Raw genomic sequence first — 57554 nt, forward strand, 5'->3', positions numbered from 1 at the left:
GCTTGAAATGCTCTTTAAAGGCGTCGAGAGACATGGATTCAGACCTAAAAAGTAAGCATAAGATCACAGCCGGATGACTGCGTCAACCACCTATATTTGTTCAATAAACGTTCACGATCTCGCCCTGGGATGAAAACCCGCTCCATTTGAAAAAACCGGCTTCAAACTGGCCGCCTTTGTTGACAAGGTGCGGCCGGAACAAGGACTATAGCTTCCACCACAGGAGTCGGTTACAACTTATAACAAGCACATCATGGATCCCGTTTTTATTGCTGTCGCCTTTGGCTGCGGCCTCATTGTCTATCTGATTGACCTGCCGCCACTCATCGGTTTTCTGGCCGCCGGCTTCATACTCAACGCCATGGGTTTTGAACCCAATGCCACCCTCGACACCCTGGCCAACCTGGGGGTCACCCTGCTGCTGTTCAGCATTGGGCTCAAGCTCAATATCAAGACCCTGCTGCGGCGTGAAGTCTGGGGCACCGCCTGCGGGCATATTCTGTCTTCCACCGCGCTGTTTACCCTGGTGCTGCTGGGCATCAAGGCCCTGGGCTTTGCTCTGGCCCAGGAGCTGCACTGGCAGCAGGCCATGCTGATGGCCTTTGCGCTCAGTTTTTCCAGTACCGTGTTTGCGGTCAAGGTGCTGGAAGAGCGCAGCGACATGAACACCTTCTATGGCGTGGTCGCCATCGGCGTACTGGTCATGCAGGATCTGTTTGCGGTGGCCTTTCTCAGCATTTCCGCCGGCAAGGTGCCCAGTCCCTGGGCGCTGAGCCTGATCGTGCTGTTGCCGCTGCTGCGGCCGGTGTTCTGCCGCATACTGGAACGCTGTGGTCACGGCGAGCTGCAGACCCTGTTTGCCGTCTTTCTGGCACTGGTGGTGGGGTATGGCGGCTTTGAACTGGTGGGCCTCAAGGGCGATCTGGGCGCGCTCATCATTGGCATGATGCTGGCGTCCCACTACAGCGCCCCGGAGCTGGCCAAGTCGTTCTTCAATATGAAGGAGCTGTTTCTGGTGGCCTTCTTCCTGAACATCGGCCTGAATGGCATGCCCACCCTGGACACCCTGTGGATCTCGCTGTTGCTGGTGCTGGTGCTGCCCCTGAAAAGCCTGCTCTACTACCAGTTTTACAAGCGCTGTTTTCTGCGGCCGCGCACCTCACTGCTGGCCACCCTGAGCCTGAGCAACTATTCCGAATTTGGCCTGATTGTCGCGGCACTGGCGGCCCAGCAGGGCATGCTCAGCAACGACTGGGTGATCGTCGCTTCCATCGCCCTGGCCATCTCCTTTGTGGCCTCGGCGCCGCTGAACGCCAATAACGAAAATATCTACCGCCGGCTGATGCACCGGCTGTCTCCCCGGGATCCCAGGCGGCTGCACCCGGACGACATGCCCATTCAGCTGGGCGACGCCAATATTCTGATCGTGGGCATGGGTCGCATTGGCCAGGGCGCCTATATGGAGCTGGAAGGCGTCCATCCGGGTAAAAAGCTGGTGGGTATCGACTCCGACGAGAAAAAGATTCCGCTGCTGAAAGAGCTCAACATCAATGTGATCAAGGGCGATGCGTCAGACTCGGACTTCTGGGACAAAACCAATATCGGCAGCCAGCTGGAATACATTTTTCTGGCCATGCCCAACCATGCCGGTAACCTGTATGCGCTGGAGCAGATCCGCCACGCCAATTTCAAGGGCCGGGTGGCGGCCATTATCCGTTATCCGGAAGAAGGCGCCCAGCTGCGAGAGCTGGGCGCGGATGATGTGTTCAATATCTATGAGGAAGCCGGCAGTGGCTTTGCCCGCCACGTGATCGAGCACACCGGGTGACGGTTACACCGCGTCGCCCAGGGGCTTGTCGAGCACCAGGCGTACCAGCAGCAGCCACAGTGCCCAGCCGGCCACCAGCAGAATAATGAACAGAAACAGCCCGGCCTGATACTTTTCCAGCATCATGCCGGCAATCACCGGGCCGGTCAGCGAGCCGATGCTGTAGGCAAACATCAGCTTCTGGGTCATGCGCACCAGGGCCCGGCCGTGCATTTTGCCGCAGGCATAGGACATGGTGGTCGGATAAAGGGTAAAGGCACCCGCTCCCACCAGGGCAAAAGCCAGGATCAGCATGCTGTTGCCGCCGAATTCCCAGACCAGCAAACAGCCGGCCCCCACCATCAGGGTCTGCACCCCCATCATGGTACGCTTGCCCAGCCGGTCGGCCAGGCTGCCGTTGGGCAGCTGAAAGGCCATGCCGCACAAAATCAGCCAGGCCATATACAGCCCCACTTCATCGCCCAGTGCCAGCTGCTCCAGCTGAATGGGCATCAGCGCCGACAAGCCGCCCAGCAGCATGCCCGCCACCAGACAGCCGGCCAGACCCAGGGCCCGGTCGGTGCGGGGCGGTTTGCCGCCGGCCACGCCTTCAGCGGCCACCTCGGCATCCAGATCCGGCGTACGCGCCCAGCGCAGCGGCAACAGCGCCACGGCACACAGGCCCGAGGCCAGCCAGAAGGCGGCCTGGCTGTCGGCCGGGATCCAGTCAATAAACAGCTGGCTGATACCGTAGCTGAAGTAATACACCAGCATATAGCGGGCCATGGCGCTGGAGCGCCGGTTCAGCGGCGCCACTCCCAGCACCCAGCTTTCCACCGCCACAAAGCTCACCGCCGCCGCCATGCCCGCCAGCATGCGCAGCATCAGCCACAGCGGCAGCAGGCTGGTCCAGGTCAGCGCCACCGCGGCCAGCGCCAGGGTGGCGCTGCACAATACCAGGGCGCGCACATGACCCAGCCGCTGAATGAGTTTGTCGGCAAAAAAGCTGGCACCCAGCATGCCCAGATAAAAGGCGGCGCCAACCAGACCAATCTGCGCCGCTGGCGCTCCCTGGCCGTTTAAATAGACTGCCACCAGGGTCACCAGAAAGGCATTGCCCAGGGTCAGCAGGATCAGATGAGTGTAAAGGGGAACAAGATGCATGGCGCCTCCGGATTTCGAGGCGCGCATTCTAGGAAGCGCCGAATCGCAAGTACAACGAGAAAAATTTGTGATCCGGCGAGAAAATTTGATGTTTAACTAATGTTACCGGCCATATGCCAGATCATGCCCTGCCCGAGGGTGAGCGCGCCCAGAATTAACAAGGCGGCAACGGCGATCACCGGCGGTTTGGTCGGCTCCTTGCGCAGCAACGGCAAAAACCACACCAGGGCGCCAATGAGCACGGCGGCACTCACCTGCACAAAGGGCATCACCAGGGATTGCTGTGCAGACTCGGTGATCGCCGTGGCGCGCACCGCCAGCGCCAGCAGCCAGATCACGCCAAAGGCGGAGCCGGCCAGGGGCAGCAGCACATTAAAGGCCTGCAGCCGGTGTTTGGCGCGCACCATGATGAGATGGGCAAACACACAGCCACCGGCTCCCGCCGCCAGCAGCGCCCAGCCTGGGCCCATGCGCCAGCCCACCAGGGCCGCATAGAGCAACGCCAGCACCAGCGCCGGATAATGCCAGCTTACATCCAGGCTGCGTTTGCCCTGCATGCGCGCCTGATAGAGCACGGTACCCAGCCCCGCCACCAGGGTGGCAACCCCCAGCCACAGCATCATGGCCGGCACGCCCGCTTCCACCCCCAGCATCAGCGCCAGGCCGAACACCGCCCACACCGAGATGGCGCCGTCACCGATACGCCGGCGCTGGCCGGGGCAGAGATCGCCGTTTTTCAGTACCCACACCAGCAGCGCCAGGGCCGCTACTGCACTCAGAGCCAGGGGCGCGAACAACCGCGCCGGCAGCAATTCTGTCATGGTTTGCCTCCGTTGAATCGTCGGCGGGCATTTTACCGTTGTCGGCGGGCCAGTGCGACTATGCGGGCAAACATACGCCGCAACTCCACCGGCACTCGCTCGGGGCCGTGGGGTTCAATGGCCTCCACCAGCGCCAGCGCCATGCCCGGCTTGCTGCGCCGGCTCAGGGCCCGCTCTATGATGCGCGAGGGAGGGGTGTGCTTGTCGTGAATGTTGGCTTCCTGGCGAAACACCGGCTCCAGCCCGTTGAAATACATAAAGTGCTCAATGTCGGCCCGGGGCAGCACGGTCAGGTGATCCCCTTCCCGCTCGCCCCGCAGCATGCTGCGCACGCCCTGGGCGTATTTCTGCCCGGCCTCGTCGCCGTCGGTGAGCAGGTGCCAGCCAATGCCGAAGTCCCGCGCCACCTTGATCAGCGGACTGTGGCCGCACTGGGCAAATTCAATAATACGAATGCCCTCGGCGGGCAGCACATAACCGCAGATGCGCGCCAGCTCCGACAGCAGCCAGATTTCGGTTTCCCCTTCCACCAGCAGCCAGTAGCGGGCAAACAGCGACATGGGCCGGTTAATGCGCACATGAAAGGCAATGCGGCGCATGTCTTCGGCGCTGTAGCGTTCGTTGCCAATGCCCAGGCAGCGGGTTTCCTCCTCCAGCCGCACCAGGCGGCGCAGATGATGAAGGGGAAAGGCCGACAACAGATCACCGGAGTTGGTGGTCACCAGCTTCTGGCCGGGAAAACGGTCCAGAATGCCCCAGGTGGCCGCCAGCATGGTGGGATGCAGCCGGCTTTCCGGATCTTCAATCAGCAGCATGGGCCGGGCGCCGGGCTCAATGGGCCGCCCGCCCCGTGCCTGCAAAATGGTGCGGGCCACCGCCGCCAGCGCCAGCGACAGGGCGCTGTCTTCCCCCAGCGGCTGCCAGTCGTTGAACTGGCCCAGCTGGCTCAGGGTCACCGGGTGTATGGCAATGTCCCGGGCCCGGCGCGGCGCCCGGCTGGTGGCGCCCTGAGGCGTAAAGTAGTGTTCAAACAGCTGGCGCACCGCATCCAGCCCGGCCTTGATCTCCCGCCGGCTGAGCTCGTCTTCTTCCGCCAGCTGCTCGCTGAGCCGGCCCAGCAGCTGCTGGTAGTCGCCATTGAGGTTGACGATGGGCAGATCCTGGGGCGCGCCCCGGGAGTCCCGCAGCCGGAATACCGGATTCATTTCAATCAGCTGGTGCACCAGGGCATGGGCGTCGGGCAGCTCAACGACATTGCCGGCGCCGTCGAGAAATTCATGATGACTGATCACACCGCCGTTCACCCGCCGGGCACTGGCACGGTAGTGCACGCGATGATAGCGATCCTTGTGCGCCACCCACACCGGCTCCAGCCGGGCCAGACGACCGGAATGTTCGCTCACACCGGGCCTGTGCTCCCGGTAGGTCAGGGTAATGGAAAGCGTCTCGGCCGGCTGCCCTTCTTCCACCCGGTAGAAGTCTTCGTCGGCAAAGTCATAGCAGCAGGCCCCCCGCCCCATCAGCCGCCACAGTGCACGGAACAGGCTGGTTTTGCCCCAGGCGTTTTCCCCCATCAGGGCAGTGCTCTGATCCAGGGGCAGGGAAAGCTGGTTCAGCCCGAGAAAGTTGCGGATCTCGACGTGCTCAAGGTACATGGGCGGTATCCGGATTGGTGAGTAGAAGTCAGCTGCGGTAAAGCACCTTGATCAGATGATAGCCAAAACGGGTTTTGACCGGCCCCTGCACTTTAAGCTCGGGGCCGGTAAACACCGCCTTGTCAAAGGGACCGGCCATGTCGCCCTTTTTGAACTCCCCCAGATCGCCGCCCTTTTTGCCGCTCGGGCAAATGGAGTGTTTTTTGGCCAGCTGATGAAAGTCGGCGCCCTTGTCCAGTTGCGCCTTGAGTTTTTTACACTCGGCCTCGGTTTTTACCAGTATGTGCAGGGCACAGGCACGTTTTGCCATTGAAAGGTTCTCGTCGAAATAAAGCAGTAGGACCAGTGTGCCAAAATGCGGGGGGAGACGGAAGAAGTGGGAACATGGTAGGCGCCGCTTTAGCCGGCGCAAACCCGCCAGCGACGCCATGTTTAAAGGCCGGCGACGCCGGCCCCGCCAACTAAAGTGGCGGCTACATCTGCATGACAGCCGTTTTTCTCGCTCCCACGCTCTGCGTGGGAGTGTATACCGGACTTCAATACCAATATGCGTTCCCACGCAGAGCATGGGAACGAGTTAGGTGTACATTCTGCCTGATTTACGCCACCGCCAGGGCCACGGTGTCGGCGTGGGTCTGCACCAGCTCGTCGTGCAGGGCCACCACCGCCTGCTCGTAGAACTCGTCGTCCACAATAAACTGCATTTCCACCGCCCGCAGCGACTGATGCACGGCGCGCACCGGCACTTCGGCCTTGTTGAGCGCGCCCACCGAGCGGGCCAGCAGGCCGGGAATGCTCATGTCGCTGCCCACCGCCGACACCAGCGACACCTTGTGGGTGGTCACCTCGGCGTTGTCGAAATGGCGCTGCAGCGAGCTCACCAGCCGGCGCACCTGCTTGCGGTTGCCCGCCAGATAATAGGTCAGGGTGTTGGCGTTCATGTCCTTGGCCACCAGATTGAGGTGCATCTTGTCGAGCTCGTCGGTAAAGCCCTCGGCGTAGTGGGACACCCGGCCCACCATGTCCTGATCGAACAGCTCCACCGCAAACAGGTTGCGGCGACCGGCCACCATTTCCACACAGGGGGCCGGGCTGCGGTAGTCGGTGGTGATCAGCGTCCCTTCGTGCTCCGGCTCAAAGGTGTTGCGCACCCTGAGCGGAATGCCCTGCTGGCGCAGGCCCTTGGCGGCCTGGGGGTGAATGGCTTCCATCCCCAGGTTGGACAGCTGATCGGTGACGTCATAGTTGGTACGGCCGATGGGGATCACCTCATCTTCGCCGGCCAGGCGCGGATCGGCGCTGCTCAGATGATATTCCTTGTGAATAATGGCCTCGCGGGCACCGCTCAGCACCGCCAGCCGGCTGAAGGTCATTTCGCTGTAGCCCCGGTCAAAGCTGCTCATCAGGCCTTCCTTGCAGTGGGCATAACCGGTGACCACCGGCAGCTGGGAAGACAGGTCCACCCGGGCCAGGGCCTCATTGAGCACCTCATCCAGGGGCAGGGCATCGTCGGTGCGCCAGCCGGTCAGGTCCATCAGAATGGCATTCACGCCGCTCTGGCGCAGATACAGCACCATATTGTGGGCGCTGTGGGCCTCGCCCATGGCCGCCAGCAGCTCGCGAATGGTCTGCAGCTGCTCCGCCAGCTGAAACTGGCCAAAGGCACATACCCGGCGCAGGTGGTGCAGGCAGTCGCGAATGCCGGCAATACGCTCGCGCAGAAAGGCGTCGGCCAGGGCCCGCTCGGGGGTGGCGCCGAACATTTCTTCGTTGATCTGCGCCATACGCTGACTCACGTTGTCGAGCGACTGCTCCCAGGCATTGTCGTCCTCGGCATCGGCAAAGGTGGCATACACCCCGGGCGCGCCGGTGCGCTTGCATTCCAGCAGGCCGTCGGTAATGCCGCCAAAGGCCGACACCACCAGCATGCGCTGGTAATAATTATCGTTTTTACGGTTATACAGCACGATATTGTCGCGTACCGCCTGATACTGGCTCATGGAGGTGCCGCCGATTTTTTCTACCGTATGTAACACGTTATTGCTCTCCCGTTCCCTGAAATAAAAGTTTGATATTCTGGAGCGCACACTTTCAGTGGGCCTGGGTATACTCACCCTGCCCAGTGAAAAGGTGCGAAGTATAAAGGCGCGACGAAGCAGCAGCGGGGATTGCCGTAGCCGACCGTCAAATGCCAAGGACGGCATTTGCCGAGCGTCCCATGGGGCGAGCTTGCTCGCCGTGACGAACGATAAAAGCCTGACCGAACATTAAGTATGCTCGCAGCAGGTTTTTATCGTGAGTGGCAACCACTGAAGCGTGTCGGCGGAGGTAACCGCGCTGATGCTTCGCCTTGCGGACGCTTTCCTCAGCCTTCCGCTTCTTCCGTTTCCAGCGGATACACGCCGTCGGCGTCGTGCACTTCCTTACCGGTGAGCGGCGGGTTGAACACGCAGGCCAGCTTCATGTCTTCGCTGCCGCCACGCAGCAGGTGCTCGTCGTGCTTATCGAGAATGTAGAGGGTGCCCGGCTCAATTTTGTAAATCCTGCCGGTGGCCAGATCTTCAATTTCGCCGTTGCCACTCATGCAGTACACCGACTCCAGGTGGTTCTGGTAATGAATATGGGTTTCGGTGTTGGCATAGATGGTGGTGATGTGGAACGAAAAGCCCATCTTGTCGTCTTTGAGCAGCATGCGGGTGCTTTCCCAGGTGCCGGTCTCGGATTCAACGCGGCGTTCGGTTTTCTCACAGTCGGCAAGGGTACGTACGATCATGGTGTTTCCTTTAACTATTCGAGTTTTCGTCAGCTTTTTGTAGGCCCGGCTTCAGCCGGGCATGGAGTGCCCCAATAAATTGGGGCCTACAGCAAACTGCATAAAAGTGCGGGGATGACGGCTCAGGACGCCTTTTTCAGGCGCTTGGCGGCCACATTCACAATGGCCTGCTCCAGCCAGTCCAGGCCCTGGGTCAGCTCTTCTTCGGTGATGATCAGCGGGCACAGGCACTTGACCACTTCGTCATCGGGGCCGGCGGTTTCAATCACCAGGCCCAGCTCAAAGGCGCGGCTGGTAATTTCATCGGCAATGTCGCCGTTCACGCAGGCAATGCCCTGCATCATGCCGCGACCCTTCACTCTGTCGAACAGCTGCGGGAACTTGTCCACCAGCGTTTGCAGCCGGCGGGTCAGCAGCTCACCCTTGGCGCGCACGCCGGCGGCAAACTCGTCATCCTGCCAGAAGGTTTCCAGCGCCTTGCGGGCGGTGATAAAGGCGTGGTTGTTGCCCCGGAAGGTACCGTTGTGCTCACCCGGCTCCCACTGATCCAGATCCGGACGCAGCAGCACCAGCGCAAAGGGCAGGCCCATGCCGCTCAGGGACTTGGACAGAGTAATGATGTCGGGCTTGATGCCCGCCGGCTCAAAGCTGAAGAAGGTGCCGGTGCGGCCGCAACCGGCCTGAATGTCATCGGCAATCAGCAGAATGTCGTGGGCGCGGCAGATCTTCTCCAGGCGCTGCAGCCACTTCATGGAGGCGGCGTTCAGACCGCCCTCGCCCTGTACCACTTCAAACAGCACGGCGGCAGGCTTGTCCAGGCCACTGGAGTTGTCGTTCAGCATGGTTTCAAACAGCACCAGGCTGTCTTCACCGGTGCCGGCATAACCGTCATAGGGCAGACGGGTCACATTGGCCAGCACGGTGCCGGCGCCACCACGATGGTGCTGGTTGCCGGTGGCGGCCAGCGCCCCCAGGCTCACACCGTGAAAGCCGTTGGTAAAGGCCACGATGTTTTCCCGGCCGGTAACCTTGCGGGCCAGCTTCATGGCCGCTTCCACCGCATTGGTGCCGGTGGGGCCGGTGAACTGGGCCACGTGATCCAGACCACGGGGCTTGAGAATAATGCTCTGCAGGGCGCTCAGGAATTTCGCCTTGGCATCGGTGTGCATGTCCAGGCCATGGGCAATGCCGTCGTGCTGAATGTACTCGATCAAGGCTTCCTTCAGGGCCGGGTGGTTGTGGCCGTAGTTCAGGGTGCCGGCACCGGCCAGAAAGTCCAGATAGCGCTTGCCGCTGCGGTCATGCAGCCACACGCCTCTGGCCTGATCAAACACCACCGGAAACGAGCGGGCATAGGTTTGTACGGTAGATTCCATTACGTCAAAAATACTCATCACGACTCCTTAAAGTCCGAGTTCAAATCGTTAAATGCGAAAAATGGGGAAGACGGGCTCAGGCGAGCGGAATGCGATAGAGGATCTCGCTCTTGCTGTCGCCGCCGAAGTGACGCTCCTGATCAAACAGCACATGACGGCTGCCGGCGCCGGTGCCTCTGTCCCGGGACAGGCTGTCAAACAGCCCCCAGGAGGCCGCATTGTCGGGCGTAATGGTGGTTTCAATGCGGCGCACGCCCTGGCAGGCGTCGGCGTCGAGCAGGTTGTCGAGCAGGCGACGGGCCAGCCCCTCTCCGCGGGCGCGTTTATCTATGGCTACCTGCCACACGAACAGGGTGTCCGGCTCGGCGGGCTTGCGGTAGGCAGAGATAAACCCCAGCAGGGTTCCGTCGTCTTCGTCTTCGGCCAGCATGCAGGTGTCGGCGAAGTGCGAACACTGCAGCAGGTTGCAGTAGGTGGAGTTGGTATCGAGGGGTTTGCAGCGCTCAATCAGCAGATTGACGTTACGACCGTCCGTGGCATTGGGATGTCGCAATACAAGTTGTAGATCAACTGTTGTGTCCATAATGGTTGGTATTAATCTCTTTTGGTTAGTGAGCTAATCAAAAATTCCTTTATTAACCTAACAAACCATCAATCAATTGCAAGGCGGACTCTGTGAATTTAATTTGAACCGCATGCTTTTTTATCACCATATTATCGTCACCCACACCCCCTCATTTTGCCCGAAACCCTTGTCGCCAAAGGCCTGAACGACACCCCCCACCGTCGGCACGGCATCGGTAACCGGCGACAATACACGCAAAATTTTTTCAATAAACCCTGACAAAGAGGTGAAATTCAGCAAAAATCCGCACCACCAGCCCACCCCCCTCTTTGCCACCAGCACGCTCGCAGCGCTCTGGCGCGCTCACCGGCCCCACCTCAGGATCACAGCCGCAGCGCAGCCATTTACTCAGAGGACGAACCAATCAATTCAATAGCAACCTGGCGAAAAACTCATTAGATCCCTAAATAGCATGCAGAAAAGGCTGGCAGCATGATCATTTGAAAGCGAATGATCGTCGCGGTATTCTTTCCCCCGCTTTCACAACCAATTCACATTTGTCACTCCCACGGTATGCCCATGCTCAAACATTTCACTGCCCTGCTGTTGCTGTGCCTGTCTCTGCCTTCCGTTGCCGCCGAGCCCAGGCCCGAGCCTGAAACGGGTGAGGCCACCGAGGAGGTCCGCACCCGGCTTACGCCCCTGATGGAACGCTACATACTCGACGAGCTGAAGTCGCTGCGCACCGAAATGGCCCAGTTCCGCGTCAACGTAAAGGAAGAGGTGGTGCAAAAAGAGCTGGGCGTGGCCGACAAGGCCATGAGCTACGCCAACGTCACCGTGACCTATTTCTTCTATCTGCTGGCAGGCGCCGCCTCTGTGCTGGCCATCGTGGGCTGGCAGTCCTTGCGCGAATTAAAGAAGTCCGCCCGGGATTACGTGGAAACCCAGATGAAGCAGATCACCGAAACCTATGAGCGCAAGCTTCGGCAAATTGAGCGCGAACTGCAGCGAAAAACCAAGGTTATTGCGGAAAACTACCGGGAAATTGAACGATTTCAGGAAGTGCACGCGCTCTGGCTGCGGGCCAGCCAGGAGCAGAGCCCTCAGGCCAAGATGGATATTTATGATCAGATCCTGCACATCAAGCCCGGCGATCTCGACGCCCTCACCCACAAGGCCGATGCGGCCCTGATGATGAACGAGCGCCAGTGGGCCCTGAGCCTGTGCAACCGGGTTATGCAGGTGGATCCGCAAAACGCCCACGCCCTCTATCAGCGCGCCTGTGCCAACGCCGGCATGGGTCACGAAGAGCAGGCCCTGAGCGATCTGGAGCTGGCGGTGGAAAACAATGTGCACCTGCGCCATGTGGCGGCAGAAGACGAGGAGTTCGAGCCCCTGCGCCAGCACCCGCGCTTTATTGAATTGACCCTGGATGCGACTGAAACTGCGTAGTAAATAAACCGGGCTTGTGCACGAAAAACTCATGAAACAAATTTGCACATGACATAAAAAAAATTGATTTTGCGTACCGGGCTCGAGTGCCATACTTTCCGCGATCATCAATGCCACGTTAGAGTGAGAATGCACATGAGCTTTGAGTCAGCCAAGCCGTTTCAGGACTTTACCCACTTCCCGCGCGGGCTGCGCCGCTGTGGCGAGTTCACCGTGACCGAAGCCCAGCTGCTGGAACAATGCGGCCACGCCATGCTGGGTCTTTATACCGGCCAGCGCGCTCCCATGAGCGACGAAGAGCAACGCTTTGTAGAGCAGGTACAGCAGCAGGCCACACCCGAGCTGCGCCATGCCAAAGTGTGGATGAAATACCTCAAGGTCATCGGTCCGCGCCGGGTGCACCGGCTGTGCTCGCCCATGAGCGGCGGCAACGACGACGACTACGAGCCGGTGGAAGACACCGCCGACTGATGCCAGAAGGCCGGAGCTGCTCCGGCCTTTTTTGTTTACCCTTCATTCCCTTGGGTTCCCTGCCCGAGTCACGCATAATGAACGGCAAACACAGCCAGGTGCATAACAACAATGAGCGAGCAGAACCTGCCCACCTTTTACTTCTACGACTATGAAACCGCCGGGGTCAGCCCGAGCCAGGACAGACCCGTGCAGTTTGCCGGCATTCGCACCGACGCCGACTTCAATGAAATCGGCGAGCCCCAGATGTTTTACTGCCGGCTGCCGGCCGATTACCTGCCCTCGCCGGAAGCCACCCTGATCACCGGCATTACGCCGCAAAAGGCGCAGCAGGAAGGTTTGTGCGAAGCGGACTTTATTGCCCGCATTCACCAGCAGTTCAGCCACCCGCAAACCTGCGTGCTGGGTTACAACAACATACGCTTCGACGACGAAGTCACCCGTTACACCCTGTATCGCAACTTTTACGATCCCTACGCCTGGAGCTGGCAACAGGGCAACTCCCGCTGGGATCTGCTGGATGTGGTGCGCGCCTTTTACGCCCTGCGCCCGGAAGGCATTGAGTGGCCGGAAGACGAAGACGGCCGGCCCAGCTTTAAACTGGAGCGGCTGACCCAGGCCAACGGCATTGACCACGGCCAGGCGCACGACGCCCTGGCCGACGTGCGCGCCACCATTGCCCTGGCCCGGCTGCTGAAAACCGCCCAGCCCAGGCTGTTTGACTATCTGTTTGAGCTGCGCAACAAGCACAAGGTCAAGGCACTGATCGACATCATCAACGGCAAGCCCCTGGTGCATGTGTCCGGCATGTTTTCTCCCTGGCAGGGCTGCGCCAGCTGGATTGCGCCCCTGGCCTGGCACCCGGACAACACCAACGCGGTGATCTGCGTGGATCTGGCGAAAGATCTCTCGCCGCTGGTGGAGCTGGACGCCGACACTCTGCGCCAGCGCCTGTATACCAAAAAGAGCGAGCTGGGCGAGCTGCCGCCGGTGCCCCTCAAGCTGGTGCACATCAACAAATGCCCGGTGCTGGCCAAGGCGGCGGCGCTGACCGAGCAGCGCGCCGACGAGCTGGGCATCGATCGGGCACAATGCCGCAAAAGTCTGGATTTGTTACGAAAACACCCGGAAATCCGGGAAAAAGTCGAAGCAGTCTACCAGCAGGCCGCCGGCTTTGATAACGACGACGATGTCGACACCTCCCTCTACAGCGGCTTTTTCGGTGACGCCGACAAGGCCGCCATGGCCATGGTACGCGACGGCCGGCCCGAGACCCTGGGTGAACTGCCGCTGCAGTTTACCGATGACCGTCTGCCGGAGCTGTTGTTTCGCTACCGGGCCCGCAACTACCCCCACACCCTGAACGAGCAGGAATGGCAACGCTGGCGCCTGCACTGTCAGGAGCAGCTCTCGGCCCGGGCCGAGCCCTATATGCACCGGCTGGAACAACTGGTGATCGAGCATCAGGATGATGAAACCCGGCTGGCGCTGCTGCAGGCGGTGGCCCGTTACGTTCAATCCCTGTAAGATTTCCATATGAAGCTTATTCGTGATTTTGCGGTGATCCTTGCCTGCCTGCTGGCAGGCAAGGCCATTGCCGCCCTGCTGCCCTTTGCCTTTCCCGCCAGCATTATCGGTCTGCTGCTGCTCTTTACCCTGCTGAGCACCCAGATCATAGGGCTGGACTGGATACACGACGGCGGCCAGCTTATTTTGCGGCACATGGCGCTGCTGTTTATTCCGGTGGCCGCCGGCCTGCTGGGTTATGCCGACGTGCTGAGCGCAGGACTGGGCTTTATTCTGGTGGCCGCGATCACCGGGCTGGTGCTGATCCTGCTGGTGGTGGGCCGGCTTTACCAGAGGATGATGTCATGATGTTCTGGCTGGCCATACCGCTGACCGTGCTGTTTTACCTGCTCACCCGCAAGCTGGCGCGCCGGCTGAAGAGTCCGCTGGTCAACCCCATTATGATACCGGCGCTGCTGGTGATCGGCCTGCTGCTGGCCACCGGTCAGGATCCGGCAGACTATGAAGCCGGCGCCGAGCCCCTCAGCCTGCTGCTGGAGCTGGCGGTGGTGGCCTTTGCCCTGCCGCTCTATCAGCAGGCCGCCAAAATCCGCAGCCAGCTGGTGCCCATTTTGCTGTGCTGCAGTCTGTCGGTGCTGATTTCGGTGGGCACCACCCTGCTGATTGGCACCTTTATTCACGCCAGCCCTGAGCTGCTGGCCTCGGTGGCCACCAAATCCATTACCACCCCCCTGGCCATGAGCGTGAGCGAAGCCATGGGCGGCATTCCCGCCATTGCCGCCGGCCTGGTGATCATAGTGGGCATGATGGGGGCCATTATCGGCTTTCCGCTGATGCGCCTGGCCGGTATTCACCATCCCGAAGCCCAGGGACTGGCCATGGGCGCCGGCGCCCATGCCATCGGCACCGGGGCCGCCGCCGAGGTGGGCAATACCCAGGGGGCGTTTTCGTCCCTAGCCATGGTGGTGTGCGGCATTGTCACCGCCCTGCTGGCGCCGCCCCTGTTTCACCTCTATCTCTGGCTGACAGGCTGACCCGGGAGACACACCATGGCACACGCGCTTGCTGAGGCACTGCAACAACAGGGGCTGACACACCCGCTGCAGCTCACACCGGGCCAGATAGCGGCACTGAGGCAGGCAACCCGGCTTGCCGAAAACGAGCTGGCGCTGGCGCTGCTGCCTCAGGCCCAGAGCCTGGCCCATGCGCCGGTATCCGGCTTTGCCGTGGGGGCCATTGCCATGGCCGGCTCGGGACACTGGTATCTGGGCGCCAATCTGGAGTTCACCGGCCTGCCGCTGAACCATTCCGTGCATGCCGAGCAGGCTGCCATCGGTCACGCCGCCCTGCACGGGGAAAAGACCATCAGCAAGGTGGTGGTCAGCGCCAGCCCCTGCGGCCACTGCCGTCAGTTTATGCAGGAGCTGAACCAGAGTGATCTGACCATCATACTGCCCGGTGAACGCCACCGGCTGAGCGCGCTGCTGCCCCATGCCTTTGGCCCGGCGGATCTGGGCCTTGCCGGCGGCATGCTGACGCCTTCGCCCGGCTCCCTCACCAGCAACAGCGCCGATGCACTGATACAAACGGCCCTGGATGAAGCCAATGCCAGCCACGCCCCCTACAGCAACAATCGCGCCGGCGTGACCCTGCTGCTGAAAGACGGCCGGGTCTGCCGGGGTCGCTATCTGGAAAACGCCGCCTTTAATCCCGGCCTGGGCCCCATGCAGCTGGCCCTGAGCCAACTGCGGTTGCACGGAGCCTCGCCGGAGCATATTTGCCGGGCCGTGCTGGTGGAAAGGGCCGCCGTCATCAGCCAGTACCCCGGCGCCGCTCAGGCGCTGGCCTCGGTCAGCCCGGTGGCGCTGACACACCTGGCCCTGTCACAACGATAACAAGGAGCACACCATGAAACTGTATCTGTTCGATCATTGCCCGTTTTGCGTCAAGGCCATGATGGCCGCCGGTTACGCCGGACTTGAGGTGGAGTATGTGTATCTCGACAACCACGACGTGGCCGCCCGGGAGCGCATGGTGGGTTACAACGCCGTGCCCATTCTGGAGAAAGAGGACGGCAGCTTTATGGCCGAAAGCGCCGACATTGTGGAGTTGCTTATCAGCAAGAGCGACAAAACCCTGGCCCCCGCCGTCTTTGGCGAGCGCATCAGCCAGTGGCAGGAGCGCCACCAGCAGACCCTGTGGAACCTGATCTTTCCCCGGGACGTGCGCCTGCCCCTGCCGGAGTTCGCCAAACCCGAAGCCATTGACTATTTCACCCGCAACAAAAGCGCCATGCTGGGTCACAGCTTTGAGCAGGCACTGCAGGAAACCCCGGCCCACCTGGCCGACATGCGCGCCGCCCTCGGCAAGCTGGACTGGCTGCTGCCGCCGTCACAGCGGGACGACAAACGGCTGAGCTGGGACGACATTCACCTGTTCCCCACCCTGCGCAACCTCACCATGGTGAGTGGCCTGGAGTTCGGTTTTGGTCTGAATGCCTATCTGGACGAAGTGTCACAGCTGACCGGCGTGGCCCTGTACCGGGATATGGCCTGCTGAGTTGACGGCTTACCCGCTGAACGCCTTTCTGCCCATAAAGGAATGGCTGAGGGTATTGCCGTCCACCAGCTCCAGCTCGCCGCCAATGGGCACGCCGTGGGCGATGCGGCTCACCGACACGCCGTGGCGGCGGGCGATATCGGCAATAAAGTAGGCGGTGGCTTCCCCTTCCACCGTGGGGTTGGTGGCCAGGATCAGCTCGTCAAACTGCTCAGCGTCCAGCCAGTTTTCCAGCACATCCAGCCCCAGCTCTTCCGGGCCCACCCCGTCCAGCGGCGACAGGTGGCCCATCAGCACAAAGTAGCGTCCCTGATACTGGCCGGTCTGCTCAATGGCCACCACGTCGGCGGGGCTTTCCACCACGCACAGCTGACCGCTCACCGCCCGCTTGGGGCTGGCGCAAATGGCGCAGATGTCTTCTTCGGTAAAGGTGCGGCACTGGCGGCAATGACCGATATGATCGAGCGCCTGCTCCAGCACATGGGCCAGCCGGCGGCCGCCGGCGCGCTGGCGCTCCAGCAGGGCAAAGGCCATGCGCTGAGCCGACTTGGGGCCCACCCCCGGCAGCACCTGCAGGCTTTTGATTAAATCATCCAGTAACGGGCTGAAACGCATGGCAACACTCGAACAGTCATAACCAAAAAAAGTGACGGCGGCTCAGGCCACCATCAACAAGACAGGCGGAATCTACCATATTGGCCAGCGGAGATCACGGTCGGCCGGGAGCTCCCAGCCGGATGTTGCGCTGCTCCTTGTCCCGGTCGCAAGACGGGCTTTCCGCCACCAGGTGCATCACGTTGGACAGACGCCGGTCGGCCCGATGCCGCTTGGCCTGATACATGGCTTCATCGGCATGTTGCAACAGGGTCTCGGCATCGGTGCCATTGCGGGGGTAGAGACTGATGCCCAGGCTGCCGCTGACCGACACCCGCCGCTCATTCAGGTCGAATGGCTGGCGCAGGGCATCAAGAATACGATCGGCGATAATATCGGTATCACTGGCCTGCTCAAGCTGCTCCAGCACAATCACAAACTCGTCCCCACCCATACGCGCCACCGTATCTTCCGTACGCACACACTGCAGCAGCCGGCCGGCCACGGCCTGCAGCAGCAGATCGCCGGCGGCATGGCCCAAGGTATCGTTAATCTGTTTAAAGCCATTCAGATCAATAAAGAAAACGGCCATCAGGGTCTGATTGCGCTGTGCGCGACTCAGGGCCCGCTGCAGCCGGTCCATCAGCAGGGTACGGCTGGGCAGGCCGGTCAGCCGGTCGTGGTGAGCCTGCTCAAGCAGTTTGCGCGTATGTGCGCTTTTCCATTTAAACAGCCCCCAAATCAGCATCAGCAGGGCCAGCACCAGCAGGCCGGCATATCGGAGCAGCGTCTGCTTTTGCTGCTCCGCCCTCAGCCCGCCGGCCAGCCATTTGTCGTGCAGTTGCTGAAACTGACCAGTACGCTTCAGCCGGCGCAGACCCTCATCAAGCTGCGCCAGAAGGGCCGGCTGGCCTTTGGTAATAGCAAAACCATACTGGTAGGGAGAGGCCAGGGAGCCGGCCAGCACCAGGTTGGACAGCTCATGATGCCGGATCTGATACAGGGCCGTGCTTTCCAGCTCCACCATGGCATCGTGATGCCCTTCTGCCAGCCGGCGCAGGCCGGTCAGGCTGTCAAATACCGGCACATTGCCCGGACGTTTGCCAAACAGCTCCCGGTGCACCATGCTGTCGGCCAGCATCAGTACCTGTTTGTCCTGCAGATCCTCAAAATGATGAATATCGGTATTGCCCTTGCGGACAATAATCGACATGGGTGACACATGATGGGGAGTGGCAAAGTCAAAGAGAAAGCTGCGGGGCCGGGTCATGACCATTGCCGCCATATCGGCCTTGCCCACCATCAGCTTCTGAATGACATCCCCCCATGGCATGGCCTGAAACACCACCTCGAACCCCATCAACTCGCCGATCTGGCGGATCAGCTCAACGTTAAAGCCAATGGGCTGGCCCGTGGCATCGGTTGATTCAAAGGGAAGGTTATGGAAGGCAAGGGCATATACCAGCACCGGCCGTTCTGCCGCCCGGGTGGGCGTACCACGAAGAAACAACAGGGCTGCCAGCAACAGCAACGCGACATGACCGGCCCGCCGCCAGCGCCCGGTCAATAACAACCGCCGGGCCGGCCCTGCAAGGGCCTGATCACAAGTTGGCATGCACAACATTGTCATAAAAAATTCATCAAACTGTCATTTTATCGCACTATGTTCTGCCAACCAAGTCCGGCACCGACTTTCCTTTTTACCCCGGCGGCCAAATAAAAACGGCGCCGGTTTACACACGACGCCGTTTTTACCGCCGGCTCAGGGCTGCTGAGCCGGAAGCAAGAAACTGCTCAGAACGGCATTTTAAATCCCGGGGGCAGCTGCATGCCGCCGGTGAGCTCGCCCATGCGGGACTTGTTCTGCTCTTCCACCCGGCGCACGGCGTCGTTAACAGCGGCGGCCAGCAGATCTTCCAGCAGCTCCTTGTCGTCTTCCAGCAGGCTGTCGTCCAGCTCAACCCGGCGCACCGAGTGGCTGCCGGTCATGGTGACTTTTACCAGGCCGGCGCCGGCCTCACCCACCACTTCCATCTGGGCCAGCTCTTCCTGCAGCTTCTGCATTTTTTCCTGCATCTGCTGGGCCTGTTTCATGATATTGCCAAGTCCACCTTTACCAAACATAGGTCGTTACTCTTTATTGATGGGTTGATAGGTTAGCGCTTATGGCGCCATGGGCTCGATACTGTCGGTATCCAGCTCGGCGGCAAAGCGCGAGATAAGGAATTGTACCGCATCATCGGCTTCAATTTCATCTCTGGCGCGCGCCCGGGCCGCCAGATACAGCTGTTGCTCCACGTCAGCCGGGGTCTGGCCATGGTCGCCCAGGGTCACACTCAGCTGAATGGCCTGGCCCAGATGCTGACTGATCAGCGTCTCCAGCTCGGCCTGGGTCTTGTTGCTCAGCAGGTGCTTGTGCTCGGGGCGCAGCCACAGCCGCCACTGACTGCCGTTTTGCTCCAGGGTACTGTGCATGGCCAGCTGACGCAGCAGCCCTCCCAGTGACAGCTGCGACACCAGTTTTGCCCATTCATCCGTGGCCTGGGGCAACAGCTGGGACGGCCTGAGCGGCTCGGGGCCGCCCTTTACCGTCCAGTTTGCCCGGGGCGCCGCCGGGGCCACGGCCGCCGGCGGTGCAGACACGGCGTCGGGCCGGGCCGGCGCCGGTCGTGGCGGCGGGCTCACGGGTGCCGCAGAGACCGGCTGTGGCGAGGGCCGGGGCGCCGTTGTGCTTTCCGGCTCCCAGGGGGGCATGTCGTTGTCGTCCCAGGGCAGATCGTGATAGGCATCCAGGGGCGGCAGCTCATTTTGCTGCTGCTCACGCTGAACCTGAGCCGGCTCCGTCACCACGGGCCCGGCCATGGGCGCAGGCTCGGCACGGGCGGGCCGGGCCGGCGCCAGCGGACGAGCCGGGGCGGTGCGCACTTTGGGCTCCGGGGCCGTACCGGTTTCACTGCGCTCCTGGCTCAGCAGCCGGTTGCGGGTTTGCAGCAGCCGGCGAATACGCGCCGCCTGCTCGGCCGCCTCATCCACCAGCGGCGCCGGCTCGGGGGCCGTGGCCGTGTCCACCTCGGGCTCGGTTCCGGGCTTGTTATTGACGGCTTGCGCGACGGCCGGCCGGGGCGCAGCTGGCGCCGGTTCAGCCGCCGGGACCGGCGCAGCCTGCTCCACCGGCCCGGCTGAGCCGGCCGGTGCCGGTGGCGCGTCTGCCATGGCCGGGCCGTCCGGCTCCCTGCCCATGCGCGCCGCCTCCTGCCAGATCTGTGCCTGCTCCTGCTCCAGCCGGGCGGTCATGGCCTCGTCGCTTTCCGCCGGCGCGGCCACCGGCTCAGGCTTTTTTAACGGGGCAGGCTCCGGGCGGGGGCGACCAGAAGGAGCCGGTGTGACCGCCGCCGGCTCAATGGCAGCGGCGTCCCTGGGCGCAAAAGCCAGGGTGCGCAGCAGGGTCATTTCCAGCGCCGAGCGGCCGTCGGGGGCAAAGGGCAGATCCTTCCGGCCCTGCAGGCAGATCTGGTAATAAAGCTGGATCTGATCCGGGCTCACCAGGGGCGCCAGCCGGTTCAGCTCATCGGCATAAGGTATGCCCTGAGCCGGCACCACCTGCGCCAGCGCCAGCTGATGCCAGAAGGCAATCAGCTCCTTGTGCACATGATCATAGTCCGGCCCCAGGCTGGCCAGCTCCGCCACCCGGGCCAGCAGCGCCGCGCCGTCGCCGGCCAGCACCGCTTCCACCAGCGCCAGCAGCTGCTCCCGGTTCAGGTTGCCGAGCATGCGCTCCACCTGCGCCAGTGCCAGTGTGCCGTTGCCAAAGGCCAGCGCCTGATCGGTCAGGCTCAGGGCATCCCGCAGACTGCCGTCGGCGGCCCGGGACAGGGCCGCGGTGGCCTCGGGCTCAAACGCCAGCTGCTCCTGCTGCAGAATATGCTGCAGCTGCTGATCTATCTGGCCCGGCTCCAGGCTTTTGAGATGAAACTGCAGGCAGCGGGACAAAATGGTGATGGGCAGCTTTTGCGGATCCGTGGTGGCCAGCAAAAACTTCACATGAGGCGGCGGCTCTTCCAGGGTCTTGAGCAGGGCGTTAAAGCTGTGGCGGGAAAGCATGTGCACCTCATCGATGAGATACACCTTGAACCGGCCCCGGGCCGGCTGATACTGCACATTGTCGAGCAGCTCCCGGGTGTCTTCCACCTTGGTGCGGCTGGCGGCGTCGATCTCCAGCAGATCCACAAAACGCCCCTGTTCTATTTCCTGGCAGCTGGCGCACTGGCCGCAGGGGTCGGCCGACACCCCGATTTCGCAGTTAAGCGCCTTGGCCAGCAGCCGGGCAATGGAGGTTTTGCCCACCCCCCGGGTGCCGCTGAACAGATAGGCATGATGCAACCGGCCCTGGGCCAGGGCATTGATCAGGGCGGTCAGCACATGCTGCTGCCCCACTACCTCGCCAAAGCGGCGCGGACGCCACTTGCGGGCCAGAACCTGATAGCTCATGGGCTTAGTGGCCGTCAAATTCAACCAGGCTGGTCACGCGCACGCCCAGCCTGTTGAGCCGCTCTATGCCGCCCAGGGCCGGCAGACCAATCACAAAGGCCGCGTCCTGCACCTCGCCGCCGCAGCGGCGCACCAGCTTGACCGCCGCTTCCACCGTGCCGCCGGTGGCCAGCAGATCGTCGATGATCAGCACCTTTTCGCCGGGCTCAATGGAGTCGGCATGGATCTGCAGGGTGTCGGTGCCATATTCCAGTTCATAAGGCACTTCCACCACTTCCCGGGGCAGTTTGCCCGGCTTGCGCGCCGGCACAAAGCCCACGCCCAGGGCCGCCGCCACCGGGGCGCCAAAAATAAAGCCCCGGGCCTCGGTGCCCAGCACCTTGCTCACGCCCGAATGCCGGTAGTGCTCCACCAGGGTTTCTATGGTCAGGCGAAAGGCCTCGCCGTTTTCCACCAGGCCGGTAATGTCCCGAAACACGATGCCGGGTTTGGGGTAGTCGGGAATGGAAACGATGCTGTTCGCAATCAGCTTGAGGGTGTCTTGTTTCATTGAAGTCTGGCTGCCTCGTCGGGCCCGGTGAACGCGGGCATGGCATTGAATTAAGGGGTGAAATCTTAGGGCCTCGTCTGCTCCATTGCAACCGCGGGGCGCTCGGGCACCGCCGGCAGCCGCAGCATCCACAGCGCCAGGGCCATAAAGGTGAGCACCAGCAGGCCGCGCACCCACCACACCGGCACCAGATAAATGGACAGCGCAAAACTGGCCGCCATCAGCCACAGCGCCCGGCGGCGCACATGAGGGCGCAGCCCCCGGTGGGTTTGCCAGTCGCGTATCATGCCGCCAAACCAGCGGTGATTCACCAGCCAGGCATGCACGCGAGGAGACGACTTGCCAAAGCAAAATGCAGACAACAGCACAAAGGGCGTGGTGGGCAGCACCGGCAAAAAGGCCCCCAGCACGCCCAGCCCCAGCGAAAGGCCACCCAGCAGTGCAAATAAAAGTCGCATGGCGCGCTCCTGCAAGTACAAACCCTGTTAGGCGCACTATAGCAAAATTCGTTTGCAAAAACCGGGCCCGGCACCGGCTTCACGCTTTGCCCGCAAGCCTGTACACTGCCCGCTTTTATTGATGTAGTGACTGCCATGCGCCTGACCCTGGCCCCGATGGAAGGGGTGCTCGACCATTTAATGCGGGATCTGCTCACCCGCCTCAATCCCTTTGATCTGTGTGTCACCGAGTTTGTGCGGGTAGTGGACATGCGCCTGCCCCCCAGAGTGTTTTACCGCCTGTGCCCCGAGCTGCACCAGGGCTGCAAAACCCCCGCCGGCACCCCGGTGCGCATTCAGCTGCTGGGCCAGGAGCCGGACTGGCTGGCGGAAAACGCCGATCAGGCCTGCCGGCTGGGGGCTGAAGGCATTGATCTCAACTTTGGCTGCCCGGCCAAAACCGTGAACAAGCACAGGGGCGGCGCCGCCCTGCTGGCCGACAGCGAGCAGCTTTACCGCATTGGCCGCGCCGTGCGTGCCGCCGTGCCCGCTCATCTGCCGGTGAGCGCCAAGATCCGCCTCGGGCTGGAAGCCCGCGACAGCTATCTGGAAAACAGCCAGGCCCTGGCCGAAGCCGGCATCAGCGAGCTGGCGGTGCACGCCCGCAGCAAGAAGGACGGCTACCGCCCGCCGGCCTGGTGGCCGCTGGTGGCGGAAATACAACAACGGCTCGCCATTCCGGTCACGGTCAACGGCGAGATCTGGAACGCCGACCACGCCACTCAGGCCCGGGCCGAAAGCGGCTGCCAGAATGTGATGCTGGGCCGCGGCGCCCTGGCCCTGCCCAACCTGGCCGACACCATTAAAACCGGCGCCGCCCCCATGAGCTGGGCCGCAGTCATTGAGCTGCTGCTGGACTACTCGGCGCTGGAAGTGGAAGGCAACAAGGCAGTGTATTACCCCAACCGCATCAAGCAGTGGCTGAACTACCTCAAGCTCCAGTACCCCCAGGCCCGGGAGCTGTTCACCGCCATACGCACCCTGAAGCACACCGATGAAATCCGAAGCTTGCTTCGCAAGCAGCTGTAAGCTTTAAGCTGTAAGTGGTGATACTTGGAGGCTTATAGTTGTGACTGATAGCCAGGCTCAGTTTGAAGTAAACCACCAAATTTACAGGCACCATACAGTAATATCCGTCTACGCCGGGCTGCTTACAGCTTAAAGCTGACAGCTTACAGCTCCCCTTCGGGGGGCTCCCCGAAGGGGGCGGCTTACAGCTTTCTGTTGATTTGCATCATGATGTTAACAAGTGACCAATTTTATACTGATGGTCGTATTCCACAGACTGGATATCATCATGCATAACAATATTACCGAGCACGAGCTGGAACAGCGGCTGCTGGCGGTGGCTGAAGACTGCCGCAGCAGTTTTTTGCACACACTGCACAAACTGGATGCAGCGCTTGCCGGGCAGCTGAAACAGGTGCCGCCCGACGAATGGGCCGATTACCCCGCCCTGACCGCCTGGCCGCAACTGCAGCCCCAGATAATGGTCCTGCGTCGAGTAGATGCCGCCCTGTGCCAGTGGCAGCTGGGGCTCTATGGCCTGTGCAGCGACTGCGAAGCCGAGCTGGCGCCGCCCCAGTTGCTGGACGACCCCTGCCGGCAACGCTGCGATGACTGTGAAGATAAATACCAAAAGGCGCAGCACGCCAGCTGGACGCTCTGATGGAGCGCGGGCAGCCTGCCCGCGACTTGCCGCAACGAGGCAACCTCTGGGCACAATGCCAGGGAATGGGGACTGGGGACTGGGGACTGGGGACTGGGGACTGGGGACTGGATGGCATTGTAGGCCCGGTTTTAACCGGGCAAAAGTGCGCCCAGCCAAAAGGGTTGCCCCAATAAATTGGGGCCTACACCGGCATAAGGCTCTAAACTGCTTCAACCTGAACCACAGGCATTAAAAAAGCCGGCTTACGCCGGCTTTTTGCTTCGTCATCAGCTAAACAGCAGATTAGAAGTTGTACTGGATACCAACGCCGTACAGGTCGTCTTTAGTAACCAGACCATTGTCATCCAGAGTCTCGGAATCAGAGATTACGTACTCGGCATACAGCTTGGCCTTGGAGGTCAGGTCATACTGAGCGCCCAGAGTGATGCTGTCAACGCTGTCCCACTTAAAGCCAGCATTATCATCGGCTTCTTCCTTGGCGTACTGAGCCATCAGAGTCCAGGCGTCTACATTGTACTGAGCGTGCAGTTCGTAACCTTCGGTTTCCAGTTTGCTGGTGTTATCTTTTTCTTCTTTCTGGTTATAAACAGCGGCGAAGTAGAAACCGTCGATGCTGTAGTTTACACCAAGGTACCAAGCGTCAAGCTGAACATCGCCATTACCAGTCTTAGCTGGATTAATTTTTACACCACCTGGCGCGGTAGCATCCAGAACTGCAGTAGCAGGAGTAGAGCCATCACCAAAGTTCTGCTGTTCATAGGCCGCAGCTACGCCCAGACCGAAGGGAGCGGTATAGCCGGCAGAAGCAGACCACTGGTCTTTCTTACCGGTGTTACCATCTTTCTTGTCGGCATCGGCAAAGGCATAGGCGGCACGCAGATCAACACCGTTGGCGGCGTAAGCCAGCATCATCTGGTCGTCAACCTTGTCGGAGATTTCAAGGGCGCTGTTATAGGTGGTAGCAGCACCAAACTTGTTGAAAACGTCGGTGAAGTAAATCACCTGAGCAGTCGGGTTCACGCTGCGACCAAAGGTCAGATCGGTGGTATCCATAAAGCGGAAACCGGCCCAGGCGTAACGAGCAGCAAATTTGTTGCCATCACCGCCTTCGGCAGCGACCTGCCATTCCAGCTTACCGATCAGGTCAACGTCGTTGTTCAGGTTGTACTTGATATTAGCACCCAGACGAGCGGAGCCATTGGTACCGAAGTTTTCGGCCTTGTCGGCGCCAGACTCTTCAATATCGCCCTGATAACCAAATTCACCGGCGTCAAACTGAACGCGGCCGTACAGATCAACCTGGCTGCCTTCGTCGGAGTATACGGTCACGGCGCTGGCGGAGGTGGCGAACAGCGCGGGGATGGTCAGTGCAAGAATCGTTTTTTTCATGATTTTATTTGCCTACTGTAATTAAACACTAAGTCCTTGTTATTCCCTGTGTTAGCAACGCTAGCGTTACTATGGCGAGCAGCCTATCACCGGGTTTTTGCCCGTGCAACAAAATCGCGGGAACTTTTTATGACAGTTGTGCTCACTCGCCACGCAAGTGTGATCAAGATCCCGTTTACGCCTTTGCATATTGCAACTGGCATATAACCGACTACGGGATATACTTGTGGCCGTATTTTATACTGGAAAACCGCCATGCAAAACACCGATTACCGCGCCCTTGTGCGGTCCAACTACCGTCAGTTAAGCCAGTCAATTCAGGGGTTTAAGCCCAGACGGGAGCAGAACTTTCTGGTGGCGGAAATCGGCAAGGTGCTGCTGGGTCAGTACGATCCCGCCCGGCGCATTCTGGTGGCCGAGGCCGGCACCGGCATTGGCAAGTCGCTGGCCTATCTGCAGGCCTGCATTCCCTGGGCCCGGCTCAACAACAAAACAGTGGTGATCTCCACCGCCACCCTGGCGCTGCAGGAACAGCTGGTGAACAAGGATCTGCCGCTGTTTCAGCCCCACTGCCAGCCGTCCTTTACCTTTGCCCTGGCCAAGGGCCGGGCCCGCTACTGCTGCCGGCAGCGGCTGCAGAGTCTGATGCAGGGTGAAGGCCAGATAAGCATGTTTGAGGCCGCCGAGGCCCTCTCCCCCGCCCAGCAGCAACAACTGGCCGGGCTGTGGCGGGCACTGGAAGCCGGTGACTGGGCCGGCGACCGGGACAGCTGGGCCGAGCCCATTGCCGATGCACTCTGGCAACAAATCCAGACCGAACGCCACAGCTGCCAGCCTCAGCTGGGGCACCGCCACTGCCCCTTTCACCTGGCCCGGGCCGAGCTGGACAAGGTAAACGTGATTGTGGTGAACCACGCCCTGTTGCTGGCGGATCTGGCCATGGGCGGCGGCATTATTCTGCCCGAGCCGGAGCAGTGCGTGTATGTGCTGGACGAAGCCCACCACATTGCCCATATCGCCCGGGAGCAGGGATCGGCCAGGCTGACCCTGCGCAGCGCCCGGCGCAATCTGGAGCAGTTCAACAAACAGCTGCCGGGCCTGGCCACGGCGCTAAAGGAAGACGGCCAGAACGCCGTCAACCGCAGCCAGCAGGCGCTGCAGCAGCTGATTCCTTCCCTGAGCGAACTTCATAAACAGCTGCAGGCAGCCACCCGCCGGGGCGAGCTGGCCCCCGACGAGCAGGGTTGCCTGCGTTTTGCCGCCGGCGAGCTGCCCGAGCTGCTGAGCCATGCCCTCACCGCCCTGAAAGACGAGCACAAACAGCTGGCTCAGGGCCTGAGCCGGCTGCAAAACCAGCTTGCCGAGGCACTCAAGCAGCAACCGGGCAACAGTACGGTATCGGGGGCCATGGCGGCGGTCAGCCTGCAACAACTGTATGCCGACGAGGCCCTGGGGCTGTGCGAGCTGATGCTCAAGGCGGTGGGCCCCAAACAAACCCCGCCGGCGCGCTGGCTGGAGCAGGGCAAACACGACATTACCCTGTGCGCCACCCCGCTGGCGGTGGGCCACTTGCTGGAGCAGTGGTGCTGGTCCCGGGCGGCGGCGGTGGTGATGGTGTCGGCCACCTTTACCGCCCTCAACGACTTCAGTTATTTTCGCCGGGCCGTGGGCCTGCGCGCCGACGACGGCAGCCAGTATCTGCGGCTGAACTCGCCCTTTGACTACCCCGGCTCACGGCTGATTATTCCGCCCCTGCCCTGCGAACCTCAGGATGCGGGCTTTGATGAGCTGCTGGTGGAGGAAATTCCCCGCTGGCTTGAAGGCGAACAGGCCAGTCTGGTACTGTTTTCCTCCTACCGGCAGATGAACGCCGTGGCCAAGGCCCTGCGCGGCAAGGGGCACAGCCTGCTGGTGCAGGGCGAGGCCGGCCGCCAGGCGCTGCTGGAGCTGCACCGCATGAAGTGCGACGGCGGCCAGCCCAGCGTGCTGTTTGGCACCGGCAGCTTTGCCGAGGGGCTGGATCTACCCGGCCATTACCTCACCAACCTGATCATCACCAAGCTGCCCTTTGCGGTGCCCACCTCGCCGGTGGAAGAAGCCATGGCCGAATGGATAAGCCTGAGCGGCGGCAACCCCTTTATGCAGCTCACCGTGCCCGAGGCCTCGCGCAAGCTTATTCAGGCCTGCGGCCGGCTGCTGCGCACCGAAACCGACCGGGGCCGCATTGTGCTGCTGGACCGGCGCCTGCTTACCCGCCGCTATGGCCCGGCGCTGCTGAATGCCCTGCCGCCGTTTGAGCGTGAAACATGAACCATATGGCGACGTTGGTAATTGCGCCCGGTTTTATAAATTGTCACAATCTTCCGGTTTAATACATAACGTGACGCCCGAAACGGGCAGAATGGCTCAGGAGCCCTACCTATATGAAACTGCGTGTATCTCTCGCCGCCCTGGCTGCGGCCGGTCTTTCCTTTGGCGCCAGCGCCGCCACCTTTGAAGCTCAGCAGCCTTATCAGATCTTTCTGGTAAACGGCGAAAAAACCGCCGACACCATTGCCAAAAACATTCATGAAGTGACCCTGAATGAAGGCAAAAACCAGCTGGCCATTGGCTACACCAGTGATTTCTCCAACCGCTCCGAAATACGGGTGCTGAATGGCGACCCGGTGATCATCGAGCTGGACCAGGTGCCCGCCGACGCCGAGCTGACCATCGACTTTAACAAGCCGCTCAACTACCAGCTGGCCAAGCAGTTTCTGCGCGAGCAGCCCGAGCAGCTGACCGTGGTGGACAAGCGCACCGGCCAGCGCGTTGACGCCGAGCTCTCCGTGATCCCCATGCCTGCCGGCCTGGACACCGCCGGCGGCATTCAGCAGCACCTGAAGGAAACCCGCCAGGCCTTTAACGGTCGCACCGAAGCCGCCGTGGCCGCCGCCCAGGAAAAATTCGGTGACGCCGTGGTGGACGCCGACGCCATGGAAATGCTGCAGCACTGGTGGAACGCCGCCGACGCCGACACCCGCCGCGCCTTCCAGATCTGGGCCATCCAACAGCAGTAAAATAAAAGGGGTCGGAGTCAATTAATTAAAATGTCTCCGACCCCTTTTAAAAACGACTCCGACCCCTTTTTTTAAAACCCCGAGCCGGGCTGCCTGAGGAATTCCAGCTCCTCGGGGGTGGACGGCCGCCCGAGAATGGCGTTGCGATGCGGATAGCGGCCAAAGCGCTGAATAATATCCCGGTGACGATGTTCAAAGTCGAGATTGTCGGCCAGCCCCAGCCGTTCAAACAGAACCAGCCCCTGATCATGAATTGCCAGCGACTCACTGTGCATGAACGGCATATACAAAAACAGCCGCTGCTGCGCCGTTAACGCCCGCTCGGCCCCCCGGCTGATGGCCTCCTGAGCCAGCGCCAGGGCCATGCCGTCGGCGGCAAAGGATGCCGGTTTACCCCGGTGAATATTGCGGGAAAACTGATCCAGCACAATCACCTCCGCCAGCCGTCCCTGCATGCAAACACGCCATTCAAACAGCTCGCCTTTGCAGGCCCGCTCATGCAGCGCACCAAAGCGCTCGGCAATGCGGGCATCCAGCCCTGCATCCTTGCGCCACCACTGGGCCGGCGTAAGCTCCTCAAACCAGAAGTCCAGCACCGACTGACTAAAAGGGGTCGGAGTCATTTTTCCACCCTCTTTGGTCGCCCCTGGTGCAGGTTGCCCACCTGTACCCGGGCCTGTTGCTGAATACGCTGCTCGAACCCCTCTTCTCCCAAGGGGTAGTTGTGCTTCAGGCACTCCCGCAGATGCTCCAGATCCGCTTCGGGAAAGCCTTCTTCAAACAGGCTTCGGTAGGCCTTTTGCCTGGCTGAACTGCTGTTGCCCAGCCGCAGATAAATATCGTGGGGCGTAATGCAGCTAATGGCCCTGCCATTGACATTACTCTGATAACTGGACCAGAAATACTGCCCCGGATAGGCCACCATGCCGGCCCGCACCGGATTCAGCTCAATGTAGCGCTGGCAAGTCAGCAGGTAGGGTTCACTGTCGATAAGACTCGACCTGTGCCGGCCTTCCCACAGGGTGCCGGTTCTCTGATAGCGATGGTTGATATAGCCGACATAACTTCTGCCAAGGGCCTGCATCACCTTCGAGATGCCATCCTCGCTGGAGGGGGTCATCAATAAATGCACATGGTTGGTCATCAGCACATAGGCGTGAAGCTCCACGTCAAAACGCTCAAGGGCCCGGGTCAGCGTTTTGATGTAAAAGCCTCTGTCTTCGTCGGAAAAGAAACAGTCCTGCCGGTTGTTGCCGCGCTGCACCACATGGCTGGGCACCCCGGGCAAATAACACCGTTTTCTTCTGGGCATCCTCGCATCCCCTTGCTCACGTTATAAACAAAGATAGCAGGAGAAAAATAAAAGGGGTCTGAGTCAATTTTTTAAAAGGGGTCGGAGACATTTTTGCTTTGAGAGAGCAAAAATGTCTCCGACCCTTAATTGACTCCGACCCCTTTTTATCAGAACACCAGGTGGGCGATAAGGGCGATCACCGGCAGGGTAACCAGGGTACGCATCAGAAAGATGACAAACAGCTCCACTATGTTCACCGGGATCTTGCTGCCCAGTAGCAGGGCACCCACTTCCGACATGTAGATCAGCTGGGTCACCGACAGGGCGGCAATCACAAAGCGGGTCATGTCGCTTTCAATGGAAGTGGCCAGAATGGCCGGAATAAACATGTCGGCAAAGCCCACCACCATGGTCTGGGACGCTGCAGCCGCCTCGGGGATCTGCAGCAGCTCCAGCAGCGGTACAAAGGGCATGCCCAGCCAGGCAAACAGCGGTGTGGTTTCCGCCACCACCAGCGCCAGGGTGCCAAAGGCCATCACCACCGGCAGCACACCCAGCAGCATGTCCAGGGCATTGTGCACACCGGCACGGGCCACCTGACCCAGGCTTTCCACCCGCTCGGCCCGGGCCAGCGCCAGCTCCAGACCATGGCGCAGACGGGAATAGCCCTCGGGGGTCGCCTCGGTACCGGCCGGGCGCGACTCGCCGTTAATAAAGGTGTCTTTTTTCCAGCACAGGGGCGGCAGCCGTGGCACCACAATGGCGGCCACAATGCCGGCCAGACACACGGCGCCGTAAAATGGCAGGAACATGTGCTCCAGCTTCACCTGGGCCAGCACCACCAGACTGAAGGTAATGGACACCGCCGAGAAGGTGGTGCCGATCACCGCCGCTTCCCGCTGGGTGTAATGATGACCTTCATACTGCTTGCTGGTGAGCAAAATGCCCACGCTGCCATCTCCCAGCCAGGACGCCATGCAGTCCACCGCCGAGCGACCGGGCAGCCGGAACACCGGCCGCATAATGCGGGTCAGCAGGGTGCCCACCAGCTCCAGCAGGCCAAAGTCGAGCAGCAGCGGCAGCAACAGGCCGGCAAAAATAAACACGGAAAACAGCACCGGCAGCAGATCGTTCAGCACCAGGCCGCCGGTGTCGCCGCTGTAGAGCATTTCGGGGCCAGCCTGAAAATGCACCAGCAGCACAAACACCGCGCCCAGCACCCGGCTCACCAGCCACACCGGGCTGACATTGAACAGGGTATTGAGAAAGACACTGTTCCTGATCGGGGCCGGCCTGACCAGGGTGCCCAGCACGGTCAGCAAGGCCGACAGGGTCACCAGCCCGGTCACAATGGCCGGCAACTGCTCGCCCAGCATGGCCTGCACACTCTTGGCCAGCACCGCGATCATAATGGTCAGGTCGCCGTTGTAGCTGACCGGGGTCATAAACAGCAGGATCCCTGCCAGCGACGGCAGCAGGAACATCAGCCAGTTGCGGGTGACGCTCGCCGGTTTCGTCAGCGTTTTTTCCATGAATACTCCTTGCCGCCGGGCTCCGCCCCGGCGTGAATGTAAATCAGTAATCGTGAACAGGCTGACCTCCCCTCGCCGCAAGTGCATAAAGAACGGAGAGCAGCGCATAATACAGCACAAGATTCAGTGCCCGATGAATAGTTATTTTACAGACAAAGATTTTGCACCAAAAGACACAATTGGAATATTACACTGAAAAAAGAGTCAAAAACCGGAGTTGCTTCTCAATTATTTAACAATGTGATCCACACCCCATAACAGCCGTTCAACGTCGCGTCAGCAAAAAACACAGTTCATCAAAAAAGGTGCACTCCCCCGCCACCACCCGGCGGTTTTGCGATCCTTCACGGGTGTGCGCCAGCAGCTCCACCTCAAAGTACGGCTCAAACAGGGTGCGCACCTCGGCCTCGTTCACCGCAAAGGGCGGCTGCTGGCCCTTTACCGAGTCGTGGTTGACGGTCACCAGCAGCACCCGGCCCGCTGAGCTCATCAGGCTCGCCATCAGCGCCGCGTAGCCCGGGCGCATGGCCGGTGGCAGCGCGATCAGGGCCGCCCGGTCGTAGGCCAGTTCAAACTGCCGCCCAAGGGCTCCGGCCTGAAAGAAATCGCCTTCATACAAACGCAGCGGCCCCTGCTGCCAGCAGGTGAACGGCCCCTCGGCCATGCGCTGCGGCTGAAGCCCCGCTTCCGTAAAAAAGTCTTCCACCGCCAGCGGCGACAGCTCAAAACCGGCCACACCGTGCCCCTGCTCCACCAGCCAGTGCATGTCGCGGCTTTTGCCACACAGGGGCACCAGCACCTCGGCGCCCGGCAGCGCATCGGTGCGCTGCCAGCAGGCCCGCAAGTGGGCGTTAATCTCATTCTGATGAAAACCGATACGGGAGGTTTGCCAGCGCTGATGCCAGAATTCCGCGTCCATGATGTTCTCCTGCAATAAAAAAACCGGACTATGGCAGTCCGGTCTGGTCTGTTCAAGGGCAAGCCGGCCTGTCAGCGGGACGCCGCCCGAAACTGGTTGCTGTTGCAGTCGTAACGATAGCCAATTTGCGCCATGCGCGCGCTCACCCAGCCGCCGTCCAGCTCGTAGCGCGACAACAGGGCGTCCAGGCTGTCGCATTCGATGCGCAGTTTTTCATTGAGAATGCTCAGCACCATGTGGGTATCCATTCGTTCCAGTTGCGCTTTGTCCATTTTGCTCTCCTGCTGGTAACAGGCCGGCATCACTGCCGGCATGATCGAAACACTGTAAATTTATCCAGTTAAATATTGACCAGTCCGCCCTTGGCGAATACTGTATATATACACAGTAAATAACAGGCAGGGCCGAACTATGATGAACCTTCCGTCAATCCGCAAGCAGGCACTGATCCCGTCGCAGCAGGCCTTGCCCCGCTGCACCACCGCCGCGCTCGGCACCACACCACAGCCCGGGCTGCTTGCCCGGCTGGCGGCCCTCAGCCATGGCAACAGCGGCTGGATCCTGGTGGCCAACGCCCCTGCCCGGCTGTGCCGGCAGCGTCTGCTTGCTGCCGGCATCAACCCCGCCCGGGTGGTGGACGCCCACCGCCTGAGTCCGGCCCAGCTGCAACAGGCCCTGGCCAGCCCGGCCATTGCCGCCGTGGTGTGCTGGCAACAGCAAGATGGAACCTTTTTGCCTCAGCGGCAAGGCGGTGCGCGCCTTTTTGTGATCGGCCCGGCAGTGCCGGCCTGCCCGCTGCACTGAGCGGTATTGAGCAATTGACGAGCAATAAAAAAACCGGCGTTGCGGTTAAGCAACGCCGGTTTTTGTTGAGCCGAATGGGCCTGTGTCACACCAGCTCGCGGCAGACCAGATCCACCAGCATGCGAATATGCGCCGGGTTGTCGTTCAGGGCGGGAATATAACGGTATTCCTCCCCTCCGGCCTTGAGAAAGAGTTCCCGGTTCTGCTCGGCAATCTCTTCCAGGGTTTCCAGGCAGTCGGCAGAAAAGGCCGGGCAGATCACGTCCAGCTTTTTAATGCCTTCCTTCGGCAGTGCCTTCATGGTTTCGTCGGTATAGGGCTTGAGCCACTCTTCACGGCCAAAACGCGACTGAAAAGTGGTGCGCCACTGGTGCGGCTCCAGCCCCAGCTCCTCGGCCAGCAGCTCGGAGGTGCGATGACACTGGTGACCGTAAGGATCCCCCTGGTTTTCAAAGCGCTTGGGAATGCCGTGGTAGGAGAGCAGCAGCATGTCGCCACGGCCGTGCTCCTGCCAGTGGGCCCGCACCGAGTCGGCCAGGGCGCTGATATAACCGCTGAAGTCGTGGTAGTTATGTACAAACCGCAGCGCCGGCACCAGCCGCTCCTGCTTCATCAGCTTTGCCCAGCTGTCGAACACAGAGGCCGTGGTGCTGACGGAATATTGCGGATAGAGCGGCAGCACAATCACCCGGTCTACGCTCTGATCCTTAAGCTGCTGCCAGGCCGATGCAATGGACGGCTCGCCGTAACTCATGCCCAGCGCCACCGGCACGTCTATGCCTTCATCCTGCAGCGCCTTTGCCAGCGCCGCCTGCTGGCGCTGGCTCACCACCATCAGCGGCGAGCCTTCCGGCCACCAGATGGATTTGTAGAGTTTGGCCACCTTGGGCGAACGAAACGGCAGAATAATGCCGTGCAACACCGGACACCAGAGCGAGCGGGGCAAGTCCACCACCCGGTAGTCGTGCAGAAACTGACTGAGAAAGGCCTTTACCGCCGCCGGGGTCGGGGCGGAAGGCGTACCCAGATTGACCAGTAAAACGCCTGTTTTCACCTTGTTACCTGCCTCTTACAAACAACAAAAAGCCGGACCTTCACAGGCCCGGCTTGAACAATAACCGGCTTAAGCCAGGATCTCGCTCAGCTCGCTGCTGACCGCTTCCACCGACTGAGTGCCGTCCACCTTGTGGTGCTGAGTGCGGCCGGCGTCGGCTTCTTGCTTGTAGTAATCGATCAGCGGTGCAGTCTGCTCGTGATAAACCGCCAGACGCTTGCGAACGGTGCTTTCTTCGTCGTCGGCGCGGATCACCAGATCTTCACCGGTCACATCGTCCTTGCCTTCCACCTTGGGCGGGTTATACACCAGGTGATAAACCCGGCCGGAGCCCGGGTGCACGCGGCGGCCGCTCATGCGCTTGACGATTTCCTCGTCGGGCACGGCGAACTCGAGCACATGGTCCACTTCCACACCGGCTTCCTTCATGGCGTCGGCCTGGGGAATGGTGCGGGGGAAGCCGTCGAGCAAAAAGCCCTTGGCGCAGTCGTCCTGGCTGATGCGCTCTTTTACCAGGCCAATAATGATGTCGTCAGACACCAGCTGGCCCTTGTCCATCACTTCCTTGGCCTTGAGGCCCAGCGGAGTGCCGGCCTTGATAGCGGCACGCAGCATGTCGCCCGTCGAGATTTGCGGAATACCGAACTTCTCCATGATGAACTGAGCTTGTGTTCCCTTACCCGCGCCCGGAGCACCCAGCAAAACGATGCGCATAACAGCGTCCTCTTATTGATTAGTCATTCACAATTGGGGGCCGATTGTGGCATGACACCGCCATGGGAACAAGTAACAGCCCCGCCAGTTAGACCTATTGATGATAAAAGAGCTGCTTTCCCGCCGGAACCCATGAAAAAACGACGACTGGTCATCCATATATCCAGCTTCAATGAAGGCGCTCATTCCTCCCCCCCTGGCTCCAGCATAGGCAAGCAACTGGTCCTAAAATCACCCGGCATAATCGTATCATATGTGAAAAATGCTAAATATAATTACAAATGTTGTTAACAATTTGCCTTGCGCACTTCCCGCTTTCGAAAGGAAAGGCTTATGCGGCTCACCATCAGCCCAGTCGATCTGAATCAGAGTCAAAACGGACGTTAAAGAGGAATATATGAAAAATGTAATGCGCAAGCTTGCCCGCCTGACGCTGGCCATGGCTCCGCTCATGGCATACGGCGCAGCCGCCGGCAATCCAGATGGCGTGGCCGATGCCATCTATCACAGCGCCAAGGTGATCACCGTCAATGAAAGCTTCGATATCGCCGAGGCGGTCGCGCTGAAGAATGGCCGCATCATGGCGGTCGGAAGCAACAGTGACATTCAGGCTCTGGCCTCAGCCGACACCAAACAGGTTGACCTGCAAGGTAAGACACTGCTACCCGGCTTCTATGATGGACATATCCATTTGGGTACCGGCGTCCGGCCATTCGGCGCCACCTTCAATGTGCCCGCCCCGAATCAACTCAACAGGATATTGACCGAACAGGCCGCCAACACGCCGGCCGGAGAATGGCTGGTAGGGGTGATGAACCGTCCCTACTGCCATATGGCGATGCCCAACCGCTGGGAGCTGGATGCCATAGTGCCAGATCACCCGGTGATGCTGGCCTGTGGCGTGCTCAAGCTGACGCTCAATTCTCAGGCCATCAAGCTGGCCGGCCTGAGCAAGGAAACACCCGACCCCAAAGACGGCCTGATTGTCCGAGATGAACAGGGAGAGCCCTTGGGGGTACTGACCATGGGAGCCCGGCGTTATGCCCTCGGGGTTATCCCCAAGTCGGCATTGCACGATGACAGCGCACGGGAAAATCTGCGTGCCCAGCTGAAGAAGTTCCCGCCCATGGGCGTGACCAGCGTCAATGTCGCCGGGGTTCGCCCCCATGAACTGCGCCTCATTCAGGATGTCTACGCCCGCTGGGGCGAGGAGCTGCCCCGGGCAACCCTGCAAGTCTTCCTGTTCCCCGGCTATGACAATGTTGAGGCCAGTCTGGCGGAAATCGAAGGACTCGGCTTTCATACCGGGGTCGGTAATGATCGGCTGAAACTGGGTGCAATCAAGATGGCCATGGATGGCGCCATTGCGGTACCGGATTTCCGAACCCTCAAACCCTACGACAGCAAAGTGCGCTTCGATGAACGGGGTCCCTGGGAAAACCAGAAGGGCGATTTCAACGGAGTCACCGTCATCCCCGAGGACAGCCTGTACAGGGTGAGCAAACGCGCCCACGAGCTGGGCTGGCAGCTGGGTATCCATACTATTGGCGATGCCGCCGTGGTGCAGGCGGTGGAGGTACTGGAGCGGATCCTGAAGGAAAGCCCGAGGGAAGACCATCGTCACCACCTGCATCACCTGACCATTCGGCCACCCGAAAAGACCCTGGCCAAGATCGCCGAACTCGATATCATTGTCGATACCCAGCCCAACTATACCTACTACAACAACGCCTTCATGCTGGCGGCGGTCAGTGGCAACCGCCTGGAACGGCAGAATCCCCAGCGCTCGCTGCTGGATCACGGTATCAAGATAGCCTATGGCTCGGATGGACTTCCCCATGGCCCTCTGCTCGGCATCTGGGCGGCAACCACCCGCATGGGATACGACGGCAAGGTCTATGGCGCCGAAGAAGCCATCAAGGTCGAGGAAGCCATCAGGGCCTATACCCAAGGCCCGGCCTACCTGACCTTTGATGAGCATGAGCGGGGCTCCATTGAAGTGGGCAAGGTGGCCGACATGGTTGTGCTGGCCGAGGATCCGCTGGCAGTCGATCCCCTGCACCTGCGGGATGTGGCGGTCGAAAAGACCGTAGTGGCGGGGAAAGAACTGTTCGCTGGCTCCCATATCGAGCCTTACCACCAGACTGCCCCTACGCCCTGAAGTCATGATAAAAAGGGGTCGGAGTCATTTTTAAAAAAATGACTCCGACCCCTTTTTTGGGTAGGCTGTCTGCGGTTTTTACCCAGTCAGGAACCACGGATTGGCCCGCATTAAACAGCGCCGAGTATTTTATCTTCACGGCTTTGATCCGCGCGGCGCGGGTCACTATCACCGCCTTTACCAAAGCCAGTCGGCACTGCAGGCCAGCACCAACGGACTGCATATAGAGGTGTCCGGCCGCCAGCGTGGCCGCGACCATGCCCATCACTGGCAACTCAATACCGAACACACCCGCACCCGTTACAGCTACCTGGGCTGGGACGACATAGTGCGCCGCCACTGGGCCAGAGGCTGGCTGGAAATACTCAGCGACCTCGTCTGTTTTATTCAGGCCTACCTGCTTTCCGGCCGTTTTATTGCCTTTGCCAAGGCCTCGCCCAAACAGCTGATGGCCGGCACCTACCCCGCCCTTTACCTGCTGCTGAGCCTGTTGCTCTCCCTCTGGCTGGCCACGGGCCTGGCGGGGCAACTGCCCTGGCAAGGAGCACAACTGCCCGCCGGCCTGGTGCTGACCGCCGCGCTGATGCACACCAGCAAATATCTGGGCAACAAGCTGGCGGTGTTCTGGCTGCTGCGCATCTACGCCTTCTCGGCCCGTTGGGCCAGAGGCCGTATCCCCGAGCTGACGCCCCGCATCAATACCTTTGCCCGCCACATGGCCGAAGCCATCAACGACGAGGCCAACGACGAAGTAGTGATCATCGCCCACAGCGTGGGCACCATGATGGTGATCCCGGCCCTGGCGCAGGCCCTGCAGCAAATACAGGATCCGGCCAAGCTGGCCAACCAGCGGGTGGTGCTGATCACCCTGGGCCACTGCATTCCGCTGGTGAGCTTTCACCATGCCGCCGGCGACTTTCGCGCCGCCCTCAGGCAGCTGGGGCAACATAAACAGCTGCTGTGGCTGGACTACACCGCCCCCACCGACGGCGCCTGCTTTCCCCTGCTCAATCCGGTGACTTCCTGCGGCCAGATCTGCGCACCCGATGCCGGCCCTCGCATGCTTTCACCCCGCTTTTTCACCCTCTACCACCCGACGCACTATAAAAAACTGCGCCGGGCCTGGTATACCATGCACTTTTTGTATCTGATGGCCACCGACAAGCCCGGCCCCTACGACTTTTTCGCCTTTACCGCCGGGCCCGATGCCATTGCCTGCCAGCTGAAGGAGCACACATGAGCTGCCCGGTGTTTCCCAAGCCCGCCAAAAGCAAGGCCTCGCTGTGGAAGGTGTTTTTTACCAAACGTCATTCCTGGCTGGATGCCCTGTACGAGCGCAGCTACGGCATGAAAATGGGCGAATACAGGCTGCCCGGGCTCACCCTGTATATGGTGAACCAGCCCGAGCTGGTGCGAAAGGTCATGGTGCAGAACATGGCCGACTTTCCAAAAAACAAAATGCTGGGCGACATTCTCGAGCCGCTGCTGGGAGAAAGCATTTTCACCACCAACGGCGAACAGTGGCAAAAGCAGCGGGACATGCTCGATCCGGCCTTTAAACACGCCCGGGTGCAGCAGGTGTTCGGGCTGATGCAAAGCGCCGTCACCGACATGCTGGAGCGACTTAAACGCCACCAGCCCGGGCAGGACATAGATCCGGAAATGACCTTTGTTACCGCCGACATCATCTTTCGCACCATTATGTCGGCGAAACTTAACGAAGAGCAGGCCAACCGCATTCTCAACGCCTTTGTGCGCTTTCAGGCCGAGTCTCCCAAACTGGCGCTGAAGAAAATGTTCCGCCTGCCCGGCTTTTTGCAGCGGGGCGCCAGCGAGCGCAAACGCCTAGCGGCGGCACAGGAGATTCGCGGCACCATAGAAGACATTATTCGTCCGCGCTACCGGCAGGCCGAGGCCGCCCGCGCCGGCTGCCCGCAATCACAGGCAGAACTGGAAAACCGGCAGGACATTCTGTCTTCCCTGCTGCTGACCACGGATAAAACCAGCGGCCAGCCCTTTGGCTTTGATGAAATTGTGGATCAGGTGTCCATGCTGTTTCTGGCCGGGCACGAAACCACCGCCAGCTCGCTGACCTGGTCGCTCTATTTGCTGGCCACCCATCCGCACATACAGCAAGACGCCCATGAAGAAGTCACCCGGGTGCTGGCCGAACAGCCCATGAGCGTGGAAGCCCTGCGCAAAATGGTGCTGGTGCGCGACGTATTCCGCGAGGCCCTGCGGCTGTACCCGCCGGTGGGTTTTCTGTCCCGCGAGTGCGCTCACGCCACCGAGATGCGCGACAAAAAAATGAAGGCCGGCAGCTCGGTGATGATCTCCCCCTGGCTTATTCACCGCCACCAGGACTACTGGCACAAGCCCCACGACTTTGACCCCTACCGCTTTACCGGCAAACAGCTGAAAACCCCGCTCAGCAAGTCTTACCTGCCCTTTGGCGCCGGGCCGCGGGTGTGCATTGGCGCCGCCTTTGCCCAGCAGGAATCCAGCCTTATACTGGCGAGCATACTGCAGCACTACCACATCAGCCTGGCCGAGGGCTTTGAACCCCAGCCCGTGGGCCGGCTGACCATTCGCTCCGAAAACGGGCTGCAACTGAACCTCACTCCAAGGAACAAGCAAGAAGCATGAAAGAACGCATTGCCGGCTTTATTCTTATGTGCGCCGTGGTGCCCCTGGCCATAGTGGGCTACCTCATCATCTGCTATGTGGGCTTTATGGGACGAACAGAGCGCGGCCGCGCCGGGGTGCGCGCACTGGATCACTTTGTGAACGCCTCCGTGTTCAACGGCTACGCCTGGGAGTCGGTGTCGTCCCACGCCTGGCGCGAGCGCGACAACAAACGCTGGGCCCGCTTTGTGATCTGGCTGACCAACCACTTTCAGCAGGACCACTGCCAGCGCGCCAACAAACGCGAACAGCCCCTGGTGGATCTGATATTGCAGAAGGGGCTGGACCAGCAGACCATTAAATAAACTCCAGCCCTCGCTTTGGCAAGGAAGATCGGCTCCTCTATCCCCTAACATCAGGTATATACTGAACAAAATACTGCCGAAAGCTGCTGGATGCGGCCATGAACAGGGGCTGGAATGGAATCTGTCTTGTTACTTCAGGGGCCGCTGGGACCCTTTTTCCAGCACTTTTCCCGCTTTTTAAGCGAGCAGGGCATTTCCGTCCATAAAATTCACTTCAACGGTGGCGACGGCTGCTGGCCCTGCCAAGGCACCAATGTGCACTACACCGGCTCCCTGCAGGAATGGCGCCATTTTTTGCAGCAATACATCAGTGAACACCGCATAGATACGGTATTTTGCTACAGTGACTGCCGAAAATATCATGCCGTGGCCCGCCACTATTGTCTGAGTCACAATATTCGCTTTTTTGTGTTTGAAGAAGGCTACCTGCGCCCCCACTACATTACCCTGGAGCAAAATGGCGTCAATGCCCACAGCCCCTGGTATGGCAAGCTGGCTCAGGAATTGCCCCAGCCTCCCCCCGAGCAGCTCACACAGAGATTTGACGTTGGACCAAACTACCGGCGTCGTATTGTTTACGCCATGCGCTATTACTTCAGCATGCACTGCAGCCGCTGGCGCTTCCGGCATTATGTGCACCATCGTCACCGCCATTGCTGGCAGGAAGGCATCGCCTGGCTCAAGGGCTGGTATACCAAGTACCTTCACCGCCACCATGATTCGACCCTGCAGCGATGGCTGCTCAAGTGCCACTCCAGGCGCATCTTTCTGGTGCCGCTGCAGGTGGCCGACGACTTTCAGATCAGAGTGCACTCTCCCTTTAACGACATGGCCGAGGCCATTCGGCACATTATGCGCTCTTTTGCCGCCAGTGCCTCACGGCAGGATGTGCTGCTGTTCAAACACCACCCCATGGATCGGGGACACATCAACTACGATGAGCTCATCAACGAGCTGGCTACCAAACTGGATCTGGAAGGCCGGGTGTTTTACGGCTTTGAGTTGCAGCTGCCGATGCTCTATCCACATTGCAAGGGTGTGGTCACGATCAACAGCACAGTGGGTCTCTCGGCACTGTTACATCAAGTGCCCACCATTACCCTGGGCAAGGCGCTGTACGATATTCCCGGCCTAACCAGCCAAACGTCGCTGGCCAGATTCTGGCGCACTCCACAACCGGTAAAAGTGGACTTGTTCATGCGGCTGAGGGCCTTTTTACTGCACAATACCCAGCTGAACGGCAGTTTTTATTGCGAGCCCGACAATACCTGCCGTCAAGTCTGGCTGCGCCTGCAACAACTACTGAACCTCCCCTCCCACCCCACATCACAGCCTGTTCCCCTGAATGCAGAAAGGAAACCGGGCAGAAGTCAGGAAGTAGCCTGAGTTCTGGCCGGAGCCGTGTACCGTCTGTAGCCCAGTCACTCAGTGTCGTTCATCCGGGCCCACCGCGTTTTTCAAGAGTGTTCTACCATTAACACAGCGATTTAAAAAATGCTGCCATACGATTTGCAACTGAAGTACACAAGGAGCCAGTGACATCAGCAGATTAGGGGCTGCAACCTAAGGGCGGTAGCGTACCCCTTCAGCATTACTTACTGGCGATCATACTAACCACAAGAGCCTGCTCCCCATGTCGCTATCCTGCATCAGAGTGCGTTTTCCTGTTGTGATGGCCTTGATTCTTCAGGCCCTGTCCGGTTGCACCAGCCACCCGGTATCCAGCGAGATCTCGTCTCCATCCGGTCATACCCCGCTCGGTCACTTTCTTGAGTCGGCTACAGGTGAAGCTGTCACCACATTGCCCGCCAGCCTCTGGGGTACCAATGCCCGGGTAACCACCGGTCCTTCTTATTTTGCCGCCAGCGGCCGGACCTGCCGTCCAGTGCAAGTCACCCGGCCCACCGGCACCCAGGAAGCATATATTGCCTGCAAAGCTCAGAACGGCGAGTGGCAACTGTCCCGCCCCTTCGGCAGCCATAAGCTTTAAGCTGTCAGCTGTAAGAAAAACAAAACCACCGCAGCCATGTAGCTGCCGCTTCAGCCGGCAGTCCCTGCGAAGCAGGGATACACCAACAAACAATCGTCTTTACAAGCACCACTCAGCACACACAGACACACTGTTTATCGTTAACTTAAAGCTGACAGCTGCCCGCGACATATTTCGCAGATTCCGAGAACAAGTCATGTCCTTAAAGAAACTCGCCCTACCTTTGGGCTTACTCGCAATGTTAGCGGGCCAGGGCCAACCCCAGGCCCAGTTGATCGGTGCCAATGCCGGTGATTTACCGGCTGAGCAACAAAGTCGTTTTGTTGCTCCTTCCGAAGCCGATGCCGCCGCACTGAACAGCAACACCCAATGGCAAAATGCCCGCTATGGCATACCCAATGCCAGCCGCCCCGAGGCCGACTACCCGAGCTTTGGCAGCCATTTGTTCAGCGGCGGTTTCAGTGGCGTGCGTGCCGACGGCCTTAACCCCGACTACATGATCACCCCCGGCGACCAGATCACCCTGCGGGTGTGGGGCGCGGTAGACATAGACAAGGTGCTGCCGGTGGATGCTCAGGGCAATATCTTTATTCCCGGTGTGGGCCCCATCAAAGTGCAGGGCGTTAAGCACAGCCAGCTGGATACCCGCGTGCGCGCGGCGGTGAACTCCATCTACTCCAACAACGTGCAGGTATATACCAACCTGCAGGGGGTGCAGCCGGTGTCCGTGTTTGTGACCGGCTATGTGCAAAACCCCGGTCGCTTTGCCGGCACCCCCAGCGACTCGCTGCTGTATTTTCTCGATCAGGCCGGCGGCATAGACGATGCCACCGGCAGCTACCGCAAGGTACGGGTGCTGCGCTACGGAAAAACCATTGCTCGTGCCGATCTTTACGCTTTTCTGCTGAATGGCGTACTGCCCCGCCTGCAGTTCAAGAATGGGGACACCATTGTCGTAGAAGAGCGCGGCCCCACCGTGACCGTGGAAGGCGACGTGGCCCGGCCCTACCGCTACGAACTGCTGAGCACCGGCATGACTGGCAATGAGCTGCTGCGCCTGGCCCGGCTCAAGTCGAACGTCACCCATGTGCTGCTGCGTGGCGCCCGCGCCCAGGGGCCGGTATCCAGCTATATAAAACTGAACGAATTCGGCCAGCAGCCCCTTAACAGCGGCGATCAGCTGGTGTTCAGCCGCGATATGCGCGACAACACCATCGTAGTGCAGCTGGAGGGCAGCTACTACGGCCCTTCCCACTTCGCCCTGCCCCGGGACGCCCGCCTGCACGAGCTGCTGAACGCCATTGCCGTGCCGCAGAGCATGACCGATACCAGCAGCATTTCACTCAAGCGCGTGAGCGTGGCCGAGCGCCAGAAACAGGCCCTGGATGAAAGCCTGGCAAGGCTGGAAACCACCTATCTGGGCGCCACCTCCTCCACCGCCGAAGAAGCCCAAATTCGCGTGCGCGAAGCGGAGCTTATCAGCCAGTTTATTGAACGCGCCCGGCAAGTAGAGCCCAACGGCCGCCTGGTGCTGGCCAACAACGGCCAAATCAGCGACATTCGCCTGCAGGACGGCGACGTCATCACCATTCCCGAAATTTCCGATTCTGTGCTGATCAGCGGCGAAGTGCTGGTGCCCCAGTCCGTGGTGTTTAACGCCAAGCGCAGTGCCAAGGACTATATCGCCGGCGCCGGCGGCTTTACCGAGCACGCCGATGCAAGCCGCATTCTGGTGGTGCGTCAGAACGGCGAAGTGCGCGAGGCAGACGATGTATCCCTGCGTCCGGGCGATGAAATTCTGGTGCTGCCCAAGGCCCCCACCAAAAACCTGCAACTGGCCGGCACCATCACCCAGATCCTGTACCAGATTGCCATTGCCGCCAAAGTGGCGGTGGATCTGTAATGAGCACCCTGCAAGGCCGCACGTCCTGGCAGGTAACCCGCAGCGTGTGGTTTGCCATGTTTATGCGTGAGGCAGTAAGCCGCACCATGGCTGACCGCATGGGCTGGTTCTGGATGATTGCCGAGCCCATGGCACTCATTGCCATTATGGTGTTGATCCATGGCATCAACGACGGTGGCAGCAGGCTGCTTACCGGAGCAGATCTCATCCCCTGGATGTTGGTGGGCATGATGGGCTTTTTTTTAACCCGTGAAAGCATGATGCGCAGCCTGGGGGCCGTGGATGCCAACAAGGCTCTCTTTGCCTACCGTCAGGTTCAACCGGTAGATCCCGTACTGGTCAGGGTATATCTGGAGGGGCTGCTGAAAACCTTTATTTTCCTGTTGTTTGTGCTGGGAGGCTTGTTGCTGGGGCTGAATATCTTCCCCGATAACGCCATTCGAGCTTTGTTTGGCTGGCTATCCTTATGGGCGCTGGGGCTGGGGCTGGGGCTGGTAGTGTCAGTAACGGGTACCCTGATACCGGAAACCGCAAAAATAACCCGAATGCTCTCTCTTCCCCTGCTAATACTGTCCGGGGTACTGATTCCACTCAATGTGCTTCCGCATTCACTGCTGGAATATCTGATGCTCAACCCCATCGTCCATGGTCTGGAACTGATGCGCCTGGGATTCTTTGACAGCTACCGGGTCACTCATGGAACCAGCCAGATTTACCTCTGGCTATGGATACTGGCTCTGAACGCCCTGGGTTTGCTGTTACATACTCGATTTAGAGAGAGGCTGAAGGCACAGTGATCACCATAAGGAACCTGTACAAGCGCTACCACTGCCGGGATGGAAAAGATAATGGCTGGGTGCTGAAAAACATCAATCTCACCATTCCCGACAACGTGAATGTGGGTCTGCTGGGACGCAACGGCGCCGGCAAAAGCACCTTGCTTCGGCTGATTTCAGGTATGGACAGCCCCGAGCTTGGCACTGTGGAACGCCACTGTCATGTTTCCTGGCCCATTGGTCTTGCAGGGGGATTTCAGGGCTCCATGACCGGGCGGCAAAACGTGAAATTTGTCGCCCGGGTGCATGGTGGCGGCATGAATGTACAGCGCATTATCGACTATGTGGAAGGTTTCGCCGAGCTGGGCAGCGCCTTCGACCGGCCAATAAAAACCTACTCCTCCGGCATGCGCGCCCGCCTCAACTTTGGCCTGTCTTTGGCATTTGACTTCGACGTATACCTTTCCGACGAAGCCACCGCGGTAGGCGATCAGACATTCAAGGCCAAAGCCTCCAGGGCTTTTAAAGACAAGGTAGGTCAGGCCAGCCTGATCATCGTCTCCCATACCGAGGGCATACTCAAAGAACTTTGCCAGGCCGGTATTTATCTGAAAGAAGGCCAGGCTACCTGGTATGACGACATCAACGATGCCATTAAAGCCTACCATGAAGAAACTGCTCCCCCTTCGGGGAGCTCTAAGCGACCCCCTTCGGGGGAGCCATAAGCTATAAGCTGTCAGCTGTAAGTTAAACAATCGCGTCTGCAGAATAATTGCACCATTGTAGCTGCCGCTTTAGCTGGCAGTCTCTGCGAAGCAGAGAAAAGAACAACAAGCACAATACCGCAGCCACAAACAACGCCGAGCAGCTTAAAGCTGACAGCTTACGGCTTACAGCTCGCCCCCAGATAAACGCCAGGTTCGAAAAAGGAACTGAACAAACACAATGCACAAATTCATCAAAAAACAACCCCATTGGGCGCTCGCCCTGGTGGCCATTCTAGCCGTCAGTTTTTACTGGTTTGCCTGGGCGGCAGACAGATACGTATCCCGCGCCACCGTGGTGCTGGAAAGCCCGCAAATTGCCGCGCCTGAGCTCAGCTTTTCCAGTCTCATCAAGGGGGCCGGCGGCCACAGCGATTTATTGCTGCTGCGCGAGCATTTGCTTTCTACCGACATGCTCAAAAAGGTAGAAGCCAAATTGCCCTTTCGTGAGCACTACAGCCAGAACGGCGATCTGTTTGCCAGCCTGTGGAATGTAGAGGCACCCATTGAAGAGCTGCACAAATACTACAAAAAACGTGTGAGCGTAGAGCTGGATGAATACGCCGGCGTCCTGAAAATAGAAGTGCAGGCCTTTACCCCCGAGTTTGCCCACGATCTGGCCCAACTGCTGCTGAATGCCGGCGAGGGCCATATGAACGCCATGGGTCAGCGCTTGGCGGAAGAGCAGGTCATCTTCCTGGAAAAGCAGGTAGAACGCCTGGTCTCCCGACTGGATGAAGCCCGTGCCAATCTGCTGGCGTTTCAGAACGAGCACGGGCTGATCTCTCCCATTCATACGGTAGAAAGCCTCAACCAGGTAGTGGGCACGCTGGAGGGTGAGCTGGCCCGATTACAGGCCCGCTATACCGCAGCCCAAAGCTACCAGAGCACCCGCTCCGCCGAGCTGGTGCAAATAAAAGCCGAAATCAATGCCCTGCAACAACAAATTGGCAAAGAGCAAAACCGTCTGACCAAGGAAACGGGCACAGCCCTTAACCGGATCTCTGCCGGCTATCAGGCACTGGAGCTGAAAGCCCAGTTCGCGCAGCAAACCTATTCCAGCGCCCTCGCTGCCCTGGAAAATACCCGAATAGAGGCTGCCCGCAAGCTTAAACAGGTAAGTGTGTTGCAAAGCCCTTTACAGCCGGAATACGCCACCCAGCCCGAGCGGCTCTACAACACCAGCGTGTTCGCCATCATCACCCTGTTCCTGGCCTTTATTGCCAACATGATGGCACTGATCATTCGAGATCATCGAGATTAACAATGGCTAATATTCCCTCGGTATCAAAGAGCTGGCCCCACACAGAAAGAATTAGTGCCTGATATCAGACATTAGATATTTAATAACGGTTTATCAGGAGCTTGCCAAATGAAACTAATCGTAGGTGCAACACCATTCAGCCGATGGCAATACTTGAATGATCTGTTGTTATCTCTAGGCTGGGAGCAAAAAAGCAATGAAAGACCAGAGGACTGGATCAACAGCGAGCCAAGTTCAGAGTCAGCATACCTTCTACTATATCTTCCTGCATGTATTGCAGTAGCTTACGCCTTAGATAAAGGGAAAAAGCCTACTTCTGCTTTGCAACAATGGAAAGCGGCAATACGTCAAAGCCTGCTGTTTTATCGCCGCCATCGACGTCAGACCTTGTTAATAAACGTGATACAGGCGTTAAATAATCCAGAAGAACTGCTACGACATTGTCAACAACGTTTCAGCATTACCGCAGAGCAAAAAACTATTCGAATTATGCCCCCTCCTACCATATTGAACCAACTGCTGGCACAACAGCTGATAATCCAACAAAAAGAACTCTCTGATGACCTTGCAGAACTGGAAGCCAGCACCACCCAATTGCAGGATGACAGCTGTCGTCCAGAGTTCAATATAGATCTATTACATAATCAGCTTGAAGAACAAGCTCAAAGAGCTCATGAACATAGTGTTCTATTGAGTCAAATAGATGAAAAAGAACAAAACAACCGGGAAGTAATGACCCAGATGCAGGAAGAGCAGAAAGCTCTGCGCGAAGAACTTCAGCACCTGCAAGTTACCAAGAATGCATTAAAACAGGACTATGACCGCGCACAAACTGAACTGCATCTACTGCGGCAGGACAAAAAAAACGTTGAAGAAGAAAATGCGCTGATCTTGCAGCAGCTGCATCAGGTGCAGGAAGAGCTGGAAACCCTGCACCTGAAACATACCGGTCGCGAACACGCCTTGTATGAATATAAAAGCCAGACCGAAAGCCTGAGCAAAGAACTGCAGCGCTTGCAAACCACCAAAAATGGATTAAGTCAGGACTGTGAACACGCTCAGGCTGAACTGCATCTGCTGCGGCAAGACAAAACAAACGTTGAAGAAGAAAATGCACTGATCTTGCAGCAGCTGCACCAGGTGCAGGAAGAGCTTGAAAAATACCACTTGAACAATCAGCATCTCTCTCAACAACTGACTCAGCATCAACAGATGTTTGAAAAAAACAGCCAACAACTGCAAAGAATAACCACCAGCATCAGTTGGAAAGCCACAACTCCCATACGGGCACTGGGCAAAAAACTCCGTAAAGAGACACCGGAAGAGAGAAGTCTGAAAGAACAGGTAAAACTTTTGAGAAAGAGCCGCCTATTTAACAGCGACTGGTACCTTGAAACTTACCCGGACGTTGCCGAAAGTGGTATGCCTGCCATAAAACACTACCTTAAGTTTGGTGCACTCGAAGGCCGTAACCCCAGTGAACATTTTGATACTAACTGGTACCTGCAACAGTACCCGGATGTGATAGAAGCTGATTTGAACCCCCTGTACCATTACCTTAAGTATGGACAGGAAGAAAACCGAGAGTCTAAAGCGGTTCAATAAAACTACCTCTCTGCAGCTAACGATGGCTTCGTAATCATATGACTGTTAAAATCCCCAACCCAGTGGATACCCTGATACACATTGGTGCTAATAACGGTAACTGTAATGACTATTACCAACACGCCCAACGCCTGTTGTTGATAGAGCCCAACCCCAAGCATGCCCCCCTACTCAATAATATTTGCCAAGATCACGGCAATGCGTGTTTATTTGAGATAGCCATTGCCAAACACAATGGCCACAGCGCCTTTAATATATATAACTGGAATGATGCAAGCAGCCTTTATCAGGCTACTGGTTTAGCTGAGCTGATGCCAGGTTTGAAAGTTCAACAGGTGCTTGAGGTCGCCACCCTTACCCTGTATAGCTTGCTGGATAATGCCAAACTTTCTCAGCATGGCAATCACCTTCTGATTATTGATGCATGTGGGGCGGAACAGCTGATAGCCGAGCAACTGGCACAGCTGAGCCGAGAAAACCCTTTCTCACATATCATACTCCACTGCCCACACGAGCCGCTCTACAGCAGTAACAGCTGCAGTGAAACCGTGCTAAAAATACTGCTTCAACTAGGTTATGAACTGGTAGCAACTGATAGTTCAGATCCGGACAGGCCATTTTTCCATCTTCACCGAAATACGCTGAAACTGGAACTGTTCGAAACCAGAATCACCTTGGCAAATGTACAAAAGGCCAGAGACGACTTACAAAAAAAACTGACGGAACAGAGCGCACAGCTGAGTGCAACCAAAAATAAACTGTCTGAACTGGCTCTAGAGTTGGAACTTGCCAAAAAAGCTCATTCGAAGGCACACAAAGCACTTGCCAACGATAAGACCTGCCTTGAACAACAGCAAGCTCAACTACAGCAGCAACTTGCAGAGGCACTGCAGTCCTGTAGCCAGTTAGAGCAACAGCTGGCAGAAATATCACAAGCCAAAGAAAAAGCGCAGCAGCAAGTGGAAATGGTAGTAAGCGAACGAGATAATGCCAAAAAGGAAATATTGTTGTTAAGTGATAAGCTTGAAGAAAAAAACAGGCAACTTAAAACAAAAGAAGAAGAATTAAAAAATTTGGAAGGTGTCAAAACCATCGAGGAGACTCTCGAAGAAAAGATAAAAGAAATGTTTTCGGGCCAGACACAAGAGATCAACAAAGCATTTAATGGCCTTAAGAATCATATAAACAATGGCTTGGGCAACACGGCCAAACAGATTGAATCCTTTATGGGAATACAGAGTTACCTGGAAAAAGGGGTGAAACCGCTCAGCTATCACGGATGGCCAATTAGCCCAGATATAGGTCTGTATATTACAGGATTAATTGACGAAACTAGCTACGATTGCATTATTGAGTTTGGCAGTGGTACTTCAACCTTGTTGATGGCAAAAGCACTCAAGGCCAAACAGAAAAAGTTGGCCATCAGAAATATTAAAGCCATTGATAAAATTGAAAACAGCAAAGAAATAAAAAAACTTGGCAAAATAACCAGCTTTGAAAATAACTATCATGATTTTCCTGCCAACATTGTTTCCTTTGAACATAACTCTTTGTACTTTGAAAAAACAAAGAAGCTGTTATCCGAGCATGAAGTTGAACATTTGGTAGACTTGATCCATGCTCCACTGGTTGACTACCAGTATAAGGATGGCCAGCAATATCTTTACTACAATTGCAGAGAAAAGCTTGAAGATATAGCAAAACTATTCAAGGGCAGAAAAGCTAACATATTGGTGCTGGTTGATGGCCCACCAGGCGCCACCAACAAGAATGCCCGCTTCCCTGCCCTGCCTCACTTAATCAACACATTGGCAGGCCATAAACTCACTTTAATTATGGATGATTACAATAGGGCTGAGGAAAAGGAGATTATGGTCATATGGAAAAAGATATTAACTGACCGGGGGATAAATATTTCATTTGATGTTATCCCAAGTGAAAAAGGGCTTTCAGTGCTAACAACCCATTAAGATAAATGTAACTTTGGCTCACCTTCTAAAATATTTACAACAAATAGATTTATTATCGATGAGAGAAAGAGCATTAATGGACAACAAAATATTAAGTCGAATTTCTGAACATTTTTCAAAAGGCGAGTATTCCGCCTGTATTGCAGCCTATGATTTAGCTAAAAATATCTATCCACAATGGGCGGATAGATTTCAAACCATCCAAAACATTTTAAAGAATAGTTATCCTATTTTTCATTTCAAAAAGTCTTATGATGCTGAAATTACAAAAGTGCCAGATATCCCCTCAAATTTCCCCGCATGGTTAAAGCTCCCCCCCATTAAAGGCGTAGGGAATGATTACACCTTCATTGAAGAGGCTCGTGAGCACTGGATTAAAGCCAACCGAAAGTCCTACACAATGGGAGCATCAATAGTTATACCAGTATATAACCGCTCTATCGAAGTTGACTTCGTACTTGCGGGGTTGGTACATCAGACTTATCCTCGACACCTGATGGAAGTTATAATTTCCGATGATGGTAGCCAAGAAGACATTTCAAAAGTCTATAAAAAATATGATCAGTATTTCACTATCAAGCACTGCCGTCAGGAGGATCTAGGCTACAGACTGGCCGAAGCCCGAAATATGGGAGTGCGAGCAGCAAGCCACGACAACATTATCATCCTAGATAGTGACGCTATTCCTAACGAAGAACTGGTCGAGAAATACATGCAGTTCTTCCATGTGAGCCGTAATATCGCTATGTTCGGTTTACGACACTATGTAACCCTATCTCACTTAAACCCAGAAGACTACAGAAACGACAAGAACGTTATCCACAAGGCCGAGAAAATACGATCCGAAAATACAGTCGCCGCTAAAGTAGGTAGCGATGGCTACAGCGCGGATTGGCGCGAAGAGCAAATAGCAAAAAGTAATGACGCTAAGGACGATAAACTCCCCTACCGCTTTCTGGTAGGAGCAAACTGTGCATTTAGTCGTGAAGTTTTTGATCGCGTTGGGGGCTATTGCGAAGAGTTTCGTGCCTGGGGTTTTGAGGATCAGGAGTTTGGCTACCGCTTGTTGCGCGAGGGTACCTATTTTATTCCAGTTAAACACAACTACGTTTATCACCAAGAGCCATTAGCAGGTAAAAATGATACAGATCGACAGTTAGGTTCGGCCATCACCAAACCCATTTATATTGAAAAATGTCCTTTTATATATCGAAAAAATGAAGCTAAAAAATCTGAATTTGAAGCACCACTAGTATCTATCTATGTGCCACTCTATAATCGCGAAAAGTTCATTGTGGAAAGTATTCAAAGTGCGCTAGAGCAAAGTATACGAGACTTAGAAGTTGTAGTTTGTGACGATGGCTCTACAGATAGATCAAATGAACTTGTTAGAAAATATTTTAGAAAAAACAAAAGAGTAAGATTGTTAAGTCAAAAAAACTCAGGTATAGCTTCCGCTTCTAATACTGCTGTTAATAATTGCAGAGGTTTTTATATAGGTCAATTAGACGCAGACGACGTATTAATGACAGATGCCGTTGAACGCTGTTTAGAGGTAATAGACAAAGACACTAAATTATCGCTAGTGTATGGCACTACGGAATACATCGATGAGAACTCAAATTTCTTATCTAAGGGATGGAATTGGCCAGTGTTTAGTAGAGAGTACCTTTTAACAAAAATGATTGTTCATCATTTTAGATTTTTTAGAAAGCGGGACTTTATGAGGACAGCTGGATTTGATGAGAGCATAAGAAATGCTGTTGATTACGATATGATGTTAAAGTTAAGTGAAGTTGGTAAAGTAAAGCATTTAAATAGAGTTCTTTACCAATATAGAAGACATACCGAGATGACTACAGTTCTCCATGGTGCAGAGCAAAGTGTGAATCACTATAAAGCTATTAACAACTCGCTATGTAGGTTGGGACTGAATGATATTGTTGCGCGACCCAATTTAAAATTTAAAGATAGTAAAGTCGTAGAGTTCTTGGAAAAGAAATATCTAAACGGAAGTATTTAATGAACCTGACAGTTGAAAATACAAAATGTGGCCTTGGCGACATGTTACATAGAATCGACACTATATATAGATACTGTGTCAAGTATGGACATATTTTTCATATGCCAGATATATCATCAAACTTACATAATAGTAATTATGACGAGCTATTAGGAATTACTAATTATCAACCGCACAGAAGAGACTGGAAACATAAAGTTCGAGTGGTTGGTTTACGTGATTTGGTTGCTGAGTCTACTGAGTCAAAAGACACAAATGACAACCATTTGATTTCTGTAGCTTACGATCATGCTTTTTCAAAAGACTTCAGGACCTCAAATAATTTAGATGCTATACCTAGGCTGGACTATTCTCCATACCTTAACTTATTAAAAGAACATATCCCGAAAAAAAATATTGATGTCTTACTTCACCTTCGTATGGGTGATAGTTATATTTATCAATTAGATCATGAAAATTTCTTTAATTCAAGATATCGTAAAATTTCAAAATATTCTGAAATTCCACCTAAAGATATTCGAGAACAATGGAGTATAAATGATGTATTGGAAATAGTTCAGCACTGTAACATCAAAGGATTGAGTTATAAAATACTATGTGATGGTGTCGAATCAATACACAGGCATCTTCGCTGGACAAAAGATGAACAGACCATCAACTTCAAAAATGATATAGTTTTTTCAGCCAATAAATTTGAAAGTGAACTTCTTGACACATTTAAAGAAAACAAAAACTTTATCTATGGTAGCAATGATGTAGCAGGTGCAATATTGGATGTTCTTTCATCCAAATTAATCATTTTTACTACAGGGGGATTTGCTGTAGGCATTAACAAATTCCTTAGCCCTCAGCCTTCAAAATACACACAGATAAAGGGATACCTTGATGAAATCAAATTACTCGATTAGAAAAAAAGCCTTAATTTCTGGTGTTACCGGGCAGGACGGCTCTTATTTATCCGATTTTTTATTAGAAAAAGGCTACGAAGTCCACGGTATTAAACGTCGGGCCTCTTCCTTCAACACCGAGCGTGTAGATCATATCTACCAGGATCCTCATGTAGATAACCAGAATTTCATCCTGCACTACGGTGATCTGACCGATTCATCCAACCTGACTCGCATTATTCAGCAAGTACAACCGGATGAAGTGTATAACCTAGGTGCTCAGTCCCATGTGGCAGTTAGCTTTGAATCGCCGGAATATACCGCCGATGTGGATGCCATGGGCACCTTGCGTATTCTGGAAGCTATTCGTCTGTTGGGCCTGGAGAAGAAGACCCGTTTCTATCAGGCATCTACTTCAGAACTATACGGTCTTGTGCAGGAAACTCCTCAGAAGGAAACCACTCCCTTTTATCCGCGCTCACCCTATGCCGTAGCCAAGCTGTATGCTTACTGGATCACGGTTAACTACCGCGAAGCTTATGGCATGTACGCCTGTAACGGTATTCTGTTTAACCATGAGTCTCCACGCCGGGGTGAAACCTTTGTTACCCGTAAAATTACCCGTGGTCTGGCCAATATCGCTCAGGGACTGGAACAATGCCTGTTTATGGGAAATATGGACGCACTGCGCGACTGGGGCCATGCCAAAGACTATGTGCGTATGCAGTGGATGATGCTGCAGCAGGAGCAGCCGGAAGATTTTGTGATTGCCACCGGTGTGCAATATTCGGTGCGTGAGTTTATTCGCTGGTCTGCCAAAGAGCTGGGCATTACTCTGAGGTTTGAAGGGGAAGGCGTGGATGAAATCGGCGTTGTTGAAAAAGTGTCTGGTGATAATGCGCCCGCGCTGAAGGCAGGGGATGTGGTTGTGCGGGTAGATCCGCATTACTTCCGCCCTGCAGAAGTGGAAACTCTGCTTGGAGACCCCAGCAATGCCAGGCAAAAGCTGGGCTGGACGCCGGAAATTACCGTGCAGGAAATGTGTGCGGAAATGGTTCAGGAAGATCTGAAAGTGGCCAAGCGCCATGCCCTGCTCAAAGAGCACGGCCATGATGTGCCGGTGTCTGTAGAAAACTGATTTACTTCTGGCATCCATTCAGAGCCCGCAGCTGAAACGGGCTTTTCATTTCAAGGAAGCATCCATGCAACCGACCATTTTTGTAGCAGGCCACCGTGGCATGGTGGGCTCTGCTATTGTCCGCCGCCTGCAAGCTCAGGGCCAGTCCAATATTGTTACCGCCAGCCGGAGCGAGCTTAATCTGCTGGATCAGGCAGCGGTGCAAGATTTTTTCAAGCAACACAGTATTGATCAGGTTTACCTGGCCGCCGCCAAAGTGGGCGGCATTCATGCCAATAATGAATATCCGGCCGAGTTCATTTATGAAAACCTGATGATTGAGGCCAATATTATTCATGCGGCGTACACCACAGGTGTGAAGAAACTGCTGTTCCTGGGCTCTTCCTGTATTTACCCCAAGCTGGCCGAGCAGCCCATGAAGGAAGAGGCCTTGTTAACCGGTACCCTTGAGCCCACCAACGAGCCCTATGCCATTGCCAAGATTGCCGGCATCAAGCTGTGCGAAAGCTACAGCCGGCAATATGGCGTGGATTACCGCAGTGTGATGCCCACCAACCTCTATGGCACCAACGATAACTTTCATCCGGAAAACAGCCATGTTATTCCGGCCATGATGCGCCGTTTTCACGAAGCCAGGCTGAACGATGCCAAAGAGGTTGTTATCTGGGGTACAGGTACACCCATGCGTGAGTTTTTGCATGTAGACGACATGGCGGCGGCCTCTGTGCATGTGATGGACCTGAGCACTGAGGTCTACGCTGAGCATACCAGTCCGATGTTGTCACATATCAATGTGGGAACAGGCATTGACTGTACCATTCGTGAGCTGGCGGAAACCATGGCGAGGGTGGTCGGTTTTAAGGGTAAGCTGCGCTTTGACACCAGCAAGCCGGACGGCACGCCACGCAAGCTGATGGATGTATCGCGACTGCGGGCACTGGGCTGGCAGGCAAGCATTACCCTTGAAGATGGCCTTACCAGTACCTATCGCTGGTATCTGGGCAATATTGACAGTGTAAGAAGCTGACTTTTCCCTTTTTCAGGATTTTTCTCGTGTGGCTTGATACGAACACCTTTAAAACCGTAGTGGCGTCCACCCCATTGGTGTCTATCGATCTGGTGGTGGAAAACGAACAGGGCGAGATCCTGCTTGGCAAACGCCTGAACCGCCCGGCTCAGGGGCTCTGGTTTGTGCCCGGTGGCCGCATTCAGAAAAATGAAACCCTGGACGCCGCCTTTATACGGCTGACTACCGAAGAGCTGGGTTTGCCGCTTGAGCGCAGCCATGCCCGGCTGCTGGATGTGTATGAACACTTTTATAACGACAGCGTGTTTGAGCCGGGCCCTGATGCGCCAAGCACCCATTATGTGGTGCTGGGGTACCACATTGTATTGCCTGCCGGCCAGTCATTCGCACCGCCTGCGGCTCAGCATGGCGAATATCAGTGGTGGCCGGTGGAAGCCATGCAGACCAGCAACAAGGTACATGCCAACACCCGCGCTTACCTTGGCGCCTTGCGTTAATAGCCCATAGTTAACAACAAAAATTAGGTTTATTCATGCTTTTTCCCGTGATTATGGCCGGCGGCTCCGGCTCGCGCCTGTGGCCGCTTTCCCGCCAGCTCCACCCCAAGCAGTTTTTGCCCTTGGCCGATGAACAACTGTCCATGCTGCAGGCTACGTTAAAGCGGCTGGACGGGCTGGAAACGGCAGCCCCGAGTTTAATCTGCAATGAGCAGCACCGCTTTCTGGCGGCCGAGCAGCTGCGCCAGTTGGGTGTGCAGCAGGCCAACATTTTGCTGGAGCCGGTGGGGCGCAACACGGCCCCGGCCATTGCCCTGGCAGCGCTGCAGGCCTGCCAGCAGGAAGAAGACCCTGTGCTGCTGGTGCTGGCGGCAGACCATGTTATTCAGGATGTGGCCGCCTTTCATGCCAGCATTGCGGCGGCCCTGCCATTGGCGCAGGCCGGCAAGCTGGTCACCTTTGGCATTGTGCCCACCCAGCCGGAAACCGGCTATGGCTATATTCGCCGGGGCCAGCCGCTGGAAGTGGCCGGCGAGCCGCAGGGCGGCTACGGCGTGGCCCAGTTTGTGGAAAAGCCGGACTCGGCTACGGCGCAGCAATACCTGGCCAGTGGCGACTATTACTGGAACAGCGGCATGTTCCTGTTCCGCGCCCGCCGTTATCTGGAAGAGTTAGAAGCGTTTCAGCCGGGCATGCTGGCCGCCTGCCGGCAGGCCATGGCAGGGGCACAGCGGGATCTCGACTTTATTCGGGTAGAAGCCGCCGCCTTTGCGCAATGCCCGGATATTTCGGTGGACTATGCGGTGATGGAAAAAACCAGCGATGCCGCCATGGTGCCGCTGAATGCCGGCTGGAACGATGTGGGCTCCTGGTCCGCATTGTGGGAAGTGCAGAGCAAAAACGACCAGGGCAACGCCCTGCACGGCGATGTGCTTACAGAGTTTACCCATAACACCTTTGTGCATGCCGAAAGCCGGCTGGTGACCACGGTCGGCGTAGACGATCTGGTGATAGTGGAAACCAAGGATGCGGTGCTGGTCGCCCACAAAGACAAGGTGCAGGAGGTGAAACAGATTGTTGGTCAGCTGAAAGATCAGGGCCGCAGCGAGCACATCAACCATCGGGAAGTGTATCGCCCCTGGGGCAAGTACGATGCCATTGAAAACGGCGAGCGCTATCAGGTTAAGTGCATTACCGTCAAGCCCGGCGCCCGGCTCTCGGTGCAAATGCATCATCACCGCGCCGAGCACTGGATAGTGGTGAGCGGCACCGCCAGAGTGACCATTGGCGACAGCACCCGCCTGGTGACCGAAAACCAGTCTGTTTACATTCCCCTGGGCGAAGTTCATGCCCTGGAAAACCCCGGCAAAATTCCCCTGGAGCTGATTGAAGTGCAGTCCGGCGCCTACCTGGGTGAAGACGACATTGTGCGCTTTGACGATCGCTACGGCAGAAAGTAGGACAACCATGACCCAATTAACCTGTTTCAAGGCCTACGACATTCGTGGGCGGCTGGGCGATGAGCTGAACGAAGACATTGCCTATCGTATTGGCCGGGCCTACGGCGAAGTGGTCAAGCCCGGCACGGTAGTGGTGGGCGGCGATATTCGTGAAACCAGCGAGGCGTTAAAGGCGGCGGTGGCCAATGGCCTGGCCGATGCGGGCGCCAATGTCATTGACTTAGGGCTCACCGGCACCGAAGAAGTGTATTTCGCCACCTTTCATTTGGAGGTGGACGGCGGCATTGAAGTAACCGCCTCTCACAACCCCATTGACTATAACGGCATGAAGCTGGTGCGCGAGGGCAGTCGGCCCATTTC

General features: G+C 57.5%; 54 protein-coding genes (1 of these 54 running past the window's edge). 32 read left to right on the forward strand and 22 right to left on the reverse strand.

What is annotated here, in order from left to right; all coding sequences use genetic code 11:
- Positions 1 to 253 precede the first annotated feature (253 nt).
- Positions 254 to 1828: a cation:proton antiporter family protein gene (locus DA373_RS10050; protein WP_107852180.1), complete on the forward strand. Its 1575-nt coding sequence runs from the start codon at positions 254 to 256 to the stop codon at positions 1826 to 1828.
- A gap of 3 nt (positions 1829 to 1831) precedes the next feature.
- On the opposite strand, the gene DA373_RS10055 is transcribed toward DA373_RS10050, so the two are convergent.
- From DA373_RS10055 to ectA, 8 genes are all read right to left on the reverse strand, one after another.
- The gene (locus DA373_RS10055; protein WP_107852181.1) at positions 1832 to 2971 is read right to left on the reverse strand and encodes an MFS transporter; all 1140 of its coding nucleotides are present in this window, start codon (positions 2969 to 2971) and stop codon (positions 1832 to 1834) included.
- 92 nt (positions 2972 to 3063) lie between these two features.
- Positions 3064 to 3792, reverse strand: a complete 729-nt coding sequence (locus DA373_RS10060; RefSeq protein WP_107852182.1) for a hypothetical protein — start codon at positions 3790 to 3792, stop codon at positions 3064 to 3066.
- A 32-nt stretch (positions 3793 to 3824) separates the two neighbouring features.
- Complete coding sequence (locus tag DA373_RS10065) at positions 3825 to 5447, reverse strand: DUF2813 domain-containing protein (RefSeq protein WP_107852183.1); 1623 nt, start codon at positions 5445 to 5447, stop codon at positions 3825 to 3827.
- Between the two features lie 28 nt (positions 5448 to 5475).
- Complete coding sequence (gene ppiC / locus DA373_RS10070) at positions 5476 to 5757, reverse strand: peptidylprolyl isomerase PpiC (protein WP_107852184.1); 282 nt, start codon at positions 5755 to 5757, stop codon at positions 5476 to 5478.
- A gap of 289 nt (positions 5758 to 6046) precedes the next feature.
- The gene (locus DA373_RS10075) at positions 6047 to 7483 is read right to left on the reverse strand and encodes an aspartate kinase (RefSeq protein WP_232821248.1); all 1437 of its coding nucleotides are present in this window, start codon (positions 7481 to 7483) and stop codon (positions 6047 to 6049) included.
- A 329-nt stretch (positions 7484 to 7812) separates the two neighbouring features.
- Complete coding sequence (locus DA373_RS10080) at positions 7813 to 8220, reverse strand: ectoine synthase (RefSeq protein WP_107852185.1); 408 nt, start codon at positions 8218 to 8220, stop codon at positions 7813 to 7815.
- A gap of 122 nt (positions 8221 to 8342) precedes the next feature.
- Entirely contained in the window at positions 8343 to 9614 is a 1272-nt protein-coding gene (ectB, locus tag DA373_RS10085; RefSeq protein ID WP_107852186.1) for a diaminobutyrate--2-oxoglutarate transaminase, read from the reverse strand.
- 58 nt (positions 9615 to 9672) lie between these two features.
- The gene (ectA, locus tag DA373_RS10090; protein ID WP_107852187.1) at positions 9673 to 10179 is read right to left on the reverse strand and encodes a diaminobutyrate acetyltransferase; all 507 of its coding nucleotides are present in this window, start codon (positions 10177 to 10179) and stop codon (positions 9673 to 9675) included.
- Positions 10180 to 10740: 561 nt separating this feature from the next.
- On the opposite strand from ectA, the gene DA373_RS10095 reads away from it, so the two are divergent.
- The 7 genes from DA373_RS10095 to grxB all read left to right on the forward strand — a co-directional run bounded on the left by DA373_RS10095 (position 10741) and on the right by grxB (position 16173).
- A complete protein-coding gene (locus tag DA373_RS10095; RefSeq protein ID WP_107852188.1) occupies positions 10741 to 11616 on the forward strand; it encodes a tetratricopeptide repeat protein in 876 nt (291 codons plus the stop codon).
- Positions 11617 to 11751: 135 nt separating this feature from the next.
- Entirely contained in the window at positions 11752 to 12087 is a 336-nt protein-coding gene (gene maoP, locus DA373_RS10100; protein ID WP_107852189.1) for a DUF413 domain-containing protein, read from the forward strand.
- A 111-nt stretch (positions 12088 to 12198) separates the two neighbouring features.
- Positions 12199 to 13614 (forward strand): exodeoxyribonuclease I, encoded by a 1416-nt coding sequence (gene sbcB, locus DA373_RS10105; RefSeq protein WP_107852190.1) that lies wholly within the window; start codon positions 12199 to 12201, stop codon positions 13612 to 13614.
- A gap of 9 nt (positions 13615 to 13623) precedes the next feature.
- Entirely contained in the window at positions 13624 to 13962 is a 339-nt protein-coding gene (locus tag DA373_RS10110; protein WP_107852191.1) for a CidA/LrgA family protein, read from the forward strand.
- Positions 13959 to 14648, forward strand: coding sequence for an LrgB family protein (locus DA373_RS10115; RefSeq protein ID WP_107852192.1), 690 nt, complete (start codon positions 13959 to 13961; stop codon positions 14646 to 14648). The genes DA373_RS10110 and DA373_RS10115 overlap by 4 nt, the downstream gene beginning before the upstream one ends.
- 15 nt (positions 14649 to 14663) lie before the next feature.
- Entirely contained in the window at positions 14664 to 15509 is an 846-nt protein-coding gene (gene cdd / locus DA373_RS10120; protein WP_107852193.1) for a cytidine deaminase, read from the forward strand.
- A gap of 13 nt (positions 15510 to 15522) precedes the next feature.
- Complete coding sequence (gene grxB / locus DA373_RS10125; RefSeq protein ID WP_107852194.1) at positions 15523 to 16173, forward strand: glutaredoxin 2; 651 nt, start codon at positions 15523 to 15525, stop codon at positions 16171 to 16173.
- A 9-nt stretch (positions 16174 to 16182) separates the two neighbouring features.
- Here the strand turns inward: grxB and recR are convergent, their stop codons facing one another.
- The 6 genes from recR to DA373_RS10155 form a co-directional block, all read right to left on the reverse strand.
- Positions 16183 to 16788 carry a recombination mediator RecR gene (recR, locus tag DA373_RS10130; RefSeq protein ID WP_107852195.1) on the reverse strand — a complete coding sequence of 202 codons (606 nt, stop codon included), beginning with the start codon at positions 16786 to 16788 and terminating at the stop codon, positions 16183 to 16185.
- Positions 16789 to 16882: 94 nt separating this feature from the next.
- On the reverse strand, positions 16883 to 18382 hold the full coding sequence (locus tag DA373_RS10135) for a diguanylate cyclase domain-containing protein (protein ID WP_198650289.1): 1500 nt from the start codon (positions 18380 to 18382) through the stop codon (positions 16883 to 16885).
- A gap of 179 nt (positions 18383 to 18561) precedes the next feature.
- Complete coding sequence (locus DA373_RS10140) at positions 18562 to 18891, reverse strand: YbaB/EbfC family nucleoid-associated protein (RefSeq protein WP_094199681.1); 330 nt, start codon at positions 18889 to 18891, stop codon at positions 18562 to 18564.
- 39 nt (positions 18892 to 18930) lie between these two features.
- Entirely contained in the window at positions 18931 to 21255 is a 2325-nt protein-coding gene (gene dnaX / locus DA373_RS10145; protein WP_107852197.1) for a DNA polymerase III subunit gamma/tau, read from the reverse strand.
- A 4-nt stretch (positions 21256 to 21259) separates the two neighbouring features.
- The gene (apt, locus tag DA373_RS10150) at positions 21260 to 21805 is read right to left on the reverse strand and encodes an adenine phosphoribosyltransferase (RefSeq protein WP_107852198.1); all 546 of its coding nucleotides are present in this window, start codon (positions 21803 to 21805) and stop codon (positions 21260 to 21262) included.
- Positions 21806 to 21870: 65 nt separating this feature from the next.
- Positions 21871 to 22263: a YbaN family protein gene (locus DA373_RS10155; RefSeq protein WP_107852199.1), complete on the reverse strand. Its 393-nt coding sequence runs from the start codon at positions 22261 to 22263 to the stop codon at positions 21871 to 21873.
- 135 nt (positions 22264 to 22398) lie between these two features.
- On the opposite strand from DA373_RS10155, the gene DA373_RS10160 reads away from it, so the two are divergent.
- Positions 22399 to 23331 carry a tRNA-dihydrouridine synthase gene (locus tag DA373_RS10160; protein WP_107852200.1) on the forward strand — a complete coding sequence of 311 codons (933 nt, stop codon included), beginning with the start codon at positions 22399 to 22401 and terminating at the stop codon, positions 23329 to 23331.
- A 268-nt stretch (positions 23332 to 23599) separates the two neighbouring features.
- Positions 23600 to 23971 (forward strand): transcriptional regulator, TraR/DksA family protein, encoded by a 372-nt coding sequence (locus DA373_RS10165; protein ID WP_107852254.1) that lies wholly within the window; start codon positions 23600 to 23602, stop codon positions 23969 to 23971.
- 285 nt (positions 23972 to 24256) lie between these two features.
- On the opposite strand, the gene DA373_RS10175 is transcribed toward DA373_RS10165, so the two are convergent.
- Complete coding sequence (locus DA373_RS10175) at positions 24257 to 25363, reverse strand: porin (RefSeq protein ID WP_107852202.1); 1107 nt, start codon at positions 25361 to 25363, stop codon at positions 24257 to 24259.
- A gap of 255 nt (positions 25364 to 25618) precedes the next feature.
- Here DA373_RS10175 and dinG point away from each other — a divergent pair, with 255 nt between their 5' ends.
- Positions 25619 to 27673 carry an ATP-dependent DNA helicase DinG gene (gene dinG / locus DA373_RS10180; RefSeq protein WP_107852203.1) on the forward strand — a complete coding sequence of 685 codons (2055 nt, stop codon included), beginning with the start codon at positions 25619 to 25621 and terminating at the stop codon, positions 27671 to 27673.
- 113 nt (positions 27674 to 27786) lie between these two features.
- Complete coding sequence (locus DA373_RS10185; RefSeq protein WP_107852204.1) at positions 27787 to 28422, forward strand: YccT family protein; 636 nt, start codon at positions 27787 to 27789, stop codon at positions 28420 to 28422.
- A gap of 71 nt (positions 28423 to 28493) precedes the next feature.
- On the opposite strand, the gene DA373_RS10190 is transcribed toward DA373_RS10185, so the two are convergent.
- The 5 genes from DA373_RS10190 to DA373_RS10210 form a co-directional block, all read right to left on the reverse strand.
- Entirely contained in the window at positions 28494 to 29045 is a 552-nt protein-coding gene (locus tag DA373_RS10190) for a DUF924 family protein (protein ID WP_107852205.1), read from the reverse strand.
- Positions 29042 to 29734 carry a transposase gene (locus DA373_RS10195; protein ID WP_107852206.1) on the reverse strand — a complete coding sequence of 231 codons (693 nt, stop codon included), beginning with the start codon at positions 29732 to 29734 and terminating at the stop codon, positions 29042 to 29044. Before DA373_RS10195 ends, DA373_RS10190 begins: the two co-directional genes overlap by 4 nt.
- Positions 29735 to 29883: 149 nt before the next feature.
- A complete protein-coding gene (locus DA373_RS10200; protein WP_107852207.1) occupies positions 29884 to 31248 on the reverse strand; it encodes a YjiH family protein in 1365 nt (454 codons plus the stop codon).
- Positions 31249 to 31513: 265 nt separating this feature from the next.
- Entirely contained in the window at positions 31514 to 32167 is a 654-nt protein-coding gene (locus DA373_RS10205; protein ID WP_107852208.1) for a thiopurine S-methyltransferase, read from the reverse strand.
- Positions 32168 to 32238: 71 nt separating this feature from the next.
- Complete coding sequence (locus DA373_RS10210; RefSeq protein ID WP_107852255.1) at positions 32239 to 32439, reverse strand: DUF4250 domain-containing protein; 201 nt, start codon at positions 32437 to 32439, stop codon at positions 32239 to 32241.
- Between the two features lie 139 nt (positions 32440 to 32578).
- Here DA373_RS10210 and DA373_RS10215 point away from each other — a divergent pair, with 139 nt between their 5' ends.
- Positions 32579 to 32971 (forward strand): cell division inhibitor, encoded by a 393-nt coding sequence (locus DA373_RS10215; RefSeq protein WP_107852209.1) that lies wholly within the window; start codon positions 32579 to 32581, stop codon positions 32969 to 32971.
- Positions 32972 to 33056: 85 nt separating this feature from the next.
- Here the strand turns inward: DA373_RS10215 and hemH are convergent, their stop codons facing one another.
- Entirely contained in the window at positions 33057 to 34025 is a 969-nt protein-coding gene (gene hemH / locus DA373_RS10220) for a ferrochelatase (protein WP_107852210.1), read from the reverse strand.
- A 69-nt stretch (positions 34026 to 34094) separates the two neighbouring features.
- A complete protein-coding gene (gene adk / locus DA373_RS10225; protein WP_107852211.1) occupies positions 34095 to 34739 on the reverse strand; it encodes an adenylate kinase in 645 nt (214 codons plus the stop codon).
- Between the two features lie 397 nt (positions 34740 to 35136).
- Between adk and DA373_RS10230 the strand changes: the two genes are divergently transcribed.
- The 19 genes from DA373_RS10230 to DA373_RS10315 form a co-directional block, all read left to right on the forward strand.
- Positions 35137 to 36900, forward strand: a complete 1764-nt coding sequence (locus DA373_RS10230) for an amidohydrolase (protein WP_107852212.1) — start codon at positions 35137 to 35139, stop codon at positions 36898 to 36900.
- 100 nt (positions 36901 to 37000) lie between these two features.
- Positions 37001 to 38140, forward strand: coding sequence for a hypothetical protein (locus DA373_RS10235; protein ID WP_107852213.1), 1140 nt, complete (start codon positions 37001 to 37003; stop codon positions 38138 to 38140).
- Positions 38137 to 39546 carry a cytochrome P450 gene (locus DA373_RS10240; protein WP_107852214.1) on the forward strand — a complete coding sequence of 470 codons (1410 nt, stop codon included), beginning with the start codon at positions 38137 to 38139 and terminating at the stop codon, positions 39544 to 39546. The genes DA373_RS10235 and DA373_RS10240 overlap by 4 nt, the downstream gene beginning before the upstream one ends.
- Positions 39543 to 39890 (forward strand): hypothetical protein, encoded by a 348-nt coding sequence (locus DA373_RS10245; protein WP_107852215.1) that lies wholly within the window; start codon positions 39543 to 39545, stop codon positions 39888 to 39890. Before DA373_RS10240 ends, DA373_RS10245 begins: the two co-directional genes overlap by 4 nt.
- A gap of 114 nt (positions 39891 to 40004) precedes the next feature.
- Positions 40005 to 41276 (forward strand): capsule biosynthesis protein, encoded by a 1272-nt coding sequence (locus tag DA373_RS10250; RefSeq protein ID WP_107852216.1) that lies wholly within the window; start codon positions 40005 to 40007, stop codon positions 41274 to 41276.
- Positions 41277 to 41562: 286 nt separating this feature from the next.
- Positions 41563 to 41880, forward strand: coding sequence for a DVU3141 family protein (locus tag DA373_RS10255; protein ID WP_232821251.1), 318 nt, complete (start codon positions 41563 to 41565; stop codon positions 41878 to 41880).
- Between the two features lie 238 nt (positions 41881 to 42118).
- On the forward strand, positions 42119 to 43783 hold the full coding sequence (locus tag DA373_RS10260; RefSeq protein WP_107852218.1) for a polysaccharide biosynthesis/export family protein: 1665 nt from the start codon (positions 42119 to 42121) through the stop codon (positions 43781 to 43783).
- Positions 43783 to 44580 carry an ABC transporter permease gene (locus tag DA373_RS10265; RefSeq protein WP_107852219.1) on the forward strand — a complete coding sequence of 266 codons (798 nt, stop codon included), beginning with the start codon at positions 43783 to 43785 and terminating at the stop codon, positions 44578 to 44580. The genes DA373_RS10260 and DA373_RS10265 overlap by 1 nt, the downstream gene beginning before the upstream one ends.
- Positions 44577 to 45284 (forward strand): ABC transporter ATP-binding protein, encoded by a 708-nt coding sequence (locus DA373_RS10270; RefSeq protein ID WP_107852220.1) that lies wholly within the window; start codon positions 44577 to 44579, stop codon positions 45282 to 45284. The genes DA373_RS10265 and DA373_RS10270 overlap by 4 nt, the downstream gene beginning before the upstream one ends.
- Positions 45285 to 45504: 220 nt before the next feature.
- Entirely contained in the window at positions 45505 to 46587 is a 1083-nt protein-coding gene (locus tag DA373_RS10275) for a chain-length determining protein (protein WP_107852221.1), read from the forward strand.
- Positions 46588 to 46695: 108 nt separating this feature from the next.
- Positions 46696 to 48192, forward strand: a complete 1497-nt coding sequence (locus tag DA373_RS16305; protein ID WP_157953701.1) for a coiled-coil domain-containing protein — start codon at positions 46696 to 46698, stop codon at positions 48190 to 48192.
- Positions 48193 to 48230: 38 nt separating this feature from the next.
- Positions 48231 to 50162: an FkbM family methyltransferase gene (locus tag DA373_RS10285; RefSeq protein WP_107852223.1), complete on the forward strand. Its 1932-nt coding sequence runs from the start codon at positions 48231 to 48233 to the stop codon at positions 50160 to 50162.
- Positions 50163 to 50238: 76 nt separating this feature from the next.
- Positions 50239 to 52185, forward strand: coding sequence for a glycosyltransferase (locus tag DA373_RS10290; RefSeq protein WP_198650290.1), 1947 nt, complete (start codon positions 50239 to 50241; stop codon positions 52183 to 52185).
- Complete coding sequence (locus DA373_RS16310; protein ID WP_157953702.1) at positions 52185 to 53093, forward strand: hypothetical protein; 909 nt, start codon at positions 52185 to 52187, stop codon at positions 53091 to 53093. Before DA373_RS10290 ends, DA373_RS16310 begins: the two co-directional genes overlap by 1 nt.
- Positions 53071 to 54210, forward strand: a complete 1140-nt coding sequence (gene gmd, locus DA373_RS10295) for a GDP-mannose 4,6-dehydratase (RefSeq protein ID WP_107852225.1) — start codon at positions 53071 to 53073, stop codon at positions 54208 to 54210. Before DA373_RS16310 ends, gmd begins: the two co-directional genes overlap by 23 nt.
- A gap of 64 nt (positions 54211 to 54274) precedes the next feature.
- Entirely contained in the window at positions 54275 to 55237 is a 963-nt protein-coding gene (fcl, locus tag DA373_RS10300; RefSeq protein ID WP_107852226.1) for a GDP-L-fucose synthase, read from the forward strand.
- A 26-nt stretch (positions 55238 to 55263) separates the two neighbouring features.
- Positions 55264 to 55734 (forward strand): GDP-mannose mannosyl hydrolase, encoded by a 471-nt coding sequence (locus DA373_RS10305; protein ID WP_107852227.1) that lies wholly within the window; start codon positions 55264 to 55266, stop codon positions 55732 to 55734.
- A 35-nt stretch (positions 55735 to 55769) separates the two neighbouring features.
- On the forward strand, positions 55770 to 57194 hold the full coding sequence (locus DA373_RS10310; RefSeq protein ID WP_107852228.1) for a mannose-1-phosphate guanylyltransferase/mannose-6-phosphate isomerase: 1425 nt from the start codon (positions 55770 to 55772) through the stop codon (positions 57192 to 57194).
- Positions 57195 to 57201: 7 nt separating this feature from the next.
- On the forward strand, positions 57202 to 57554 hold the 5' end (the start) of the coding sequence (locus tag DA373_RS10315) for a phosphohexomutase domain-containing protein (protein ID WP_107852229.1). The gene runs 1012 nt beyond the window's last position; 353 of the gene's 1365 nt are visible here — the first part of the coding sequence; the start codon lies at positions 57202 to 57204; its stop codon lies beyond the right edge, outside the window.

The organism is Oceanimonas marisflavi, assembly GCF_003049725.1.
Classification (GTDB): Bacteria; Pseudomonadota; Gammaproteobacteria; order Enterobacterales; family Aeromonadaceae; genus Oceanimonas; species Oceanimonas marisflavi.

Excerpts from the sequence above, each read along its gene's own strand:
- DA373_RS10190 (WP_107852205.1), bottom strand. The coding sequence starts at position 29,045 with ATGACTCCGACCCCTTTTAGTCAGTCGGTGCTGGACTTCTGGTTTGAG.
- DA373_RS10230 (WP_107852212.1), top strand. The coding sequence starts at position 35,137 with ATGAAAAATGTAATGCGCAAGCTTGCCCGCCTGACGCTGGCCATGGCT.
- dnaX (WP_107852197.1), bottom strand. The coding sequence starts at position 21,255 with ATGAGCTATCAGGTTCTGGCCCGCAAGTGGCGTCCGCGCCGCTTTGGC.
- gmd (WP_107852225.1), top strand. The coding sequence starts at position 53,071 with ATGAAATCAAATTACTCGATTAGAAAAAAAGCCTTAATTTCTGGTGTT.
- DA373_RS16310 (WP_157953702.1), top strand. The coding sequence starts at position 52,185 with ATGAACCTGACAGTTGAAAATACAAAATGTGGCCTTGGCGACATGTTA.
- DA373_RS10265 (WP_107852219.1), top strand. The coding sequence starts at position 43,783 with ATGAGCACCCTGCAAGGCCGCACGTCCTGGCAGGTAACCCGCAGCGTG.
- DA373_RS10195 (WP_107852206.1), bottom strand. The coding sequence starts at position 29,734 with ATGCCCAGAAGAAAACGGTGTTATTTGCCCGGGGTGCCCAGCCATGTG.
- DA373_RS10215 (WP_107852209.1), top strand. The coding sequence starts at position 32,579 with ATGATGAACCTTCCGTCAATCCGCAAGCAGGCACTGATCCCGTCGCAG.
- adk (WP_107852211.1), bottom strand. The coding sequence starts at position 34,739 with ATGCGCATCGTTTTGCTGGGTGCTCCGGGCGCGGGTAAGGGAACACAA.
- DA373_RS10310 (WP_107852228.1), top strand. The coding sequence starts at position 55,770 with ATGCTTTTTCCCGTGATTATGGCCGGCGGCTCCGGCTCGCGCCTGTGG.
- DA373_RS10095 (WP_107852188.1), top strand. The coding sequence starts at position 10,741 with ATGCTCAAACATTTCACTGCCCTGCTGTTGCTGTGCCTGTCTCTGCCT.
- DA373_RS10200 (WP_107852207.1), bottom strand. The coding sequence starts at position 31,248 with ATGGAAAAAACGCTGACGAAACCGGCGAGCGTCACCCGCAACTGGCTG.
- apt (WP_107852198.1), bottom strand. The coding sequence starts at position 21,805 with ATGAAACAAGACACCCTCAAGCTGATTGCGAACAGCATCGTTTCCATT.
- DA373_RS10140 (WP_094199681.1), bottom strand. The coding sequence starts at position 18,891 with ATGTTTGGTAAAGGTGGACTTGGCAATATCATGAAACAGGCCCAGCAG.
- DA373_RS10165 (WP_107852254.1), top strand. The coding sequence starts at position 23,600 with ATGCATAACAATATTACCGAGCACGAGCTGGAACAGCGGCTGCTGGCG.
- DA373_RS10205 (WP_107852208.1), bottom strand. The coding sequence starts at position 32,167 with ATGGACGCGGAATTCTGGCATCAGCGCTGGCAAACCTCCCGTATCGGT.
- DA373_RS16305 (WP_157953701.1), top strand. The coding sequence starts at position 46,696 with ATGAAACTAATCGTAGGTGCAACACCATTCAGCCGATGGCAATACTTG.
- DA373_RS10260 (WP_107852218.1), top strand. The coding sequence starts at position 42,119 with ATGTTAGCGGGCCAGGGCCAACCCCAGGCCCAGTTGATCGGTGCCAAT.
- DA373_RS10115 (WP_107852192.1), top strand. The coding sequence starts at position 13,959 with ATGATGTTCTGGCTGGCCATACCGCTGACCGTGCTGTTTTACCTGCTC.
- DA373_RS10055 (WP_107852181.1), bottom strand. The coding sequence starts at position 2,971 with ATGCATCTTGTTCCCCTTTACACTCATCTGATCCTGCTGACCCTGGGC.
- DA373_RS10240 (WP_107852214.1), top strand. The coding sequence starts at position 38,137 with ATGAGCTGCCCGGTGTTTCCCAAGCCCGCCAAAAGCAAGGCCTCGCTG.
- sbcB (WP_107852190.1), top strand. The coding sequence starts at position 12,199 with ATGAGCGAGCAGAACCTGCCCACCTTTTACTTCTACGACTATGAAACC.
- DA373_RS10155 (WP_107852199.1), bottom strand. The coding sequence starts at position 22,263 with ATGCGACTTTTATTTGCACTGCTGGGTGGCCTTTCGCTGGGGCTGGGC.
- DA373_RS10080 (WP_107852185.1), bottom strand. The coding sequence starts at position 8,220 with ATGATCGTACGTACCCTTGCCGACTGTGAGAAAACCGAACGCCGCGTT.
- DA373_RS10285 (WP_107852223.1), top strand. The coding sequence starts at position 48,231 with ATGACTGTTAAAATCCCCAACCCAGTGGATACCCTGATACACATTGGT.
- DA373_RS10110 (WP_107852191.1), top strand. The coding sequence starts at position 13,624 with ATGAAGCTTATTCGTGATTTTGCGGTGATCCTTGCCTGCCTGCTGGCA.
- grxB (WP_107852194.1), top strand. The coding sequence starts at position 15,523 with ATGAAACTGTATCTGTTCGATCATTGCCCGTTTTGCGTCAAGGCCATG.
- cdd (WP_107852193.1), top strand. The coding sequence starts at position 14,664 with ATGGCACACGCGCTTGCTGAGGCACTGCAACAACAGGGGCTGACACAC.
- DA373_RS10255 (WP_232821251.1), top strand. The coding sequence starts at position 41,563 with ATGGCCTTGATTCTTCAGGCCCTGTCCGGTTGCACCAGCCACCCGGTA.
- fcl (WP_107852226.1), top strand. The coding sequence starts at position 54,275 with ATGCAACCGACCATTTTTGTAGCAGGCCACCGTGGCATGGTGGGCTCT.
- dinG (WP_107852203.1), top strand. The coding sequence starts at position 25,619 with ATGCAAAACACCGATTACCGCGCCCTTGTGCGGTCCAACTACCGTCAG.
- DA373_RS10290 (WP_198650290.1), top strand. The coding sequence starts at position 50,239 with ATGGACAACAAAATATTAAGTCGAATTTCTGAACATTTTTCAAAAGGC.
- DA373_RS10060 (WP_107852182.1), bottom strand. The coding sequence starts at position 3,792 with ATGACAGAATTGCTGCCGGCGCGGTTGTTCGCGCCCCTGGCTCTGAGT.
- DA373_RS10275 (WP_107852221.1), top strand. The coding sequence starts at position 45,505 with ATGCACAAATTCATCAAAAAACAACCCCATTGGGCGCTCGCCCTGGTG.
- maoP (WP_107852189.1), top strand. The coding sequence starts at position 11,752 with ATGAGCTTTGAGTCAGCCAAGCCGTTTCAGGACTTTACCCACTTCCCG.
- DA373_RS10135 (WP_198650289.1), bottom strand. The coding sequence starts at position 18,382 with ATGCCAACTTGTGATCAGGCCCTTGCAGGGCCGGCCCGGCGGTTGTTA.
- ppiC (WP_107852184.1), bottom strand. The coding sequence starts at position 5,757 with ATGGCAAAACGTGCCTGTGCCCTGCACATACTGGTAAAAACCGAGGCC.
- DA373_RS10250 (WP_107852216.1), top strand. The coding sequence starts at position 40,005 with ATGGAATCTGTCTTGTTACTTCAGGGGCCGCTGGGACCCTTTTTCCAG.
- DA373_RS10065 (WP_107852183.1), bottom strand. The coding sequence starts at position 5,447 with ATGTACCTTGAGCACGTCGAGATCCGCAACTTTCTCGGGCTGAACCAG.
- DA373_RS10175 (WP_107852202.1), bottom strand. The coding sequence starts at position 25,363 with ATGAAAAAAACGATTCTTGCACTGACCATCCCCGCGCTGTTCGCCACC.
- DA373_RS10160 (WP_107852200.1), top strand. The coding sequence starts at position 22,399 with ATGCGCCTGACCCTGGCCCCGATGGAAGGGGTGCTCGACCATTTAATG.
- ectA (WP_107852187.1), bottom strand. The coding sequence starts at position 10,179 with ATGGACACAACAGTTGATCTACAACTTGTATTGCGACATCCCAATGCC.
- DA373_RS10185 (WP_107852204.1), top strand. The coding sequence starts at position 27,787 with ATGAAACTGCGTGTATCTCTCGCCGCCCTGGCTGCGGCCGGTCTTTCC.
- recR (WP_107852195.1), bottom strand. The coding sequence starts at position 16,788 with ATGCGTTTCAGCCCGTTACTGGATGATTTAATCAAAAGCCTGCAGGTG.
- ectB (WP_107852186.1), bottom strand. The coding sequence starts at position 9,614 with ATGAGTATTTTTGACGTAATGGAATCTACCGTACAAACCTATGCCCGC.
- DA373_RS10210 (WP_107852255.1), bottom strand. The coding sequence starts at position 32,439 with ATGGACAAAGCGCAACTGGAACGAATGGATACCCACATGGTGCTGAGC.
- DA373_RS10245 (WP_107852215.1), top strand. The coding sequence starts at position 39,543 with ATGAAAGAACGCATTGCCGGCTTTATTCTTATGTGCGCCGTGGTGCCC.
- DA373_RS10050 (WP_107852180.1), top strand. The coding sequence starts at position 254 with ATGGATCCCGTTTTTATTGCTGTCGCCTTTGGCTGCGGCCTCATTGTC.